This window comes from Methylobacillus sp. (assembly GCF_036844465.1).
GTDB lineage: Bacteria > Pseudomonadota > Gammaproteobacteria > Burkholderiales > Methylophilaceae > Methylobacillus.
The window spans coordinates 1-57671 of record NZ_DAIUFW010000007.1; the positions used below are offsets into that span (position 1 = coordinate 1).

At 53.8% G+C, this 57671-nt stretch carries 51 protein-coding genes and 2 tRNA genes (1 of these 53 running past the window's edge); 23 read left to right on the forward strand and 30 right to left on the reverse strand.

Annotated features, from left to right (window positions below; genetic code table 11):
• Positions 1–121: 121 nt before the first annotated feature.
• Positions 122–463 (reverse strand): hypothetical protein, encoded by a 342-nt coding sequence (locus V7Z75_RS10025; protein WP_334108488.1) that lies wholly within the window; start codon positions 461–463, stop codon positions 122–124.
• A 329-nt stretch (positions 464–792) separates the two neighbouring features.
• On the opposite strand from V7Z75_RS10025, the gene V7Z75_RS10035 reads away from it, so the two are divergent.
• Positions 793–2742, forward strand: coding sequence for a methyl-accepting chemotaxis protein (locus tag V7Z75_RS10035; RefSeq protein ID WP_334108489.1), 1950 nt, complete (start codon positions 793–795; stop codon positions 2740–2742).
• Positions 2743–2836: 94 nt separating this feature from the next.
• On the opposite strand, the gene V7Z75_RS10040 is transcribed toward V7Z75_RS10035, so the two are convergent.
• Positions 2837–6667: a DUF3683 domain-containing protein gene (locus tag V7Z75_RS10040; RefSeq protein ID WP_334108490.1), complete on the reverse strand. Its 3831-nt coding sequence runs from the start codon at positions 6665–6667 to the stop codon at positions 2837–2839.
• 198 nt (positions 6668–6865) lie between these two features.
• Between V7Z75_RS10040 and V7Z75_RS10045 the strand changes: the two genes are divergently transcribed.
• From V7Z75_RS10045 to V7Z75_RS10055, 3 genes are read left to right on the forward strand one after another with little or no spacing between them, the layout of a single operon-like run.
• On the forward strand, positions 6866–7372 hold the full coding sequence (locus V7Z75_RS10045) for a peroxiredoxin family protein (protein WP_334108491.1): 507 nt from the start codon (positions 6866–6868) through the stop codon (positions 7370–7372).
• A gap of 3 nt (positions 7373–7375) precedes the next feature.
• Positions 7376–7789, forward strand: coding sequence for a protoporphyrinogen oxidase HemJ (gene hemJ, locus V7Z75_RS10050; RefSeq protein ID WP_334108492.1), 414 nt, complete (start codon positions 7376–7378; stop codon positions 7787–7789).
• A 13-nt stretch (positions 7790–7802) separates the two neighbouring features.
• Complete coding sequence (locus V7Z75_RS10055; protein WP_334108493.1) at positions 7803–8594, forward strand: hypothetical protein; 792 nt, start codon at positions 7803–7805, stop codon at positions 8592–8594.
• Between the two features lie 56 nt (positions 8595–8650).
• Here the strand turns inward: V7Z75_RS10055 and V7Z75_RS10060 are convergent, their stop codons facing one another.
• A complete protein-coding gene (locus tag V7Z75_RS10060; protein ID WP_334108494.1) occupies positions 8651–9154 on the reverse strand; it encodes an SRPBCC family protein in 504 nt (167 codons plus the stop codon).
• Positions 9155–9414: 260 nt separating this feature from the next.
• On the opposite strand from V7Z75_RS10060, the gene V7Z75_RS10065 reads away from it, so the two are divergent.
• The 5 genes from V7Z75_RS10065 (at position 9415) to V7Z75_RS10085 (ending at position 13211) form a co-directional block, all read left to right on the forward strand.
• Complete coding sequence (locus V7Z75_RS10065; protein ID WP_334108495.1) at positions 9415–9987, forward strand: TetR/AcrR family transcriptional regulator; 573 nt, start codon at positions 9415–9417, stop codon at positions 9985–9987.
• Positions 9988–10102: 115 nt separating this feature from the next.
• Positions 10103–11068 (forward strand): carbohydrate kinase family protein, encoded by a 966-nt coding sequence (locus tag V7Z75_RS10070; protein WP_334108496.1) that lies wholly within the window; start codon positions 10103–10105, stop codon positions 11066–11068.
• A gap of 10 nt (positions 11069–11078) precedes the next feature.
• Positions 11079–11531: a glycine zipper 2TM domain-containing protein gene (locus V7Z75_RS10075; protein WP_334108497.1), complete on the forward strand. Its 453-nt coding sequence runs from the start codon at positions 11079–11081 to the stop codon at positions 11529–11531.
• 134 nt (positions 11532–11665) lie between these two features.
• Entirely contained in the window at positions 11666–12415 is a 750-nt protein-coding gene (locus V7Z75_RS10080; RefSeq protein ID WP_334108498.1) for a GNAT family N-acetyltransferase, read from the forward strand.
• A 37-nt stretch (positions 12416–12452) separates the two neighbouring features.
• A complete protein-coding gene (locus V7Z75_RS10085) occupies positions 12453–13211 on the forward strand; it encodes a lysophospholipid acyltransferase family protein (RefSeq protein ID WP_334108499.1) in 759 nt (252 codons plus the stop codon).
• Positions 13212–13294: 83 nt separating this feature from the next.
• Here the strand turns inward: V7Z75_RS10085 and V7Z75_RS10090 are convergent, their stop codons facing one another.
• Both V7Z75_RS10090 and V7Z75_RS10095 read right to left on the reverse strand, forming a co-directional pair.
• The gene (locus V7Z75_RS10090; RefSeq protein ID WP_334108500.1) at positions 13295–14128 is read right to left on the reverse strand and encodes a symmetrical bis(5'-nucleosyl)-tetraphosphatase; all 834 of its coding nucleotides are present in this window, start codon (positions 14126–14128) and stop codon (positions 13295–13297) included.
• Positions 14129–14177: 49 nt separating this feature from the next.
• Positions 14178–14468, reverse strand: a complete 291-nt coding sequence (locus tag V7Z75_RS10095; protein WP_334108501.1) for a hypothetical protein — start codon at positions 14466–14468, stop codon at positions 14178–14180.
• 116 nt (positions 14469–14584) lie between these two features.
• On the opposite strand from V7Z75_RS10095, the gene V7Z75_RS10100 reads away from it, so the two are divergent.
• From V7Z75_RS10100 to V7Z75_RS10110, 3 genes are all read left to right on the forward strand, one after another.
• Positions 14585–14661: transfer RNA gene (locus V7Z75_RS10100), tRNA-Arg, on the forward strand.
• A 443-nt stretch (positions 14662–15104) separates the two neighbouring features.
• On the forward strand, positions 15105–15578 hold the full coding sequence (parS, locus tag V7Z75_RS10105; RefSeq protein WP_334108502.1) for a type II RES/Xre toxin-antitoxin system antitoxin: 474 nt from the start codon (positions 15105–15107) through the stop codon (positions 15576–15578).
• Positions 15579–16040 (forward strand): RES family NAD+ phosphorylase, encoded by a 462-nt coding sequence (locus V7Z75_RS10110; protein WP_334108503.1) that lies wholly within the window; start codon positions 15579–15581, stop codon positions 16038–16040. It begins immediately after the preceding gene.
• Between the two features lie 41 nt (positions 16041–16081).
• Here V7Z75_RS10110 and V7Z75_RS10115 read toward each other — a convergent pair whose 3' ends face one another.
• Positions 16082–16420 carry a hypothetical protein gene (locus tag V7Z75_RS10115; protein ID WP_334108504.1) on the reverse strand — a complete coding sequence of 113 codons (339 nt, stop codon included), beginning with the start codon at positions 16418–16420 and terminating at the stop codon, positions 16082–16084.
• A gap of 249 nt (positions 16421–16669) precedes the next feature.
• On the opposite strand from V7Z75_RS10115, the gene V7Z75_RS10120 reads away from it, so the two are divergent.
• From V7Z75_RS10120 to V7Z75_RS10130, 3 genes are all read left to right on the forward strand, one after another.
• Positions 16670–16996 (forward strand): hypothetical protein, encoded by a 327-nt coding sequence (locus V7Z75_RS10120; RefSeq protein WP_334108505.1) that lies wholly within the window; start codon positions 16670–16672, stop codon positions 16994–16996.
• Positions 16997–17218: 222 nt separating this feature from the next.
• Positions 17219–17767 carry a DUF262 domain-containing protein gene (locus V7Z75_RS10125; protein WP_334108506.1) on the forward strand — a complete coding sequence of 183 codons (549 nt, stop codon included), beginning with the start codon at positions 17219–17221 and terminating at the stop codon, positions 17765–17767.
• Positions 17768–17846: 79 nt separating this feature from the next.
• Positions 17847–18275, forward strand: coding sequence for a hypothetical protein (locus V7Z75_RS10130; RefSeq protein WP_334108507.1), 429 nt, complete (start codon positions 17847–17849; stop codon positions 18273–18275).
• 91 nt (positions 18276–18366) lie between these two features.
• Here V7Z75_RS10130 and V7Z75_RS10135 read toward each other — a convergent pair whose 3' ends face one another.
• The 8 genes from V7Z75_RS10135 to V7Z75_RS10170 all read right to left on the reverse strand — a co-directional run bounded on the left by V7Z75_RS10135 (position 18367) and on the right by V7Z75_RS10170 (position 27897).
• Positions 18367–19704: an FMN-binding glutamate synthase family protein gene (locus V7Z75_RS10135; RefSeq protein ID WP_334108508.1), complete on the reverse strand. Its 1338-nt coding sequence runs from the start codon at positions 19702–19704 to the stop codon at positions 18367–18369.
• A gap of 2 nt (positions 19705–19706) precedes the next feature.
• Positions 19707–20399, reverse strand: a complete 693-nt coding sequence (locus V7Z75_RS10140; RefSeq protein WP_334108509.1) for a protein glxC — start codon at positions 20397–20399, stop codon at positions 19707–19709.
• Entirely contained in the window at positions 20387–21283 is an 897-nt protein-coding gene (locus tag V7Z75_RS10145) for a class II glutamine amidotransferase (protein ID WP_334108510.1), read from the reverse strand. The genes V7Z75_RS10140 and V7Z75_RS10145 overlap by 13 nt, the downstream gene beginning before the upstream one ends.
• 27 nt (positions 21284–21310) lie before the next feature.
• Entirely contained in the window at positions 21311–22690 is a 1380-nt protein-coding gene (glnT, locus tag V7Z75_RS10150) for a type III glutamate--ammonia ligase (RefSeq protein ID WP_334108511.1), read from the reverse strand.
• Positions 22691–22805: 115 nt separating this feature from the next.
• The gene (locus tag V7Z75_RS10155) at positions 22806–23477 is read right to left on the reverse strand and encodes a sarcosine oxidase subunit gamma (RefSeq protein ID WP_334108512.1); all 672 of its coding nucleotides are present in this window, start codon (positions 23475–23477) and stop codon (positions 22806–22808) included.
• Positions 23478–23486: 9 nt separating this feature from the next.
• Positions 23487–26372 carry a 2Fe-2S iron-sulfur cluster-binding protein gene (locus V7Z75_RS10160; RefSeq protein ID WP_334108513.1) on the reverse strand — a complete coding sequence of 962 codons (2886 nt, stop codon included), beginning with the start codon at positions 26370–26372 and terminating at the stop codon, positions 23487–23489.
• Positions 26369–26629, reverse strand: a complete 261-nt coding sequence (locus tag V7Z75_RS10165) for a sarcosine oxidase subunit delta (RefSeq protein ID WP_334108514.1) — start codon at positions 26627–26629, stop codon at positions 26369–26371. Before V7Z75_RS10165 ends, V7Z75_RS10160 begins: the two co-directional genes overlap by 4 nt.
• 26 nt (positions 26630–26655) lie before the next feature.
• Complete coding sequence (locus tag V7Z75_RS10170; protein ID WP_334108515.1) at positions 26656–27897, reverse strand: FAD-dependent oxidoreductase; 1242 nt, start codon at positions 27895–27897, stop codon at positions 26656–26658.
• A gap of 272 nt (positions 27898–28169) precedes the next feature.
• Here V7Z75_RS10170 and V7Z75_RS10175 point away from each other — a divergent pair, with 272 nt between their 5' ends.
• Complete coding sequence (locus tag V7Z75_RS10175) at positions 28170–28829, forward strand: MarC family NAAT transporter (RefSeq protein ID WP_334108516.1); 660 nt, start codon at positions 28170–28172, stop codon at positions 28827–28829.
• Positions 28830–29092: 263 nt separating this feature from the next.
• Complete coding sequence (locus V7Z75_RS10180; protein ID WP_334108517.1) at positions 29093–29734, forward strand: helix-turn-helix domain-containing protein; 642 nt, start codon at positions 29093–29095, stop codon at positions 29732–29734.
• 157 nt (positions 29735–29891) lie between these two features.
• Here V7Z75_RS10180 and V7Z75_RS10185 read toward each other — a convergent pair whose 3' ends face one another.
• The 9 genes from V7Z75_RS10185 to V7Z75_RS10225 all read right to left on the reverse strand — a co-directional run bounded on the left by V7Z75_RS10185 (position 29892) and on the right by V7Z75_RS10225 (position 42493).
• A complete protein-coding gene (locus tag V7Z75_RS10185; RefSeq protein ID WP_334108518.1) occupies positions 29892–33206 on the reverse strand; it encodes a DEAD/DEAH box helicase in 3315 nt (1104 codons plus the stop codon).
• A gap of 2 nt (positions 33207–33208) precedes the next feature.
• Positions 33209–34870, reverse strand: a complete 1662-nt coding sequence (locus V7Z75_RS10190; protein ID WP_334108519.1) for an EH signature domain-containing protein — start codon at positions 34868–34870, stop codon at positions 33209–33211.
• Positions 34855–35544: a flagellar motor protein MotB gene (locus V7Z75_RS10195; protein WP_334108520.1), complete on the reverse strand. Its 690-nt coding sequence runs from the start codon at positions 35542–35544 to the stop codon at positions 34855–34857. Before V7Z75_RS10195 ends, V7Z75_RS10190 begins: the two co-directional genes overlap by 16 nt.
• A 26-nt stretch (positions 35545–35570) precedes the next feature.
• On the reverse strand, positions 35571–37532 hold the full coding sequence (gene zorA, locus V7Z75_RS10200) for an anti-phage ZorAB system protein ZorA (RefSeq protein ID WP_334108521.1): 1962 nt from the start codon (positions 37530–37532) through the stop codon (positions 35571–35573).
• A 75-nt stretch (positions 37533–37607) separates the two neighbouring features.
• Complete coding sequence (locus V7Z75_RS10205) at positions 37608–38285, reverse strand: IS1595 family transposase (protein ID WP_334108522.1); 678 nt, start codon at positions 38283–38285, stop codon at positions 37608–37610.
• 473 nt (positions 38286–38758) lie between these two features.
• Positions 38759–39802, reverse strand: a complete 1044-nt coding sequence (locus V7Z75_RS10210; protein ID WP_334108523.1) for a heme-dependent oxidative N-demethylase family protein — start codon at positions 39800–39802, stop codon at positions 38759–38761.
• A gap of 8 nt (positions 39803–39810) precedes the next feature.
• A complete protein-coding gene (locus V7Z75_RS10215; protein ID WP_334108524.1) occupies positions 39811–40764 on the reverse strand; it encodes a PDR/VanB family oxidoreductase in 954 nt (317 codons plus the stop codon).
• Positions 40761–41357, reverse strand: a complete 597-nt coding sequence (locus V7Z75_RS10220; RefSeq protein WP_334108525.1) for a dimethylamine monooxygenase subunit DmmA family protein — start codon at positions 41355–41357, stop codon at positions 40761–40763. The genes V7Z75_RS10215 and V7Z75_RS10220 overlap by 4 nt, the downstream gene beginning before the upstream one ends.
• A 17-nt stretch (positions 41358–41374) precedes the next feature.
• Complete coding sequence (locus V7Z75_RS10225) at positions 41375–42493, reverse strand: aminomethyltransferase family protein (RefSeq protein WP_334108526.1); 1119 nt, start codon at positions 42491–42493, stop codon at positions 41375–41377.
• A gap of 291 nt (positions 42494–42784) precedes the next feature.
• Between V7Z75_RS10225 and V7Z75_RS10230 the strand changes: the two genes are divergently transcribed.
• The 4 genes from V7Z75_RS10230 (at position 42785) to V7Z75_RS10245 (ending at position 48956) form a co-directional block, all read left to right on the forward strand.
• Entirely contained in the window at positions 42785–43489 is a 705-nt protein-coding gene (locus tag V7Z75_RS10230; RefSeq protein ID WP_334108527.1) for a response regulator transcription factor, read from the forward strand.
• Between the two features lie 98 nt (positions 43490–43587).
• The gene (locus V7Z75_RS10235) at positions 43588–45150 is read left to right on the forward strand and encodes a FecR family protein (RefSeq protein ID WP_334108528.1); all 1563 of its coding nucleotides are present in this window, start codon (positions 43588–43590) and stop codon (positions 45148–45150) included.
• A 17-nt stretch (positions 45151–45167) separates the two neighbouring features.
• A complete protein-coding gene (locus V7Z75_RS10240) occupies positions 45168–47450 on the forward strand; it encodes a CHASE2 domain-containing protein (RefSeq protein WP_334108529.1) in 2283 nt (760 codons plus the stop codon).
• Between the two features lie 177 nt (positions 47451–47627).
• Positions 47628–48956 (forward strand): GGDEF domain-containing protein, encoded by a 1329-nt coding sequence (locus tag V7Z75_RS10245; RefSeq protein WP_334108530.1) that lies wholly within the window; start codon positions 47628–47630, stop codon positions 48954–48956.
• A 75-nt stretch (positions 48957–49031) separates the two neighbouring features.
• Here V7Z75_RS10245 and V7Z75_RS10250 read toward each other — a convergent pair whose 3' ends face one another.
• The 6 genes from V7Z75_RS10250 to V7Z75_RS10275 all read right to left on the reverse strand — a co-directional run bounded on the left by V7Z75_RS10250 (position 49032) and on the right by V7Z75_RS10275 (position 53971).
• The gene (locus V7Z75_RS10250; RefSeq protein WP_334108531.1) at positions 49032–50648 is read right to left on the reverse strand and encodes a sulfite reductase subunit alpha; all 1617 of its coding nucleotides are present in this window, start codon (positions 50646–50648) and stop codon (positions 49032–49034) included.
• The gene (locus V7Z75_RS10255; protein WP_334108532.1) at positions 50645–51643 is read right to left on the reverse strand and encodes an FAD:protein FMN transferase; all 999 of its coding nucleotides are present in this window, start codon (positions 51641–51643) and stop codon (positions 50645–50647) included. Before V7Z75_RS10255 ends, V7Z75_RS10250 begins: the two co-directional genes overlap by 4 nt.
• A 1-nt stretch (position 51644) precedes the next feature.
• Positions 51645–52442, reverse strand: a complete 798-nt coding sequence (locus V7Z75_RS10260; protein ID WP_334108533.1) for a DUF4198 domain-containing protein — start codon at positions 52440–52442, stop codon at positions 51645–51647.
• A gap of 26 nt (positions 52443–52468) precedes the next feature.
• A complete protein-coding gene (locus V7Z75_RS10265) occupies positions 52469–52990 on the reverse strand; it encodes a DUF2271 domain-containing protein (RefSeq protein WP_334108534.1) in 522 nt (173 codons plus the stop codon).
• 10 nt (positions 52991–53000) lie between these two features.
• On the reverse strand, positions 53001–53624 hold the full coding sequence (locus V7Z75_RS10270) for a PepSY-associated TM helix domain-containing protein (RefSeq protein ID WP_334108535.1): 624 nt from the start codon (positions 53622–53624) through the stop codon (positions 53001–53003).
• Between the two features lie 262 nt (positions 53625–53886).
• Positions 53887–53971, reverse strand: a tRNA-Leu gene (locus V7Z75_RS10275).
• 33 nt (positions 53972–54004) lie between these two features.
• Here V7Z75_RS10275 and queA point away from each other — a divergent pair.
• Entirely contained in the window at positions 54005–55033 is a 1029-nt protein-coding gene (queA, locus tag V7Z75_RS10280) for a tRNA preQ1(34) S-adenosylmethionine ribosyltransferase-isomerase QueA (RefSeq protein ID WP_334108737.1), read from the forward strand.
• 99 nt (positions 55034–55132) lie between these two features.
• The gene (locus V7Z75_RS10285) at positions 55133–56743 is read left to right on the forward strand and encodes an inorganic phosphate transporter (protein WP_334108738.1); all 1611 of its coding nucleotides are present in this window, start codon (positions 55133–55135) and stop codon (positions 56741–56743) included.
• Between the two features lie 4 nt (positions 56744–56747).
• On the opposite strand, the gene V7Z75_RS10290 is transcribed toward V7Z75_RS10285, so the two are convergent.
• On the reverse strand, positions 56748–57671 hold the 3' portion of the coding sequence (locus tag V7Z75_RS10290; RefSeq protein ID WP_334108536.1) for a hypothetical protein. It continues 198 nt past the right edge of the window; only the last 924 of its 1122 coding nucleotides appear in the window; its start codon lies off the right edge, out of view — the gene reads right to left on this strand; it ends in the stop codon at positions 56748–56750.

Genomic DNA, 57671 nt, shown 5'->3' on the forward strand with positions numbered 1-57671 from the left:
ATATCTTATAAGGTTTAATATGCCCCGCCTCCCTCGAATTATTTTGCCTAATATTCCGCAACACAAATCAAAGGGTCAGACTCGATTGATTCACTATTTACAATGGTAGCGGTGTGCAGAACTACATCCTTACCACGTCTATGATGCCGTCAGCCGGATCATGAAAGAAGAAGGAAGAAGAAACCGACGGCTCATGTAGATCAATCGAGTCTGACCCTTTTGGTTTTACTTTTGGTTTTACAGCCGCAAGATTGTGGGCCATGAAGTCTTTGAATCCGAGAATATGGCCAACAGTTCGCACGTCATTCAACGCACCGTAGTGCGGGAGCAATGCGGCCACCGTCTCTGGTGTTGCATTGAGTGAGGCAACTCGTGCATTGGTATAACGAACAGCATCTCCCCTTATGTCACACCTGCTCAGCACCATGTTAGTCAGGACCATGCCATTCTTGCTCGATGCCATGCGCTATATCAGGCTGCGCGTACCCAGGGCGCTGGTCGTGCAGCATGCGCAACTGGCAACCTATAGGCAGCGTCTGGCTGAATGCAGAAAAAAACGACCGCCATCCATGTTCAGAATGAGCTAACAGCAGCATGACTTATGTTCTAACATCCTTGACAGATGCCGGAGGTCACCGAAGCCACTGTCACCGGTTTTGCTCTGGAATAGCCTGCTCTCGATCAAGCACGTGTATTTTTGTCATGTAAAGCAATACCCTTTGTTTCTTAAAAGTAAATTTTCTTTACTTCATGCCGTTATCACTCAAATCAACCATCAAGAAAACCCGGATCATGGCCTCTCTTCATCAGCTCAGCTTGCGTAGCAAAGTCCTGTTAGTCGTCATTACGATGATCTTGTCTGGATTCAGTCTCACCATTGCGGTGTTGACCTACAAGGCATCGAACCTGCAGCAGGAATCGGCACTTGAATATACTCGCGCCTTGTCCAGACAGAATGCAAGCGACATCAAAGCCGAAATTGGCAGCGCTTTTGATGCGGCGCGTGCTCTTGCGCAATCCTTACAGGGAATGCGCAACGAAGGCCCGGGCAACCGCAAGCTTGCAGATAGCATGCTGAAACAGGTATTGGAGGGTAATCCGGCATTTTTCGGTGTCTGGACCGTTTGGGAACCCAATGCCTTCGACGGACAGGATCACGAGTTCATCAATCAACGCGGCACGGATGCCACAGGGCGTTATGTGCCTTACTGGAACCGCGGCAGCGGCCAGATCGGGATTGAGGCACTGAACAATTACGAAGTGCCAGGCGAAGGCGATTATTACCTGCTGGCACGCAACAGCGGCGAGGAAACCTTGCTTGAACCTTATGAATATGAGATTAACGGTAATAAAACGCTGTTTACAAGCATGGTGGTGCCGATCCGGCATAACGGCGTTATAGTCGGTGTTCTGGGTGTGGATATATTGCTCTCGGAACTCCAGCAGAGAATTAGCCAGATCAAGCCATTTTCCACTGGCTATGCCAGCCTGCTCTCGAACCAAGGAAATTATATCGCCGACCGCGAAGCCGCGAATGTGGGCAAGGCCATCCCAAGCGGCAGCACCTGGGACAAGGTCAGGCAGGCGGTTAAAACCGGGCAACTATACCAGGACAGCGTTCAGGATGATTCTCTGCACACCAGGGTCTTGAGAATCTATCAACCGATCAATATCGCCCAGAGCAAAACTCCGTGGTCTTTTGGCATTACCGTGCCTGAAGACACAATCCTTGAAGGCGTGCATAACCTGCGCAATACAGCGATCATCATCGGACTGCTCAGCGTCATCCTCGTCTCGCTGGCGCTCGGCTACCTGATAGATCGCATGGTGATTCGCCCGATTGGTGGCGAACCTGCGGATGCTGCCGATCTGGCCAGCCATATCGCCAATGGCGACCTGACCACAAAGGTCATGCTCAAGCCGGGCGATAATTTCAGCATGCTGCACGCCATGACGGTCATGCAGGATAAATTGCGCGATCTCGTCAGTGACATCCGCGCCAGTAGCGAATATGTTTCCACTGCTTCTTCCGAGATCGCCCTGGGCAATACCGATCTTTCGCAAAGGACGGAAAACCAGGCAGCCTCACTGGAAGAAACGGCCGCCAGCCTGGAACAACTCACCTCTAATGTTGGGCAGAACACCGAGAACGCGAAAGCCGCCAACGAGCTGACCGCCACTGCCTCAAGCACGGCTGCACATGCCCGCATGACTGTGACTACTGCTGTCAGCACCATGCAGGAGATTTCGGATGAATCACGCAAGATGTCGGAAATTACCGGCGTAATCGAGGGCATCGCTTTCCAGACGAATATTCTTGCGCTCAATGCCGCGGTCGAAGCCGCACGTGCCGGCGAGATGGGCCGTGGCTTTGCCGTGGTGGCGCAGGAAGTGCGCAGCCTGGCCCATCGTAGCGCCAATGCAGCCAAGGAAATCAAACAGTTGATTACCGACTCTGTCGCCAAAATTGGGCAAGGTTCGGCACAAGTCGTAGGCGCGGGCCAGGCCATGGAAGAAGTTGTGGCGGCAGTACAGCGGGTTTCCGGCATCATGAATGAGATTGCCCACGCTTCTGAAGAGCAAAATAGCGGCATCCAGCAGATCAATATCGCCGTCACCTCCATGGATGAAGTCACCCAGCAGAACGCGGCGCTGGTAGAGGAAGCAATGGCAGCCGCCCATTCACTGGAAGAACAGGCCCAGCAGCTCAACAAGACCGTTTCCGTATTCCGCTTGAACTGACTACCTGCTTTTACTTAGCCTTCGGGCATGCTCTACAAACAGAAGAAGCCGGCATAGCCGGCTTCTTGATTGATTTGGAGAGCCACAGGGGTAATTACAACAGCACTTTCTCTATACCACCGTTGTTAGCCTTCTGCACATAATCCTGCATCCAGTTCTCGCCCAGCAGGTGCTTGGCCATTTCGACGACAATGTAATCGGCCTCGATACCGGTATCTTCGCCGTAGCGTGACAAGCCTTGCAGGCAGGACGGGCAGGAGGTGAGGATTTTGACTTCCTGCTCTGGCTTGCCTGGGGTCAGCCCCATTTTCTCCATACCTTTTTCCAGCTCTTCCTGCTTGCGCATTTTCACCTGGGTGGCAATGTCGGGGCGGGATACCGCAAACGAGCCGGATTCGCCGCAGCAGCGGTCGTTGAGCGCCACGTCATTCTCGCCTACCAGCGCCTGCGTTACCTTCATTGGCGCATAGGTTTTCATCGGGCTGTGGCAAGGGTCGTGATACATATAGCGCGTGCCGGTAATGCCTTCGATCTTGAAGTTTTTTTCCATCAGGTATTCGTGGATGTCCAGCAATCTTGCGCCTGGAAAGATGCGTTCGAACTCGTACTTCTGCAACTGGTCCATGCAGGTGCCGCAGGAAACCACTACGGTCTTGATATCGAGGTAGTTCAAGGTGTTGGCGACACGATGGAACTGCACGCGGTTATCCGCCGTGATCTGCTGCCCCTTGTCGTGGTTGCCGCTCGCAGTCTGCGGATAGCCGCAGCAGAGATAGCCTGGTGGCAGTACGGTGATCGCACCTGCTTCGTACAACATGGCTTGTGTCGCCAACCCGACGGTAGAGAACAAACGTTCGGAACCACAGCCGGGGAAATAGAACACGGCATCCGAATCTTCAGTAGTTTTCTGCGGATTGCGGATCACCGGCACGATGGTGTCGTCTTCTATGCCGAGCAAGGCGCGCGAGGTCTTGGTCGGCATCGCCTTGGGCATGGGCCGGTTGAGGAAATGGATCACCTGCGCTTTGATCTCAGGCTTGCCCAGCGTTTGCGGCGGCGCCTTCTTGGTGGCGTTCAACACGCCCAGCCGCTTGAACAGGCCGTGCGCGACGCGCTGCGCCTTGTAGCCGAAGCCGACCATCGCCGTACGCATGGCGCGGATGGTGGCCGGATCCTTGATGTTGAGGAAGGTCATCGCCGCCGTGGTGCCGGGATTGAAATGCTTTTTGCCCTGCTCGCGCAGGAAGTTGCGCATGGCGATCGAAACGTCGCCGAAGTCGATATCGACCGGGCACGGCTTTTCGCAGCGGTGGCAGACCGTGCAATGGTCGGAGACATCGTTGAACTCGTCGAAATGCTTAAGCGAGATGCCACGCCTAGTCTGCTCTTCGTAGAGGAAGGCCTCGATCAGCAGCGAGGTACCGAGAATCTTGTTGCGCGGGCTGTACAGCAGGTTGGCGCGCGGCACGTGCGTCGTGCATACCGGCTTGCACTTGCCGCAGCGCAGGCAATCGCTGATGGAGTCGGCAATATCGCCGATCGCCGATTGCTCCATGATGATGGATTCCTGCTCCAGCAGGCCGAACGAGGGCGTATAGGCCGAATGCAGGCCGGAACCCGCCATGAGCTTGCCCTTGTTGAAGCGGCCTTCCGGATCGACCTTGGCCTTGTAGTCGGCGAACTTGGCCACGGTCTTGTCGTCGAGAAACTCCATCTTGGTGATGCCGATGCCGTGCTCGCCCGAGATCACGCCGCCCAGGCCGGTCGCCAGCTTCATGATACGCGCGACGGCCTCGTGCGCAGTCTGCATCATTTCGTAATCGTCGGAATTGACCGGAATGTTGGTGTGCACATTGCCGTCGCCAGCGTGCATGTGCAGCGCGACAAAGACGCGGCCCTTCAGCACCTGTTTATGGATTTCGTCGCAACGCTCGAGGATACGGCGGTACTCGCGACCGGTAAAGATGCGGTGCAGCTCCTTCTTGATGTCCTGCTTCCAGGAGATGCGCACCTGGTGCTCCTGCACGGCGCGGAAAATGTTTTCCACGGCAAGGTCGCTGAAATCCGGCCCCAGCAGGGAAATCGCGCCGTCGAGGTTGTCCAGCACCTTTTGCCAATGCTGGCGCGTGGCGGCGAACAATTCCAGCGCCATCTGGCGCTTGGCAACGACGCTTTCAGGGTCGGCCTGGGTTTCGTCGTCCTCATACAACGGCAGGTCGCCTTCGATAAAGACCTCGAGCGCATCCAGCAGCTTGAGCTTGTTCTTGATCGAGAGCTCGATGTTGATGCGCTCGATGCCATCGGAGTAATCGCCCAGGCGCGGCAGCGGGATCACCACGTCCTCGTTGATCTTGAACGCATTGGTGTGCTTGGCGATCGCCGCAGTACGCGCACGATCGAGCCAGAACTTCTTGCGCGCCTCACTCGACACGGCGATGAAACCCTCGCCGCCACGCGCATTGGCAAGACGCACCACCTGCGAAGCCGCCTCACCCACGCCATTTTCATCATCGCTGGCGATATCCGCGATCAGCACCATCTTGGGCCGCTCGCTGCGGTTGGCCTTAGTCGCGTAGCCCACGGCGCGCAGGTAGCGCTCGTCTAGATGCTCCAGCCCGGCGAGGATGGTGTTGGGATGAGCGTCGAGATAATCCTTGACCTCGACGATGGAAGGCACCGCAAGCGCAACGTGGCCGAAAAACTCCAGGCACACGGTGCGCACATGCTTGGGCATGCGGTGCAGGATGAAGGTCGCCGAGGTAATCAGGCCGTCGCAGCCTTCCTTCTGGATGCCGGGCAGGCCGGACAGGAACTTGTCCGTCACGTCCTTGCCGAGGCCGACAGTACGGAAGCTGGGGCCGGGAATGTCGAGCAATTCAGGCTCGCCAATCACGGTCTTGCCATCTTCCTCGTAGCGCGTGATACGGAACCGCGCGGTTTCCACATCGTGAATCTTGCCGAGGTTGTGGTCCAGGCGCTCGATAAACAGCCACTGCGCATCCGGCGTCACCATGCGCCAGGAAGCCAAGTTGTCGAGCGCCGTGCCCCAGAGCACGGCCTTCTTGCCACCGGCGTTCATCGCGACGTTGCCGCCTATGCACGAAGCGTCGGCGGAAGTCGGGTCGACGGCAAATTCCAGTTCAGCCGCGCTGGCTGCTTCCATCACACGCCGCGTCACCACGCCTGCGCCGCAATGGATAACCGGCACCGTGCCATCCATGCCTGGGCCGTTGACGCCCGGCAGCTTGGCATAGGTGACGCCGGAATGCTGATCCAGCTTTTCCGTGTTGATGACCGCCGAGAACTTGGTCAGCGGCACGGCGCCGCCGGTATAGCCGGTGCCGCCGCCGCGCGGGATGATGGTCAAGCCTAGCTCGATGCAGACACGCACCAGCGCGGCAATCTCCTGCTCGGAGTCGGGGGTGATGACAACAAACGGATACTCGACGCGCCAGTCAGTGGCATCAGTGACATGAGAAACGCGGGACAAACCATCGAAACGGATATTGTCCTTGCGCGTATAACGCGAAAGCTTAGCAAGCGTCTGCTTGCGCAGGCTCTCGGTCTGGCGGAACTCCTGCTCAAACTCGTTGACCGCCTTGCGTGCTGCCACCACCAGCTTGAGCACTTTCTGGTTGCCTGCGCTGCGCTCGTCAATCGCCTTGATGCGGTGGTTCATGGCGTCGATCAGGCCTTGGCGACGCTTCTTGTTGCCTAGCAGGTCATCCTGCAGATAAGGGTTGCGCGACACTACCCACAGATCGCCCAGCACTTCAAACAGCATGCGTGCGGAACGCCCGGTCTTGCGCTCTGTACGCAGTTCATTGAGCACATTCCAGACCTCTTCCCCGAGAAAACGGATCACGATTTCACGGTCAGAGAAAGAGGTGTAGTTGTAGGGGATTTCGCGTAAACGGGCAGTCATGCTGGTATAAATCGCAGTTAGGCCAAAGACGCGATTATATCATGCGGACTTACTCAAAAATAAGCAGACATGCAGGCCTGGCAAGGCTTTCAACGGAATGAGAACCATTTTTAATCAAGATCAGCCAGATGACAAAACCAGCAAAAAGCACCACAATGACCATGTCAATCATTAGTTGCCGGATTGCTTGTTTACACCATGTTACAGAAGCTGCGTAAAGTCCTGATCCCGCTTGCCATTATCGGCTTGCTGATTTTCCTGGGGTTTTCCCTGACACAAAAGCCGCAGGCGCCCGACATCAATTTCGTCACGCTTGAAGGCAAGACCATTCCCATGTCCTCATTGCAGGGCAAAATGGTGCTGGTGAATTTCTGGGCAACAGATTGCCCCGGCTGCATCGCGGAAATGCCTGGGCTGATCCAGACATACAACGAATACAAGCATAAAGGCTTCGAGGTGGTCGCCGTTGCCATGTCATATGACACTCTCCGGCAAGTCGCCACCTATACCCGCAACAACGCGCTACCTTTTCCCGTCAGTCATGACAGCACTGGCGAAGTCGCGCAACACTTCAACGAAGTGCGCGTCACCCCTACCTCATTCATTATCGACAAGCAGGGCCGCATCATCCAGAAACTGATCGGCGAGCTGGAGTTCACCCCATTGCGTAAAACGCTGGATCAGCACTTGGGAACAGGAGCTTAAAACATGCTCTGGATCAAAGCCTGGCATATCATCTTCATGGTCACCTGGTTCGCTGGCCTGTTTTATTTGCCACGCCTGTTCGTCTACCACGCCATGACGGAAGACGGTACTGGCAGCGAGCGCTTCAAGATCATGGAGCGCAAGCTGTTCTTTGGCATCATGACGCCTGGCGCCGTGCTGACCATCGTGTTCGGCCTATGGCTGTGGCATGGTTACGGTTTTTCAGGAGCATGGCTGCATGCCAAGCTCACCCTGGTTGCCGTGCTGATTATTTACCATCTTTACTGCGGCAAGCTGCTGTTTGCGTTCAAGCATGACCGCAACCGCCACAGCCACGTCTTCTATCGCTGGCTGAACGAATTACCAGTCTTGTTGCTGGTTGCCATTGTCATACTGGTCGTTGTCAAACCCTTCTAGCCAGGATATGCCTATGTTCAATCGAAACCGTTCATGGCTGATGCAATTGCTGAAATCCGGCAAAAGCTCACCCCAATCCCGCCTACTGAAGATTTTTGATGTATTGCTGTCACCAACAAGCTATTCACGGCATGAAATAGAGCAGGAATTCGTGCAGCAGAAAACCCGCCTGATCCGCTTCCTTCACAAACAAGCCAAAGCCAGTGGCGCACGGCTCCCCGACACCCTCGCCCAGCAAATCATCATCGTGCTGGACAACGCATTGCAGCAAGAAAAACAGCAGCCTGAAAGCCAGGCATTGCGCCATGCTCGCACCGCCACCGAGGCTCTGATCCGTGCTCAATGTGTTGGCAGTTGGCGCAGACTGAGAGATTTAAGCACAAACGCCAGCTTTGTCAGCCTGCTGGGAATAACGCTGTTTGTTTCCTGGTATATGCTGCGCGAACCGCCTGTTGTCCGCGCACCTGCGGCTTCTTACCAACTCTGGAATACGTCTTCTCAGGAAACCCCACCCAGTCCACAACATGTGGCTGCGCTTTACAATGCGTTGGAACGCATGCGACAAGGCACCTGCCAGTTCCCGCAGGCGTTGATGCTGGGATCATCCGAACGCAGCGTGTTTCTCAACAATATCGTCAATGGACGACTTTCCAACCGCGCCGAGGATATCGCACTGGCAACCCAGCTATTGAAAAAGGTAAGCTGTGAGTACAGGCCGCTTATCACCCTCCCAGAATCTGAGCAGACCTTTATCAAGACGCAATTGACTCTGCCAGTGCCATCCGGCACATCCCCAAATATCTAAGCAAGCTGAATAGCAGGAAATAAAAAAGCCGAGAACCCGGCTTTTTTTCTTTTTAATCAATTTCTTATTTGCAAATCAGCTTGCAATTGGGCCAATCCCGACTGGAATATATTGGTGATGGTATCCACAGCAGCCTGATCATCACCCGGCGTCTTACGCTTGAAATTGCTGGTCCATAGCACGCGACTGCCACTATCTTCCGCCTGCACTGAAAGCGTGGCGCTGTAATCACTGACCGGCAACACGCTTTCCGTAATCTTGTACGACAGCTCCATGGCCTTGGCATCCCGCGCGGTCAAGGTTTCGTGAATCGTGCCGCCATTCTTGATCGTCAACACACGCCTGGCTCCAGGCACATTTTCACTTCCTTCCACAATTTCAGTGGAAGCCAATGCCGGATGCCAGCTCATGTCGCCAAAACGGCCTATCCTGGCCCACACCACTTCTGCAGGCGCATCCAATACAACAGACTCTTCCACCGAAAGCGATTTGTCCGCCACTGATGCAGAAGCAGGAACCACCGTCAGGCCGTCCAGCATGAATGATAAAAATTTGCGCATACATACCTTCCTGTAAATAGTGAATGTATTTTCCCCTCATTACCACGCCCATCAATTTACACTTTTTTATACATCTGTAACAGTTTGTTTACACTTAAACCAAGCAGGATTCACATCCAGCGCTTATACTCGGGAACCGTACGGGGATACAGTTATTTCTGGCTGTTATCCATTTATTCCGACATGAATGCGTATATACTGAACGGTATATATTGAGGATTGCGTATAAATTTAAAGTACGCCCAATAAGGAACCACGTTATGTCCGTGTTACGGGAAAAAATACTCCACGTTGCTTCTGACCTGTTTCAGACGCGCGGTATCAACTCCACTGGCGTAGATACCATCGTCGCGGTCGCTGGCACGACAAAGATGACGCTGTATAAATATTTCCGCAGCAAGGAAGACCTGATTCTGGAAGTCCTGCAAAAAGGCCATACCGATTTCACCGACTGGCTCAGCAACAAACTCAACAAAAACACCAAGAAACCCTCCGAACGCCTACAGAAGCTGTTTGATTTCATTGAAGAGTGGGTTACCTCTCCAGATTTCCGCGGCATGGCTTTCCTCAAGGCTTCAGCAGAATTCCCGAATGAGGAAAACCCCGTGCACCGCCTCTCGGCGGAACAATCCCGCCAATTCCGCCAGATGCTGGCCGAGCTGGCTTCCGATGCCGGAGCGCGTGACCCTGACAGCCTTGCCTTGCAACTCTCCATCCTGATCGAAGGCGCAATCCAGGCCGAACAGATCAAGCGCGGCTCTGGCGCCGTGAAATATGCAAAAAAAGCGGCGAAAATCCTGATTGAGAATTCACTGGAGCCACAGGCAGCCTGACGCCTTCCACCCTGATCTCCAGAGAAGCCCGCCAAGCAGCGGGCTTTTTCATGCTTGCAGTTGCCCCTCCCGCCTTAGATAATGCCGGTTTATACTCAGTAAAATAGGTTGGAACATGCGGATTTTAATTTGTGGCTCTATGGCATTTGACACCATCATGGTGTTTGGCGACCGGTTCAGGAACCACATCCTGCCAGATAAAATCCACATGCTGAACATCTGTTTCTTCGTGCCGGAAATGCGTCGCGAATTCGGCGGCACGGCGGGTAATATCGCCTACAACCTCAAATTGCTCGAGGGCAATCCTGTCATCATGGCGACCGTGGGCGATGATTTTTCGAGCTATACCACCTGGCTGGAACAGCATGCTCTGGAAACCACGCATATCAAGCAAATTCCCGGCACCTTCACCGCGCAGGCTTTCATTACTACCGACCAGGACGACAACCAGATCACGGCATTCCACCCCGGCGCCATGAGCGAATGCCACCAGAACAGCGTGCATGACGCACAGGATATCGGCTTGGCCATCATTGCGCCTGATGGCCGTGATGGCATGTTCCTGCATGCTCGGGAATGCCATGAAAAAGGCATTCCCTTCATGTTTGACCCAGGACAGGGCTTACCCATGTTCAATGGGGAAGAATTGCTGCATTTCATCGAGATGGCGGCTTATGTCGCCGTCAACGATTACGAAGCGCAACTCTTGCTGGAAAAAACCGGTCTTACATTGGATGACATCGCCAGCAAGGTAAAGGCCTTGATCGTCACCAAAGGCGCTCAAGGTTCCACGATTTATGCCGATGGAAAACTATATGAAATTCCATGCGTCAAAGCCACACAGGTTGTCGACCCTACTGGTTGCGGCGACGCCTATCGTGCCGGTTTGCTGTATGGTATTGCACAAGGATGGGATTGGCCCGTATGTGGACGCCTGGCCTCCGTGATGGGCTCTATCAAGATTGCCAGCCGCGGCGCGCAGAATCACCTGCTGTCCCGCGAGGAAATACAGAATATCTACAGCCAAGTGCTGGTGGATGAAACCTTGTCACAACATATTGCAGAAGAAACAAGAGCTTAAGGAGCACATCATGCGTATCACCACACTAATTGTAACAACAGGCATTTTGCTCTCTCTTGGAGGTTGTATGAGCTCCAAATCAGGTGATGTATACAGCCGCGATGAAGCACGCAAAACCCAGACTGTGCGCATGGGCGTTGTGGAAAGTGTTCGCAATGTCAGGCTCGAAGGCACCAAGACCCCAATTGGCGGCGGCGCAGGCGCAGTCGTGGGCGGTATTGCCGGCAGTTCAGTAGGCGGTGGTCGCGGCCAGGCGATTGCCACAGTCCTCGGCGCCTTGGTGGGCGGCCTGGCTGGTTCGGCAGCTGAAGAAGGCATCACCCGTAAGGATGGCCTGGAAATTACCGTGAAGCTCGATAGCGGCAGCATGATCGCCGTCGTGCAGGAAGCCGACACCCAGTTCAACCCCGGCGACAGAGTGCGCCTGGTGGAAAGTGGCGGCGTGACACGCGTCACACACTGACACGCCTTCAACCTTTCTGACTCCATCATGCCGGGCCTTGCCCGGCATTTTCACAAAAGCTTCACCTTGTTTTAACTGTTCCGTCATTCAGCACTTTTAGAGTGCAGGCTATCTCAACAGTCAGGATCAGCCTCATGCTTGACCGGCAGTCTTCCCTTGGCCTTAGGGCCGGTGCCAATCAGCTATATGTCAGCCTTGCACGCAACGCTTCAGAAATCGCCGAAGCCCAGCGTTTGCGCTACAAGATATTTGCAGAAGAAATGGGAGCCAACCTCTCCAGCGCTGATGGCCTGGACCAGGATGGCTTTGATGCGTTTTGCGACCACTTGCTGGTACGCAATCATGAAACCGGCGAAGTCGTCGGCACCTATCGCATTCTCAGCCCGGCCATGGCCAATGAGGCCGGCGGATATTATTCCGCGGGCGAGTTCGACCTCTCCCGCCTTCGGCATTTAGCGCCCAGCATGGTGGAAGTCGGGCGCGCATGCGTGCACAAGGACTACCGCCAAGGCGGCACCATCACCCTGCTATGGGCTGGCCTGGCCAACTATATGAAGGTGCATCGCTATGAATATATGATAGGTTGCGGCAGCATTGGCATGGCAGATGGCGGCCACATGGCAGCCAGCTTGTACCACCAATTGCAACAGGATCACCTTTCGCCGCCTGAATATCGTGTGTTCCCGAATTGCCCGCTGCCACTGGAAGCATTGCGCCAGGATATGGAAGTTACCTGCCCGCCGCTGATCAAGGGCTATTTGCGGCTAGGCGCCTACATCTGCGGCGCACCGGCCTGGGATCCTGCCTTCAATACGGCAGACATACTGGTTATGCTACCATTGTCGCGCCTCAATAAACGCTATGCAGCCCACTTTTTCAAATAAGCTGGTTCCAATACTTCAGATATAAGCCGCCTGCCGCTTGACTGCAAAATCTACCCCACTGCCCACGCAACTGTTCCGCTTGTCGCGCCTCGGCCTGCACACGCTGTATGGAATTTCTGTTGCCGCCATCATCCTGCCCCGGGTGAGCACATTGCGCCGTGAGCGCATTATCCGGCGCTGGAGCAAACAGTTCCTGGGCATTCTCAACATGCAGGTGATTACCAAAGGCTATATTCCTGATGACGATATCAAGGGCAGCATGTTTGTCGCCAATCATATCTCCTGGCTGGACATTCACGCACTCAACAGCATCCGCACTGTCCGCTTCATCGCCAAGGCAGATATCCGTTCATGGCCGATGATTGGCTGGCTGGTGGCACAGGCCAACACCTTGTTCATTGAACGTGAGAAAAAACAGGATGCAAGCCGCATGGTATCAACCGCCACATCAAGCCTGATGGCGGGGGATTGCCTTTGCTATTTTCCTGAAGGCACTACTACCGACGGCACAGAATTAAAGCCGTTCAAAGGCAGCCTCATGCAAGCGGCCATTGACGCCAATACAGCCATCCGGCCTTTTGCGATCCGCTATCCAGATGCGAATGGCAGCCCCAACGCCGCCATGGCCTACCATGGCGACACTACCTTATGGCAATCGCTCCGCATGGTAGTGTCACAGCCACGACCAGTGGTGGAACTGGACTTTGCCGCGCCGATTGCCAGCGCCAGCCATGAGAGACGGGGATTGTGCCTGATGGCAAGGCAATCGATTGCAGCCAGGCTAACCCTGGATTAGACCAGGGCTCTTTTCCGCATCCAGCCCAGCCATCGTCGCCATTGGGTTGATGGCTGATCTTTCAATACCAACACCAACTGAAACTAGCCGACCTTGAGCGCACGCGGCCCATCTGCAGGATGGCAAGGCACCTGAAAAACCTGTTTATCTTCCAGACGCAGAGCAGTCAATTTGCCTCCCCACAAACATCCGGTATCCAGGGCATAAAGATTGTCGCGCTGCTGCAAGCCCAGCGCCGACCAATGCCCGAAAATCACAGTTGCATCCGATGAATGCCGCTCCGGCACATCAAACCAGGGCACCGTTCCAGCCGGCACATCCTCCAGCTCGCCCTTGAAATCGAAATCCATGGCGCCATCCAGCGTGCAGACCCGCAACCGCGTCATGGCGTTCGTAATCATGCGCAGGCGGTCCATGCCCTGCAATGAAGCATCCCAGCGCAATGGATAATTGCCATACATCTGCGATAGGAAATCCTGATATCCACCCCCACGCAAGGCAGCCTCCACCTCGCGCCCCAACTCCAATGCCTGCCCGACCTGCCACTGCGGCAGCAATCCGGCATGTACAACCACCAGGTCGCCCTCGGCATGTATCATGGGGCGAAAACGCAGCCACTCCAGCAACTCATCACGGTCCGGCGCATTCAGGATAGGTTGCAGGGTATCACTGCGATGTACTCGCACATAGCCTTCCGCTACTGCCAGGGCATGCAGATCATGATTACCAAGCACCATGACTAGGCTGGATTCATGATCCTTGGCCCAGCGCAGCGTTTCCAATGAACCCGAGCCGCGATTGATCAGATCGCCGACAAGCCAGATCCTGTCCTGGACAGGATCAAACCGGATAACTTCGAGGAGAGAAAGAAAGGAATGAAAGCAGCCCTGAATATCGCCTATCGCATAGGTAGCCATGGCGGGGCTGCTATCTGAAATTAAAGAAGGTTAAAACAGACAACCGGATTTATTCGCTCTTGTCCTCAGCTTCGGACTCCGCTGCTGGAGCAGCAGACTCATCGGCAGCAGCATTATTATCCTGCGCATCGCTGTCAGCACCAGCGCTTGCCGCCGGGGCGACTGACTCTGTAACCGGTGTTTGCACTTCAACCGGATCATCAATATGGCTAGCGTCAATACTCAGCAATAAACGCGCCACCAAAAACAGCACCAGCAAGGGCGCAAACAGCGCACCCAGTGTCGCCAGAATGAATTGCGTCTTTGTTGTTTCAGGAAAATCGTGATCATGCGCACTCATACAGACAAATCCTTCATACGATTAAGCTGTGATTATACTCAATAAGCCCCGCTCGGGAAAAGGTTATCACGGACAAGCCTGTATTCATTTGCTATAATCTGCCTCCTGCTTAAATCGCGCCCGTAGCTCAGTTGGATAGAGTGTTGGTTTCCGAAGCCAAAGGTCACAGGTTCGACTCCTGTCGGGCGCACCAGTAACTACGCGGGCTGCCGCACTCCTCCTCTTGCTTCGCTTTCCTATCTTCATGCTTTTGCTACAAGTACGCTACAAATCGACCGTTTAAAACCGAACTGGTAGCTATACAGGACTCCACCATTTTCAGGAGTCGATCATGGCGCTAGACGTCTTACAAAGAAAAAATGGCAGTTGGTTCTTTAAAGTCCGCTCGCCAAAGCTCATCGCCATCACAGTCAAACCAGGAGATATCAAAGACGAGACTATTTACATATAGCTATCGGCCTCGTGACCACCAGAGATGATGAAGCCACACCACTTGAATTACAGACCGCCTACCAGGTAGCCTCGCTGCAAAATGAGGAAGAATGGGGGCAGCACATCCTCAAATCCCAGCCTTGCTCAAAAAAACCATTTGGAATAATATTAATCATCATTTGAATATCAAGCGGGAGTTGGATCATGACCGATAAAGCCAGGGTGGTCACATCTGCACCTCAAGCCAAAAGTGCTGGCCATACCGTAGCCAAGCAATATGCCCAGTTCAGCAGCAAGCTGGTGCAGGCGGAGCCGGCCAAGCGCATCGAACAAATACGCGCTGGCGTCGAGGCAGGTGTCCTGGTGGATGCCAGCCGTCACTTCTCCATCACGCAACAGCGCATGGGGCAGCTATTGGGTATTCCTTCGACCACGTTGGCGAGATGGCTCAAGGCCGATAAACACTTAGGACCTTCCGAAACCGAGAGGTTGGCGCGCATCGCTCAGATCGAGGCTGACGCAATAGACGTTTTTGGTTCCAGCGATAAAGCCAAAGCTTGGCTATTTGCTGAGAACAAGGCATTGGGCGAGGCGCCTATCACCATGCTCGATACGGATCTTGGCAAAGGGGAAGTCAAGAAAATCCTCAACGCAATTGCATATGGGGGCGCTGTTTAAGTGCTGGCATGGCGCATTGCCAAAGAGAAGTACGCGCTCGATCGAGCAGGTACGGGTGCTAGGATTGCAGGAGGACGCTGGAACAGTGAAGGAATCGCAGTAATCTATGCCGGCTTAAGTGTCGCAATTACTGCCTTTGAAAAACTGGTCCATACCGGCAATCCGCTTCCCGACGACCTGGTGCTGGTTGAAATCAAACTACCCGACGATTCAGCCCTGTACCAGACACTGAACCGGAATAGCCTGCCCAAAGGCTGGAGTGCCATGCCATCCTCCATCGAAGCTGCCCGTCTTGGCGATCAATTCGTGGAAGCAGGCCAGCACATGGGCCTGATAGTGCCTTCGGTCATCATTCCGGAAAACCAGAATATTGTGATCAACCCACAACATCCGAGATTCAGCGAGATCACTTTCGAGATTCTGCGGCCATTTACTTTTGATCATCGGGTCAGGCCTGAATAGCCACAAACAGGCGTGGTCTGGATTAGCTTTGAGAAATTGTTTTAAGTGGCGACCCCCTTATATCTCCGCCCTGAAGGGCCAAGTTTTACGGCAAAGTTAGGATAAAAGTGAACCATCTTTTCGTTGAACTCCTGAGCCTTGGCGGCTGGGACACTGATCGCATCGATGCCACGCGACATGAGAATGCCGTTCATCATGAAGCGTGATGTGCGCTTATTGCCGTCGAAGAAGAACTGTTGCAAAGCACCGAACAAGAATAGGGCTGTTGCACGCTCAAACGGCTCACACTCGCGCAAAGCGGCAATGCCCTCACGGTTCTTCTTGTTGAGCAAGGGATGGTTGGGCTGCGTCCTCCTCAGCTCGGCCAGCAGGTAACGCACTATCGCGCGCAGGCCTGGCCTGCATCATTGAATACGTCTTCAACATTCGTTCAGCCTCGCTGACAAAAGCATTTGGGCGCGCATGTGAGCGAGCCCAGCTTTCAGGTTTGCGATTGCATGACTTGCGCCATGAAGCCACCACCAGGCTATTTCAGCAGCATGGTTTCGAAATGCTTTAAGCCGCTGCTCAGACCAGGCATCGCGATATGAAAACATTACAGCGCTATTACCACCCCAACCTGCTTGAACATGGGCCCGCGTTTAAAGGTAGCAACTACCCTTTGCCTCCTAAGCAGGCGCATCCAGCGTCCTGCTGCGGATGCGTTCAGCTTTGAGACGGGCTCCATTGCTTTTGATCAGGCTGGCCTGGAAGAAATTGCCGAAACGCTTTCCCGTTACCGTAGCGTTCCTCTGCAGTACCAGCTTATGCCGAATGAGGCAGATACCAGCATTACGGCCATTCTCAAGGCTGGAAATGTAGAACATTTCATCAAGGACCTGCCATACCTCGCCCCCATCAAGACCGAGCAGCAGGGTTTGAGTATCCTGCTCAAACCCACACAGGGCAAAGAGTAGAACAAAAACCTCTGCATCCATGCATCATCCTCTGCAGCTATTGCCTTGGTTTCTGCGGTGTGCAAGACTCTTGCTAACAACTCATGGTAGCAAGAGTCTTGATATATAGCCGCGATTGCGCGACCCAGTATTCTGTCGCTGATACAACTTACGCGCTGCAAAATTATCAGGGCTTGCACTATAACTATTAATAACTTCCCCCAATCAGAGAGGAGCTTGGCCATGGCAGATGTACCCCATCAAAAATCCCCGCTGCTTCCTGATCGCCTGTTGCATGGCACGCCGCATGATCATCCGATCGAGCACATTTTCGGCATTGCTCCGCAGCTTCCCCGTCTGGAAAGCGAGAAAACACTGGTCAATTTCGTGTTACCGCCCTGGAATCCCGGAACGGATTGGAACCGGGATAGGCAGTCACGATTTATCGAGAATATTTTTCTGGGTGTGCCGATTGGATATTATGTGATCCATGCGCCGCAATGGCGCACCAGCGGCGCCAAACCGATGTCTGGCTGGCTGCTGGACGGGATGAACAGGATTACCGCCATCCGCGACTTTGTGGAAAACAAGGTCAGTATCTTCAATGGCGTGTTCCATGATGATCTTGACCAATTGACGCGAGAAAGAAGGTTTTACCACCAGCCATTCCCATGTTTTGAGCTGCAATATTCAGATGACCTGCAGCATTTGCGCGCTATCTACGAGCATCTCAATTATGGGAAACTGGAACATCAAGCAATGAGGTATCAGCATAACGCCATTAACAAATAAGTAGCTTGACCATCATCAGCAAAGGAAGGAGCGAGTTCCATTGTATTCTCATTCAATTGAAGAAGTGCACTTCACGGCTATGGCAGCACCCACAATCAACCAAGAAAAACAAACCGTGCTATCAGACGAGGCAATTGCCTTTGCTAAACAGAGAGCCAACTACGCAAGTTTTGTACCGGTACATCATAACGATGACTGCATAAGAATTGCATATGGTTGGCTGGATGCGCAGATCAAAAGCTCATCCCTTATGGAAGTGCCGGTCAGCCAGCGCGGATTGATTCGTTCCTGGGGAGGAGCCCTGGTGATGTACGGGGACATCATCGTCGCCGCTGAACTACATCCCGAGATTTTCGGCGTGTATCCTTTGCTCAACCTTTCCAGGGAACTCACCTACCCTGATCCCGTCCGGCTTGCCAATATTGTCGGCGCCCACGAGCATTCAAGCCTCAACCAGTTTGATCCCGCCCACTTTTATACGCATTACGAAAAACCTACCATAGCGTAAACATGCTGCGACAGCCATAAAACAAAAAAAACCAGATAACAGCCGACAGGCTGTTATCTGGTAATGCTGCAGTACGCAACAACGTCAGGAGTTAGAACTGTTGCGATACGCCTGGAATCCAGCTGGTCCCCGCCAAGGGCACCTTGGCCATGGCGGAGGCTTCCACTGTCAATGCCACCAAATCTTCCGGTTCCAGGTTATGCAGGTGAGACTTGCCGCAAGCGCGGGCAATTACCTGGGCTTCCATGGTCATGACGGACACAAAGTTAGCTAACCTGCGGCCTGCCTTGACCGGATCGAGGCGCTTCATGAGCTCGGGATCCTGCGTGGTGATGCCTGCAGGGTCCTTGCCTTCATGCCAATCGTCATAAGCGCCAGCGGTCGTGCCTAGCTTGTTATACTCCTCTTCCAGATGCGGGTCGTTGTCGCCCAGCGCGATCAAGGCGGCCGTACCAATCGCCACAGCATCCGCACCCAGCGCCAGCGCCTTGGCGACATCGGCGCCATTGCGGATGCCGCCTGAGACAATCAATTGCACCTTGCGGTGCATGCCCAAATCCTGCAAGGCCTGCACGGCAGGGCGAATCGCCGCAAGGATGGGGATGCCGACGTGCTCAATAAAAACCTCTTGCGTCGCAGCGGTACCGCCCTGCATGCCATCCAGCACCACGACATCGGCGCCGGCTTTCACGGCCAAGGCCACGTCGAAGTAAGGACGGGTCGCGCCGACTTTCACATAAATAGGCTTTTCCCAATCGGTAATTTCGCGGATTTCGGCAATCTTGATTTCCAGGTCGTCCGGACCGGTCCAGTCAGGATGGCGACAGGCGGAACGCTGGTCCACCCCCTTGGGCAGGCAGCGCATCCTGGCGACGCGGTCGCTGATCTTCTGGCCCAGCAGCATGCCGCCGCCGCCAGGCTTTGCTCCCTGGCCGATCACAACTTCAATCGCATCAGCCTTGCGCAAATCATCCGGATTCATGCCATAACGGGAAGGCAGATATTGATATACCAGCGTAGTGGATTGACCGCGCTCTTCCGGCGTCATGCCGCCGTCACCGGTAGTCGTACTGGTGCCAACCGCGCTGGCGCCGCGTCCCAAGGCCTCTTTGGCGGGGCCGGACAACGCGCCGAAACTCATGCCGGCAATCGTGACTGGGGTTTTCAGGTAGATGGGCTTCTTGGCAAAGCGCGTGCCGAGGACAACATCGGTACCGCACTTCTCGCGGTAACCTTCCAGTGGATAACGGCTGACGGAAGCACCAAGGAACAAGAGGTCGTCAAAGTGCGGCAGCTTGCGCTTGGCGCCTGCGCCGCGGATGTCATAGATACCCGTCGCGGCAGCACGGCGGATTTCAGACATGGTTTGTCTGTCGAAAGTCGCAGAAAAACGCGGTTCAGTTTGCGGGATTTTTGGCGTATCGCTCATGATTAATAGGCTCCTGCGTTATCTACGTGGAAGTTGTATAGGGTGCGGGCGGAACCCAGCAAGGTAAAGCTGTCGGGGTCTGCGTCCGTATGGCCCGATTCCTTGAGCAGATCAACCAGAATCTGGCGCGATTCGGCATCCATGGTCTTGACCTCGCAATCAGCGCCCAGACTTTGCGCCTGGCCGCGGATGAAAATACGGGCTTCGTAGATGGAGTCGCCCAAGGCCTCGCCGGCATCGCCCAGGATTACCAGGTTGCCCGCCTGCGCCATGAACGCGGAGAAGCTGCCAACCGAGCCGCCCACAACGATATTGACGCCCTTCATGGAGATACCGCAGCGCAAGCCCGCATCGCCGTCGATGATGAGCAGACCACCTTGTGCAGTCGCACCTGCTGCGTTGGAGGCAAAGCCCTTTACATGCACGCGGCCAGACATCATGTTTTCCGCAACGCCTGTAGCAGCGCTGCCCTCGATCACGACATTGGCGATCTGGTTCATGCCAGCAGCGTAATAGCCTGCATGCCCCTCAATCACTACGTTCGCATTTGCCTTGATGCCCACGGCAATATTGTGCGCGCCGCCTGGGTTGCTGATCGTGACTGTCTTGCCGTCGAGCTCGGCCGCGCCGCTGTGCAGATATTGATTCACCTCGCGCAGCGTGTTTTTTTCCAGGTCAAATTTTACAGTTTCCATACGTACATCTCCTTCGGAGCAGGCTCAAACACCTTGGCATTCTTGATATCAGGCAGGTGGGCCAACGAGCGGAACTCAGACGCAATCGCGACATAATCGTCGTGCTCGGCGATGATGGCGGGCTTGCAGGCGAACGGGTCGCGCACCAGCGCCAGTTGGTCCTTGGTACCCATCAGCAAGGTGTAGAAGCCGTCCAGTTCGTCGAAGCCATGCTCAAGCGCTGTCTTGAGGTCGTCGCCTTCACGCATGCGCCATTGCAGGAAGCGGCAGGCGGCTTCGGTATCGTTATCGGTATCGAAGGAAATACCCTCGTGTTCCAGCTTGCGGCGCACGCTGTTGGCGTTGGACAGCGAACCATTGTGTACCAGGCACCAATCTTCACCGGCAGTGAAAGGGTGAGCGCGCGAAGGTGTCACGGCAGATTCGGTCGCCATGCGCGTATGCCCGACCAAATGGCTGCCGGACAAATGGGAGAAGCCATAGCGCTCCGCCACTTGCGCCGGCGTACCGGTGTCCTTGTAGATATCCATGAGCTGGCCCACGGAAAGCAGATAAACCTGGGGATAATGTTCCTTGAGCCAGGCATTGACGGTATCGGGACTGACACTGGTCGTCACTACCGCATGGTTGACCTTGACGTCCACCTTGACCTGAGCCTTCAAGCCGTTGCTGAGATCGGCGCTCAAGCGGTTCCAGTCAAAATCGGGAACCCCGCAATAGAGGTTGAACTTGCGCTCGCTGTTGTCAACCGGCGCGCCGAAAATTGCCAATCCGGCGGAGTCCGGACCGCGCTCTGTCATGCCCAGCAGCATGGGCAACATGAGTTCGCCGATATTGGCACGCATTTTCTGGTTCTTCACCAGCAATCCAACGATTCCACACATAATGCTCTCCTTACAGAATCCTGTGGTTTAGAAAAATTCGACATACCGGCTGATTTCCCAATCCGATACATGTCTTTGATAATCAATCCATTCGGCACGCTTGAGCTTGATAAACTCCTCGGTCAGTGCATTGCCCAGGGCGTCACGCAGCACCTTGTTGCATTCCAGCCTGTCGAGCGATTCATTGAGGTTTTGCGGCAGAATGCCGATGCCCTGGGCCTTCATCTCAGCCAGGCTCAAGTCGAACAGGTTGCTGGAATGCCCGGCCCCCGGATGCAGCTCACGCTGCACGCCGTCCATGCCTGCGGCGATCACCGCAGCAGTCGTCAGATAGGGGTTGCAGGCGCCATCGGGCAAGCGCAGCTCCAAGCGCCCATAAGGAATGCGCACCATGGTCGAGCGGTTGTTGTTGCCATAGGAAATATAGGCAGGCGCCCAGGTCGAGCCGGTGAGGGATTGACTCACCACCAGGCGTTTGTATGAGTTCACTGTCGGCGCGGCCAAGGCAGTTAATGCAGGCGCGTGGTGCAGAATGCCGCCCAGGAAGTGATAAGCCAGTTGCGACAAGCCATGGCCGGTTTCATCGCCATCATCGTGAAACAGGCTCTTATTGCCATCGCCGATCGACATATGGATGTGCATGCCGTTGCCCGGACGGTTGCCGAAAGGCTTGGGCATGAACGAGCAGATCATGCCCAGTTCATTGGCGATATGGCTGGCCGCCATCTTGAACAGGATGTAATCATCCGCGCTCTTGAGACAGTCGGCATAGGTATAGTTGATTTCGAACTGGCCATTGGCATCTTCGTGGTCGATCTGGTAGACATCCAATCCAGCGGCAATCAACGCTTCAGTGAGTTTTTCCAGGAACACGCCCTGCCGGGTCATGCCCTTGTAGTCATAACAGGGCTTTTGCAGGATGTCCGTATCGTCACAAGGCCGCAAACCGCCATTAAGATCGCGCTTGAGCAAGGAAAACTCTGGTTCCAGGCCGGTATATAGGGTCCAGCCCCGCGCCGCCATTCGCTCGATCTGCTTCTTGAGGACAACGCGGGAGTCGTATTCATAAGGCTTCTTGTCCACATGCCCATCGCAAATAATGCGGGCATAACCGGGCTGCCAAGGCAGCAGGCTCAGGGTGGACAAATCGCCTACCGCCATATAGTCAGGGCCATTGGGCAATATCCCCATTCCCCAGATTGCGCCACCGGCAAAACCTGCCCCTGTATTCAGGATAGATTCCAAATGCGCGGCCGGTACCGATTTCACCTTGGCAACCCCATGTATATCGACAAACTGTGCCAGCACATACTTCACGTTGTTGGCGGCCAGGAAATTCTTGGCGGCAGCCAGATCCTGCTCTGTAGAGCCGGACTGGCACGTGAACTTTCCGTCAACTATCTTCATATAACTCTCCGAGTTCGATTTAAGAGGGCTGAAACACTCCACATGACGGCCCCGGCATGTGCCCTGCCGCAAGGCAGGTCAACACCGTCAGGCAAGATGCGCCAGCCACGTCATTTCACTCACAGGCCGCTAAATACCGACCTATTCCGATGGGTCCGCCGTTGTGTTCATGTGCGATTTCCGCAAACACTTCCCACAAATACGGTCCATACGAACTATCACACCACAGCCTGTAGTGGCTCTCCCCCTCCAGGTCCTGGCGTATCAGGACTACGCTGATCCCGGCCATTTGCGTCATGACGACGTCTTGTGGGCCGAGCGCAGCGCGAGTTAAATCAATGGGACAAACTTCATGGAACAACTCCTGCACCGCATGTCCGCTCAGCACGAATGCCGCTTCGACATGGGGTACTGGATATACTCCGGCAGGCGCGGCATAGGCTGCTTCCAGCTTTACGCAACTTGCCCCTCCCGGCGCATCCTCGATGAGGAATTCGCTATTGCCCAGACGCAATATCAGGCTGCCATCCGCGCCATACACCCAACTATTGGCACGCAGCGGAATGGTGATACCCTGCTCGCTCAACCACTGGGCGGCATGCGCGCCCTTGACGCCGAACTTGCGCAGGAGGCTCGCATCAGCGATTCCCAGACTCTTTTTTCTGCTTTCCTCCTGACGCTGGTCAACAAAGTCAGTCATTACCCGCATCTGGTTGATAACGCCCCAATTGCCTTGCTCGTGATGGAGCGCATGGGCAATGGGGGTGATGAACTTTTCAGTCTGCATGATGTGATCTCACTGATGGCTATCAAGGAAGTGGAAAGGCACCACGGTCGCATGGACCAGCGCCCCACTGTCGGCGCGCACCTGGAAACTGGAACCTACGGCGCTATGTGGCGGTGCAACATAGGCGAAACCGATCACGCGCTGCAGGGCTGGCGAATAGGCAATGCTGGTTACCCTTCCTTCGATCTCGTCGCCACGGATCACCAGGTTGCATTCAAACAAGGTCTCGCCGGCATAGTCCTTATCCAGCTCAAAAGCCACCAGCGCTTTTTTACGCGGACGTTTGGCGATGATTTCCAGGCTGCGCTTGCCGATGAAATCGGGCTTATTCATGTCGATGGCGTGTTCCGCGCCGATTTCCAGCGGATTGGTCAGGCCATCCGTATCGATACCGGGCATGGGATGGCCCATTTCCAGGCGCAGGATGCGCTGGGCATCGGTGCCGAACGGTTTAAGACCATGCGCTTGGCCAGCCTGCATGACCTGATCCCAGACAAATGCCGCCTGCAGCGTGGGGACATGCAATTCATAGGTACTGTCGGAAACAAAGGATACGCGCACCAGTCGCACCGGCACTCCGGCCAGTTCAGCGAGCCGCACGCTATGCGGCTTTTGCTCTTCCAGCGGAAAATCAACCAGTCCGGCCAATATCCCGGCTGCGAGCGGCCCGGCAATATTGATGGCTGCATAAGCGCCAGTGACATTGACCAGCCCGATATTCAGTTGCCAGAGTTGCTGCCAGCGCTGCATTTCTCGATACACCGCAGCCGCATTGGAAGTGCCGGAAGTGAGATAGAACAACTCATTTCCCAGGCGGTGCGCCAAGCCATCATCCACCACCACTGCCGCTTCATCCAGCAACATGGTGTAGCGTGAGGAGCCGACTTTCTGGTCCACATAACGCCCGGTGAAAAAACGCTCCAGGAACAGCGCGGCATCCGGCCCGTGCACTTCGATCTTGCCAAAAGAGCTGCTGTCGATAATGCCGGCCTTGCTGCGCACGGCTTCTACCTCGGCCAGAATGGTGTCCCTCATGCTTGAGCCGGGTACCTGATAATAAGCAGCGCGCTTCCATGGGCCGACATCGGTAAAGACCGCGCCCAAGGCGCTATTGATGTCATGCAGCGGCGTATAGCGATGCGGATGGAAAGCGCGCCCGCCCAGATGGCCGATCGGGGTCGGGTGGAAGAAAGGCCGCGAAGTCGTGGTGCCGATCTGCTCTACCGGCAAGCCACGTAGCCTGGCCAGAATGCGGATCGCGTTCATGTTGGAATGCTTGCCCTGGCTGGGCCCCATGCCCACGGTGGTGAAGCGCTTCATCAGCTCGATATTGTCGAAGCCTTCCTTGGCAGCATTGATGAAGTCCTTGACCTGGATGTCCTCGTCGAAATCGACAAAGTTCTTGCCTTTGGGGTGCATCACAATCGGATAGGCATGGCTTTGCGCCACGCTGCTTACCGCAATGTCCCCCGGTGCTGGCAGATCCTGGCCCAGATGACGCATGGCAACCCTGGCGGCCCGCTCACCATCCTTGAGTTTGTCTGCCAAGGCATACACGCCATTGACCCGCCCGGCGGCAAAGATACCGGCAGGCAGCTTGCCGGGGACAAACTGGTGCGCGCCGTAGTCATAGCGCATGGCAGTCCCGGCCTGATAGAGCAGATTGGCCGCAGGCGCCCAGCCTGCGCTCATGGCCACGCCATCGCATTCGATGCGGGTCTTGCGGCTGGTATCCGCCTCGGCAGTTTCAACATTGTAAGGCGCCACGATCACGGCCTTGACGCTGAACTTGTCGGCGCCAGGCTCGACTTCGTAAATGGCATGACCATGCAGGGTTTTCACACCCCGACGCGCCAACTCAGTGGGCAATTGCTGATCATCCGCCTGCTGGCGCATATCCACCAGTGCAGCCAGCTTCACGCCTGCCTCCAGCAGATCCTGCGCTACTCGGTAGCCGTAATCATTGCCCGTGAACACCACGCCCTGCTCGAAAGGCTTGACGCCATAGCGATGCAGCAGGCGCTGGGCCGCAGAACCCAGCATCACGCCGGGAATATCGTTGTTGCGGAACACTGGCGGCTGCTCGAACGCACCTGTCGCCATCACCACCGCACCCGCGCGCACCTTGTAAATGCCTTCCTGGGTCACGACGGGAATCAAGTGATCCGGGTAATAGCCTGCGGCATAAGCGCCCGTCATGATTCGGACGTTGGATAACGATTGCACTTGCGCCGACAGCTCATCCAGCAGGCTGCCGGATTCCTGGAGGCCTGCGCGATCGAATCCCAGGCTACCGCCGAGCTGTGCGTTTTCATCCACCAGCACCACGCGCATCCCGTGCCTGCCTGCCTCAATGGCCGCAGATAATCCTGCCGCGCCTGCACCAATCACCAGCATCTCGCAATGGATATGGCGCTTGCGCTTGAGAATGCGCGGATAATTGAAATTGACCACACCCAGGCCAGCGGCCTTGCGGATGACGCCTTCCCAGAACGGGAACATTTTCTTCGGCGTATGGAAAGCCTTGTAATAGAAACCCACCGGCAGCAATGGCGCGATACTGTCGATATAGCGGCTTTTGTCTTTCCTCACGCCGCCATCGGTATTCACTGCCTCCAATTCCGCGCCCTGTGTCACAGGCACCACATCGCCACGGATATTGGTGTCCTGCCCGTCAGTCAGCATGACATTCACGTCATGATTGGCAAAACTCAGGATGCCGCGCGGACGGTGGTACTTGAAGCTGCGCCCCAGCAATTTTTCGCCATTGGCCCAGAGCGCGCTGGTAATCGTATCGCCCTCGAAACCGCTGAACTCTTTACCCTCGAAGCTGAATTTGACGACAGCCGCGCGGTTGATCCATTCCCCTTTTTTCCTGGTCAGACGGGTACTCATTTGTTGTTCTCCTGCCCTTTCAGATAGGTGCGAACCACTTGGTCGGTCAATGTGTTGCGCTCGGCAATGAACCAGGTGCCGCTGGGCGCGTGGTACCACCACTCCTGCTTGAGGCCGGGCGCGCCGTGGCGGTTGTGCACGTAGTCGGCCCATTCCTTGTCGCTACAATCGGCAGCGGGCGGGATGCGCAGTTCGCCGCCATAGACGAATTCGCTCAGCGGCCGGGTTCCATTCACGGGACAGGTCAGTAACTTCATCGTGTATTCCTTCTCTATGTCCTGGCTCAATGGCCTACCGAGGCTGCGCCCTTTTCACCAGTCAGCTCGTAATCCTCGAAGCGCGACAGGCGGAAGGAATGGATCAGCTCGGGCGCCTGGTCGCGTGCGATGGTCTCGGCCATGGTCTTGCCACTGATCGGCGTGGCCTTGAAGCCCCAGGTGCCCCAGCCTGCGTCGAGGTAGAAGCCCTTGACCGGCGTCTTGCCCATCACCGGCGCGAAATCGGGCGTCATGTCGGCCATACCGGCCCACTGGCGCACCACCTTGATATTGGAAAGGAAGGGAAACATGTCCAGCATGTGCGAAGTCAGCCCTTCGACGAAATCCAGCGTCGAGCGCGTGGAATGCACTTCGTAAGGGTCGAGCGAAGAACCCATCACCAGCTCACCGCGCGAGGACTGGCTGACATACACATGCAGGCTGCCGGAGACGAGGATGGTGTCGAGCCAAGGCTTCATCGGCTCGGTGACACAGGCTTGCAGCGGATGGATGACGATAGGCGTTTCCACGCCCACCATCTCGCAGACTCTCGGCGTGAAGCCCGCCACCGCGGACAACACATTGTTGGTGGCGATATAACCCTTGTTGGTGTTCACGCCCACCACTTGGCCGCCCTCCACGTCGATGCCGGTGACTTCGGTATTCTGGAAAATCTCCACGCCCAGGCGGTCCGCGCCGCGGGCATAACCCCAGGCCACGGCATCATGGCGCGCCACCGAGCCCGGTGCATGATAGAGAGCACCGACGATGGGCGCCTTGCCGCTACAGCTCAAGTCAAGCTGCGGACAGGCCTTGGCGATTTCGTCCGGGCCGACTACGTAGCTTTCCACGCCCACATGCTTGTTGACCTCGGCGCGCCAGCGCATGGTGCGCATGGCGGAATCAGTATGCGCGAGTGTGAAGTGGCCGCGCGTGGAATAGAACAGGTTGAGGTCCAGCTCTTCGGAAAGGTCTTCATAGATTTTGACGCTGGCGTCGTAGAACTTCACGCCTTCGGGCGTGAGGTAGTTGGAGCGCACGATGGTGGTGTTGCGGCCGGTGTTGCCGCCGCCGATATAGCCTTTTTCCAGCACCGCGACATTGGTGATGCCATGATGTTTGGCCAGGTAATATGCTGCCGCCAGACCATGGCCGCCGCCGCCGATGATGACTACGTCATAGGTCTTCTTCGGCGTGGTATGCGCCTGGAAAAAACGCGTCCCCGGATACTCTTTGCTTAGCGCATATTTGAGCAGTCTTAACGGCATCTGTGATGGCTCCAGTCAATCGATTGAAACACCAATAAATGAAACTTTGTTTCTCTTAATGAAACTTAATGCATTTATACCAAACCGCAAAAACAGATTCAATATGTTTGTGAAACTTTTTTTCATGATAGGAAACATCAATGGAAAGTCAATACTTCCAAGGAGGTAGGTTTGCGTTTTCCAGAGAGGAGAGAGGGGGTTAGGAACAGGTACAATCGTCTATACTCGGCCCCAGCAGAACGTCATCGCCGAATCAGGAGAGGAAGTGCCAATTGAACCTGTTTGAAGTCATCAAATATATTTTCATAGTCGTGATTGGTCTATTGCCGATCATGAATCCGCTTACGACTATTCCGCTATATATGGCGCTTACGCAGAAAATGACCAGCGAAACCCGGCGGCGGCAGGCCAAAAAAACCTGCTTGTTCGCGTTCGGCATCCTGGTAGCCTTTTTGCTGTTGGGAAACGGCATCATCATACTGTTCGGCATTTCCATGCCCGGCATACGCGTGGCGGGCGGCATCATCATCCTGATTCTCGCGTTGCGCATGATCTTTTCCGGAATGGATACATCTTCCAGTACAGGTGCTGAGCCGGATGAAATCAAGCATGCCAACCTGGATTACTCCTTCTCGCCGCTGGCCATGCCCAGCCTAGCAGGGCCCGGCTCCATCGCCGTCATCATGAGTTTCGGGTCACAGATTCCCGGAGAAGCCAGCCTCACCGGCCATCTCATCGTCATCACCGGCATCGCCATCACCTCCGCGATTGCCTACCTGGCGTTGTCTTCAGCTACCTACATCGAGAAACTATTGGGCGAACATGGCATGCAAGCCATCACCAAAATCATGGGTTTCCTGCTCACTTGCGTAGCAGTGCAGTTCCTCGCATCCGGCATTCGGGATTTTTATATCGAGTTTGCAAAGATATAAAAACCATCCACACAACCCAGGCAGTGTTTGTGGCAGATTGAGCAGATAGCCCATATGGTAACCACTGGTTTTTCATGTTGGCCATCTGTCATACCCCGCCACAGAGTGCATCATCCTAGTGCATGACCTTGCCAACAATATGCAAATATATTATCTTGAATAAAATTTGTTTCCTTAACTGAAACAAAATTGCACCAATGATGTGCATCAAATCCGTGTAATGAACGCTGGGCTGACCCCCAACAGACCAAGGAAGCATCCACATGGCCCACCATCCTAAAAAAATCGTTCCCCTCACTCCCGAGAATGAACCCAAACCGCTGGGCAAGCATCTTGGCAATGCCATCAAGGAAATCCGGCAGCAGCATGGCCTCACCATCGCAGACGTCGCGGAACGCGCCAATATCAGCCGGGGTATGTTGAGCAAGATAGAAAACGGCCTAGTTTCCACCAGCCTGGATACTCTGGAACAGCTCGCCAACAGCCTGGGGGTCACCCTCTCACGGCTATTCCGCGGCTATAACCAGCCCACGGGTGGCGCACAACTAGTGAAAAAGGGGCAAGGCATGGAAGTCGTGCGCCGCGGCACCCGCAACGGACACACCTACCACCTGCTAGCTTATGACCAAGGCCCCAAGAAGCTGTTTGAACCCTTCCTCATCACCCTGGAAGACGCAGGCGAAGAGTTCCCGTCTTTCGAGCACAGCGGCACCGAATTCCTTTACATGCTGGAAGGCGAACTGGGTTACCGGGTTGGCGATGAGGTCTATATGCTAGAACCCGGTGACGCTCTCACCTTCCGCGGCGAAATCCCGCACCGCCCGGAAATCCACGCCCAACTCCCTATCCGCTTTCTCTCCATCATCCACTACGATATGGAAGAAGAATCTGCTGGGCACGAGTAAGCAAGGCATCACCATCCTTATCCATCGTAAGTCACGATCAACAGTTTACGTTTACGGGAAATCTAATCTTATCAACGCTAGGTTGCTGCCTGTTTATAGCTCATGATTAGACTACTACTAGTGCATCTAACCATGCTTTTTTGGCAAGTTATATTGACTACAATCCTACAAAAATCTGGGATCCATCAACATCTTGAATATCAAGAAAATCAGAAAGCTTTAAATCCCCACTGGGGCTGAGCATATCTGCCGAGAGGTTTCTCTTCCAAGTCAATAACTCATCCAGCTTCTGATCGAATGTAACAAAATCAGGCGCAGTAACGATAGGATAGTAAACCCATACATCCTTCTGCTGTCCAATCCGATAAGCCCTATCTGTAGCTTGATCTTCCTTTGCTGGATTCCAGGTACGCGTAAAATGAATGACATGATTGGCTGCTTGGATGTTGACACCAAATCCTACTGCCAATGGCGATAGAATAATCACACCAAATCCAGGTTTATCTTGAAATGCACGAATACGCTTCTGTCTACTCTCAGCATGATCTGCCGCCGAACTGGTATCTCCATTGATAACATCCGGGGATACTTGAAATTGAGTCGCGATACATCGTTGCAAGGTTCGTTGTAAATCCCGAAACTCGCAGAACACAATGACCTTCTCATGATGTTCTTTAATTCTTCCCAGTTCCTGCATTAACCAATTCATCTTGGGTGAATCCTGCAGAATCTGTTTGACCGATACAATATCTGCCTGATGTTCGCTTTCTATTAATGGATCAGAACATAACCTGCGAAAATACTGCAACATTCCTAAATGAGCGGAGCCATTTGCATTATCGGACTTACGCAGAGTCGATACTGCTAGCGCATATAATTCACGCTGCCTGACAGATATCGGCAACTGACGACAAGTATCAGCAATAATTTTTTCCGGCAAATCCTTAGCAACATCCTTCTTCTCACGACGTAACAATTGAGGTTTGATAATCTTCCTTAATGTTTCAATTCTCTCGCTGCTTTCACCATCCTCTTCCTCAATCGGTTTAGTATATTGCCGCCCGAATGCAGACAATGATCCCAACACCCCTGGCTGAATAAAATCAAACAAACACCATAAATCAGTCAAAGTATTTTCAACAGGAGTACCGGTACAAGCAACCCGAAACTGAACATTTTGTTTTTTAGCAGCTCGTGTCACCATTGCATTGGGATTTTTAATTTTCTGTGCTTCATCACACACCATGATTGACCATGGCTGTGCTGCCAGCGAAAACTCCAAATCACGCAATGTTTCATACGTCAGCAACACCACCTTCGCATCACCAAGCCAGTTCTTCTTCAATAAACTAGTAATACCATGTTCCAACAAAGTCCGGTCGAAATCAGCTTTTGGCAATCTTTTGTCAGCCAGATCACGGCCATAAAGCGTCAGTATCGGTAAGGCACCATGCGTGAAAAACTTACCTATTTCCTCTTTCCAATTTTCTAAAAGTGCCACGGGGGCCACAATCAATATAGGTTTTATTTCTGGATTGTCTTCAAGCACTCCAGCAATAAATGTTAATAACTGGATCGTTTTTCCAAGCCCCATATCATCAGCCAACAATGCGCCTCGGCAATGCATAGGTGACAACCGCCACAAATGTTGCAACCAACACACACCATGTAACTGATGGTCTCTCAGCGTGACACCTTGTTTCAGTGTACTTGGTAAGTAAGGTTGGGCCTCAGGTGGCAGTGCTAACAACTCTTCTCTATGCTCTTCCTCATACTCAACCTTATCAATATTAGATTTCAAGACAAGATGCTTGCGCTCTATCGGCTCAAGCTTTTTATGTTCAGTTGGTTTGAATCTTCCACCACTAATATCTTCTTGTGCTCGACGGAAAGCTTGTATCAGACCTTGTGCCTCTACCAGTGGAATAGGATGCGGATAATCAGGTATAACAACGTCTGACTTTTCAGTACGCTTTGCATCCTCAACCATTGATTCAAACTGATGAATCTGCTCAACATCCATTGGCAAGGTAAACGGAGTTTCCTGGCCGGGAGACAAAAACTGCAAACCAAAAATTACATTGTCTGGAAACCAGCTGGTTTCATCATTTTTTCTTGCAATAAACGGAGAGGAGTACTGCTGTTCATTACCAATCCCCTCAATACGAGCGGAGTAATTAGAAAGGTCAAAAATATCTAGCAATTCATGCTGATCAGATGCAGTCAGCTCATCATGTATATTCTGTAGCTGTTTTAAATATTGACAAGTATCCCCAAGAATCTCGAGTTCATATCCATTCCACACCAGACATTGCGCCTCTCTGGCAATGCGGTCAGCCAACTTTTTATTAAACTGGTCAAGTTCTGATGGGTTCTGAAATACATACTCTTCACTTGAAAATCCTCCAATCCTATCCTCCTCAATCAGCAATGCTACCTTCGTTAACTTCCCCTCAACATCCCTCTCAACCAAAGGAGTGAAATGCTGAAAAACCAGGTCAGCATCCAGTCGAGCGTGTTCAAATTGCTCGGCATCAATGACAGATGAGGCGTCTGGTCCCAAAAGAGAAAAAGGATTTCTAATGAATGCCTCTGCCCGCATGCCGGAAACACGCCTTCCTGGCATACGCTTAATTTCGTTAAGCACAGTTTTCGCCTCAGGTGAAACGATCACCTGCACTATTTCCTCACCATCGGGAATATCGTAACGATCCTGAACGCTGGAAAATCGGTCAAACATCTCCATCCAGCGTGTTGGTGCCTCTTTGAAGGTCGGAATCACTTCAAGTGTTTTTGCCTCTTGGCTCCCTGACTTAACTAGATGCAAATCCAGCTTTTCGGGGGTAAGAATCACTGTTTTTTTCAGAAAGTCAGAAAGACTTCCTTTTGCTTCAATCGCCTTTGCCCGAATTCGTCCCCAAGCACGTCGATTACTTTCTGGTGTTCTTTCGGCTTGTACACGCTGATGAAAAGCCGCAATTTCCAACATTGCCTGCCAAGCCTGACGGGACAAAAGATATTGCCGACCATGCATTACAGCGATGGCCCCGGTAATTTGAGGAGATGGCGTAATCGTCACGTTACTATCATCTGCCCAGCCTGCCAAAATAATGGAGAAATCAGGATCCGTGATTGCTCCTCTATTCGATAAAACAGGACGGATTGGAGACGGCGGTGGCAAGTCAAGAATGCGAAGGCTATTCGTATATTCAGAATCATCAAGCAAACGATATAACGCTGACCACGACAGCATTACTTGCTCAGCACTCAACGAAACATAGCCCTCTTCAAGCAACTGTGCGAGCAATGCACCCAGCTCGCTATGTGTATCAAACTCGAATGGTGTAGATAGCCAAGCTATTGGCGTTTCTCCATCCAGGGAATAAGCGATGCCCTCGTTTGTGAATGTGCGTTTAACCTGAAGGCTGGTACTGGCAGCACTATTTTTCCTGCCAAAAAATCGATTCAACATGACTATTCTCTCCACCACCCCTTAGGCGACTTATACTTAAATCCAAGACGTATCAACTCTTCATTCAGGTCAGTATTGCCATCCTGAGCCAATACCCAAATCGCACCGCCTTTCTGTCTCAAATCGTTGATCCTGACATCAAACAATTTTTCGATGCGCCTTAAATCGGATATTTCCAAGTATGCTTCATTAGAAATAGATGACTTAGCGGAGTATTGTTGGCTGACCTCTCGGCGAGCGCCATTCACACTTCTTTCAGGATACCAACTCACTCTTGGGCATATCCATTTATCAAATTTTGGCTCCCAGACTCCACGATGAATCAGACGCGCAATATTATTACTTCCTCTCAAATTTGCGATATCAATAAAACGCCGGCTCATATCCACCTTGAAATCATCATGTTGAAAAATATAGCAAGCATTTCCATCCAAACCGAACTCCACAGCCATCAAAGAGCCAATTCGCATAATGAACGCATTATTGTCCCCAGTATTCCCAGACCCTTCGAGATAATGCATCCGCCCATCCATCCGCTTGCGCATTTCCCGGAATTCAGGTGAGTTATTATTGCGAGCAGTGGAACCTAATACAAACCACATATCTTCAATCGCTTCAGAAAACCTAAGCCAGTATTTAAGTCGCCTTTCATCGGTTGCTCCCTCTTCAGACAACAACGCAAAGAAATCTGTAATCAGGCGTGCCTTTAGCCAGCCATCCACCATTTTCCTGGCTGCTTCGCTCCCAACCTCCGCGTCCCATGCCACTTTTTTCAGCCAGGGGTTGCCAAACGCATTGACCGCAATATCACGCAGCACCGGATGTTCCGGTCGCTCAACACAATAGGTATAACGCACCAATACCAACGCCACACATTGAGAAATAATTGAAGGACTCAGAACCACTGGCCCTTTGCCAGACAAAATTTCAAGTAAAGGCTCCATCACCTCCCGGAAATCGTTATCAATCTTTCGTGCAATGACGGCTTGTGTATGCGCTAGCATTGCCTGCTGCCAAACCCAAGAGCTTTTTCCAAAACCAATGGCATCACCAATAGACTGCAACTCGCTTGAATTTCCTTTCAACAAAGATGCGGCATAGCGTCCACATGGATCATCAGACAGCAAGTTGCGATGGTCAGACAACACCTTGAGCCAATTCGGTTGATGGGATGCAGACAGTGCTACATCAAGCCGTTCTCTGAGATATTGCTGCAATAGTTGCCAATTCTGTTTTGTAGCCCCTGTGGAATTGGCATAGAGATCAAAACTGAAATAGCTATATATCAACGCCTGGTAACATTTGCGGAATCGACGGAGCTGCGCTTGCTCCTTATCTACCCGTTGAAGAAAAACCTGGAACAAGGCGTTATCTTCAATCAGCTGCCACTCATCCTTCCCTATTGACTGGGAAATTCCAAGACATGCATATTTCAGTTCAATAAAGTTTGAGAGATCACCTGTTGTTTTGAAAACATACAACGCCTGTGCAATTGAACGCTGATTGCCAGCAACATGCATCACATCAAACTGTGCCTTGATACTGGCTAGCACCTTGGTCATTGCTTGCGGTGCCCCCCATATCTCATGGCGGAAACCAGACTCAAGGGAGGCCTTCAGGCGTTGCTGTAATGCCGCAAGTGATGGTGTCAGTTCAGCGGACATCGCGGTTTCTCATCCAAGGGTAAATCACGAGTAGATGGACGCTGCTCACCTATATCCAGAAATTCAAGCCTGAGCTCAATTCTGCGACTTTCATCCAATGAATCCTTAAATCCATTGAACGATGAACCTCCCATCATGAACAATTCACGCACTAAGCGCATATCTGCATCATTCAGTAAGGCATCATTGGTTTCCGGGGCCAACAATACACACATCACACGCTGGGAGCGCTGCAGGCTTAAATTCAGATTATGTAGATAAGTGCCGCGTCTATCGGCAAAGCCCTCCACAACAACACGCTTTAACCACTTCTGACCTAGAGGGTCTCCAGCCACCTGCAATATCTTCAGCACCACCTCGCGCAATAATAATGATTGATCCCCAGACAAATGATGACTATTGGTATCGAAGCGAGCGCGGTCTCCAAAATCGACCACACGTCCAGAAACAGAAATACCGGGGAAATCTTGAGTGGCCTCTCGAATCTGCCCCATAAGTGCATCAATCTCCTCCTCACGCTGGGCTTTTTCCTTTTCCTCTTTTGAAATTTCCTGGGTCACCGCCAACAAAACAACGGTCATCGCCACCATAAACAACACCATCAAGGCAGACATCAAATCAGAAAAGGATATCCAGAAAGGTTTTTCTGCTTCATCACTGCTTTTCTTACGCACTGGCAATCTAATTCCCAGCATGATGATCAGCCTTTCTTCACAGCGATAATATCTAAGGTATCACCCAAGTCTTGTACTGCACCTCTGAGATGATTAGTTGCATCCGCTAACTCCCTGTGGAAATCTGCATTCCCTTTCTTTAGAGTGCTTGTGACATGTTGCGCAAACGCTTCATGCGCCTCTTCCAGCACATTGCTCACCCCCTCAAGATAATGATCAGCATCCTGTTGTGCAGCTACAAGCTTTTGTGCCGCCGCATCAATCTGGCTGAGAATTGCTGATGTCAACGAGGCCTCATGGCGCGCATTTTCAACCGTTTGCTTGAGATCGGACACCATGGAGGCAAACACATCGCGTGTTACACGATAATCATTGATAACTTGAATAGCGGCCTGCGTTGCCCCGTTGACAGATTGAGCCGCCAAATTCAACTGCTCGGCCGTTCCACCAACCTTCTCCACCACAACGCTCATGCCATTCATGTTCTGACTCAATGTGTCGGATGCAGCATGTAAGGTATGTGCGCCCGCATTCATTTTTTCAACAGAATCACGCGTAGAGTTTGTCAATGAAGCCACAGCAGATTGCATTGCCTGTGTAGCCCCTTCAACCGCATCCGTCAGACTATCAACATTGTCCGCAAGGTCATCAAGCGTTTGCTGTGACTGCTCTTCAAATCTTTTTTGCTGCTGTACTTGTGCTTCACTTGCCTGGCGGCTTTGGCTTTGCAAGGTATCCAGCAAACCTGCGGTTTGTGTACCTAACGAAGTCAGCATGCTAGATAACTGCTCAGACGTTTGATGTTGAGTATCACTTACCTGTGTGCGTATCGCATCCAGGAAGCTATTAATTGATGCGTCCATTTCCTGTTGGCGCCTATCCATACTGGCAAGCGCATCATCCATACGCTTCGCCATTTCATCGACTGCGCCCTTTCCTGCATCTTGTAAGCCTGCAGAAAGCTGATCAAATTTCTCGGCCGCCCCCAGAATGGATTGAGAGGTTTGTTTCAGGACATCATTCATGCCTCGTAACTGATCACCAAACATATCCCGCATTTGCGCAGTGAAGCTGGAAAGAACGTCTGTAAGCAACCTATTGACTGCCTCTCCCTGATTACCACTTATCCGCTCCAGCGGCTCCTTGAAGATGTCAGCCATCGTGGTTGAAAGCTGCTGATTATTTACCGCCATCGCCTCGACCTGTTGACGCGTCATTTCTGCAAGAATTTCTTTCAGGTCTGCTACCAGAGCATCTTTAATCTGCGCGGATTGTGTGGCTGCAGTTTCAGAAGATTGGACTAACCGTGCTAGGTACTCCTCTCCTGCCCCAGCATCAAACATGCTATCAAGCAGGACACACAACTTTTCAACCTGCTTAAATCTTGCGTTAATTAATAACTTTTCAATCCAGGTCACAAACATGGCTAAACCAATAGCTACTGCAGACACAATAAAAGCATGTCCAACATGCCGGATTAGTCCTTCCAAACTATTCCGTACAGCACTTGGATCACTTGAAACCTGAAAATCACCAAGCCCAAGGATCAACCCAGAAAATGTACCAATAATCCCAATACCAGTCAGAATCCCTGGCAGATGCTTGAAGAATTCAGCATTCAGTGGTGTTTCAACGATGGCACGATCACTAAAGAATGTTTCTGCCAATGCAGTTGCACGCCAACGCACTACTTCATCCTGGCCCAACTCATTAGTTTTTTTCTGAGGATGGAGGGTCTCGGTAAATTCAGACCAACTATGTTCCAATTGAGCGTTAACCATGGCTTCTTTTTTAACGCGCTCTAAAGCCGTGAAATGCTTTTCACCATGGTCATGATGGATTTTTCCAAGGCCATTAATTGCCTGATTGAGCGCCTTTTTTAGCCGCAAAGCAGGAATCCAGAAATACCAAACAAAAGTACCGAAACTAATAGCCAACAGCAACCCAATGAGTGCCATATGCCAGTATTGAGCGAGATAAGACAACATGAAAAATCCCCGATATTTATTTAGTTATTAACAACTTAATCTCTGTAAGAGTTTATTGGAATGGGTCTTAGGAAGCTAAAGCGGATTCATCCGTAAAAGATTGAGTACTTCAAGGTAAAGATTATCACGACGATGGTTGAATCTAAATTCAGACTCTTTCAGGTGCAGATAGAACGTGTGTTTAGCCACGCCATTGAACTTGGCCAAGCGACGTTTTGCATAGCTCCAGAAAGACTCAATGCCATTGATATGTCGCTCCCCATTCGCAAATTCATTCTCACCATGGTGCACCCGGAAGTGCTTGTCAAACCCGATATCGACCAAGCCATCATAGCCTCGCCAGCCATCGGAGTGGATCACCGTACTGGGCTCTACATGCCCACGGATAATCCCTTGCAGCGTAGCTTTGGAGCAGTCCGGCACAATTTCGGTATAGACTTTACCTTGCCGCTTCAGCAACCCGAACACGATGGTCTTGCCGTAGGCCCCGCGACCGCGCTTGCCACGAACCCGATGCGCCCCGAAGTACGACTCATCGACTTCTACTGCACCTTGCAGCGGAGATTCCAGTTCGCACGATTCGGCAACGCGACCTCGAATCTTCAGGTAAATGCTATTGACCGAACGCACCGAAAGACCGGTCAACTCCGCTGTGCTGACCGCTGTAAAATCAAGTGCAAAACACCGGACAAGCTGCCTGAACTTGGCTTCGCTGATTTTAGAACGGCGGTAATACCTGTTTTTACTAACCATATTAGGAAGTTATCACACCTTAATTGGTGCTTTGCTTCCTAAGACCCATTGAAATATTTTACCTTCACATCCAAAAAAATTCTCGATACTACCACCAGAAGTATCTACTTTCATATGATTCAATACAATGCAAAAGCCTGGTATTTACCAGGCGTTTTATACCTGAACTAAAAAAACACTTTATGAATGACAATCCCGCCCACTATGAAAGGTAGTATTCCGTGTACAAGAACACCGTGACAACCAAGGTTCAGAAATAAAAAAACCGCTCAATTCCCGACAGGATTTGAACGGTCAGACTGGATATGGAACTGCTATAAAGCTGGACATAGAAACCCGGTATGGCCCGAGCAGCAAGCCTGCGCTATGGAGCAGGATGAAATGCGCAGTACAAGCTTGTAACTACTTCGAGAGTATGCACCGAACCAACCGCCGACTCGATGGATGCAGATACCGTTCAGAGGTCAATGCGCCTATACCAACTGCGTGCCAAGCGGCAGCGTTTCCCCATCATCGTACTTGGACAGCCACTCCACCACGAGCGGAAGATAGCCCTTGATGCCCTTGTACTCCTGCAGGTCGGGATGCAAACCACTCAGCACGCGGTGGAAGCGCTTGACCCGGCGCGGATATTCCTTCAGCTCTTCCAGGCTGATGAGGTAGGCGCGGATGCCAAACAGGATGCCGTTGCTGCGCGGCAAACGGAACATGGTTTGCAGCTCCACGCGCAAATGCGCCTTCTGTCCAATATTCTCAGGTGTCACCGTCGTACGATCCGGCCCCCATTGCGGATAGTGCTCAGGTGAAGTATCCAGCCGCGGGTTGATGGTCATGGTCCAGTTGGTTCTGCGTACCGGGTTGCCTTGTTGCAAACTCAGCAGGAACTTGAGACCGCGCTCCAGAACGCCCAGTTGTTCCATGCGCGGGACTGGCGCATGCCACTGATGCCAAGACATGCCGATATCGAATGCCAGCGACCAGTCCGCCTGGCTGGTGATGAATCCTGCATCGGCAAACAAGGTGCCTTCACGCTGGTCGAGCAGCACATAATCGCCCTGTACCTGGCGGCCCATGTACTCAAAAGGCTCCATCGGTAAAGTGCTGGCATCGCCAAAGACAAAGCTGTCCTCTATGCCCAGCGGCAGGTTCTTCCAGGTCCAGTTATTGCCATCCTTGGTCAGCTTGAACTGCTCAGGATAATCCTGCGCCATATTTTCCATGGTCATTTCCAGGAAATCCCATTGCGCATCCATCATGTGCGGCAACGCGGCATAGCGCCCTTTGTCCTGTTTCAGCGTCAGCGCCTTGTCATGACATTCAGCCACATAATGCTCGTCGATATCGAAAGCATGCTCGAATACCGAACCAGGGGCGCCTGAATTGTGCGGCTCGATATTGACCGAATACATGTATTCGTCCTTATCGAAGGGGTAAGGAAAACGCCGGATCGCCTCGGGAGAATTATGGTAGGTGTAATCATCCCGGAAGGTTTCTTGTTTGAAAGCAAGGTTATTCATGGTGCATCTCACAGGTTGAGTTCAATAAACGAGCATCTGGCGCGGGAAACACAAGGCATAATTTTCTTGCCCGAGCGCCGCTCCTCATCAGATAGGTAATGGTCATGGTGGTCGAGCACGCCATCGGTATACAGCACCTCCAGCTCACAACGTCCGCAAGCGCCGCCACGGCACAGATAAGGCGCATCTACGCCAGCAGCCTCCATCGCCTCCAGCATGCTGACTTCTGCGCCCACCTCAACATCCATTTGTGATTTTCTCAAACGGATCGTGAACGGTTCGCCCACTGGCGGCGCCAGGAATTCCTCGTTATGGATATGCCCTTCCGGCCAGCCGAGGCGGCGCGCCGTACCTATCATGGCCTCCACCATGCCTGCCGGACCGCAGACGTAAGCATGCGTGCCCAGCGGCTGGTGTGAGAACAGCGTTTCAAAATTAAGGGTTTTTCCCTGGCTCTGATCGTAGCAATGCAACCGGTCGCCCAACTGCTCGCGCAGGAATTCAAGAAACGCGGCATGCCTGGGGGATCGATAGGCATAATGCAGCTCGAAATCCTTGCCCTGGCGCAAAAGCTCATGTGCCTGAGACATGAACGGCGTAATGCCGATGCCGCCTGCAATCAAGATATGCTTGTGTCCCAGCCGCGACAGGTCAAACAGGTTCACCGGCCAGGAAATATCCAGCGTCATGCCGATGCCCACCTGCTCATGCATGAACTTGGAGCCACCGCGGGAATTCTCCTGCAAGCGCACGGCAATCTGGTAATTTCTGCGATCCGATGGATTGCTCAACAGGGAGTAGGCATTGCGGTAAGTCCGCCCGCTCGCGGGCATGGACACCACCACATGGCTGCCACCAGAAAAACTCGGCATTTCGCCGCCGTCGGCATTCACCAGGGTGAAATGGCGCACGCCTTCCGCAGCTTCGTTAATCTCTGAAACAATGACTTTAAGAGCGCTCATGGATAAATCTCCTCCGCAACGGGCACATTGCCCGGCTCTTCCGCATCAACCATCAGACCCATGTAGGCGCCTAACCTGCGCGAGAAGTGGTCACGTACAAACAGATGTCGGTGACAGCCGCTGCACACAGCGATATTGGTCGTGACATGGGGTGTGATGGTCTTGCAATGCACGCAATAGACTGGCCGTGCCAGTGAAGCCGCCTGCTCGCGCATGATGTCGCTGCTGAGCACGCCGTGCCTGGCTGCCACGGATGTGAGCTGCCAGAGAAAATGCTCCTCCCCGGCTGCGTATAGCCGCGTGCCCATGCAGGCTTTTGCCAGTAACGCATCGAAGGCATGCATCAGTTGGGCCTCGCTCTCGAACAACTGCAAACTATCGCCTGCCAGCGCCTTGATGGAATTACTGTAATCGGCATTCTCCATCGGCAGATAAAGTACGGTGACAGACTGATCGGGCAAGCGTTGTTGATACAGCCGCAACACCGCTCGCCCCGCTTCGCCGCAGGCCAATATCACATGCGCCTGTGCCTGGTATTGCCATAACAGACTGGTATAGACCGGTTTACTCGGTATCCAATATCCGTGTTCCATGATTCAGACCTTTTCTCTCAAACCTTTTCTTTTGGGTGCGTACGCAAACGCAATGGGTCATAAAAAGGAATCGGCGCCACATAAGCCTGGCAGCTTGCGGTCTTACCCCTGATCTCGACGGCTGTGCCGGTTTTGGCAAACTCTGGAGCAATGTGGGCCAACGCGAGGGACTGCATGAGGTAACGGCTATAAGCCGCGCTCGTGACCACGCCCACTTGCTTGCTGTCCATATAGATGCCAGCACCTGCTTCCACGGCAGTGGCTGCGCGGCAAATCAATCCAATCTGCCTGAAGCGCTCCTTGCCCCTGGATGCCAGCACGGCGGCCTTGCCAATGTAGTCACCCGGCTTGTCGATATCGACGCCCCACCCCATATTCACCTCCCATGGTGTGGTGTCGCCTTCCACCATCTCGGACGGGAAGAACAGCAATCCGGCTTCTATCCGTGTCAGGTCCAGCGAATTCCACGAGGCGGCGATTACGCCAAACGGCTCCCCGGCTTTCATAATGCCGTCCCAGACCTGCACGGCATCCTGCTCACGACAATAAACCTCATAGCCCAGCTCGCCGGCATATCCGCCGCGGGCAATATAGATATCCTTGCCGAACAGCTTGGCTGGCTTGTGCTGGAAATAGGCCAGACTCTTGAGATCGAAGTCCAACAGAGGCCCCAGAATCTCAACAGACTTGGGGCCTTGCAGAGAAAGAATATGCACGTCAAGATCAGGCTCCACCTTGACGTTGAGCCCTTGCGCGATCTTCGCCAGGTTTTCCTTGGTGGCGCCGGTGCCATGAGAGAGACGGAATGCGGTCGCAGAGTCGCGAATTACCATGATGTCATCACAAATGGCGCCCGCTTCATTCAACTCTGCCGCCAATAACGAGTGACCGGGCTTGAGCTTGGTAATATCTCGCGCCACCAGCTGATCGACGGCTTTTTCCGCATCCGGTCCGCTGACATTGACGATATTCAACGCAGATATGTCATACAACCCTGCTCGTGAGCGCACAGCCACTACCTCATCATCGGGATTGGTGTCATAGCTCCAGGGGACAGGCATATCATTCCACGTGTCTCCGTCCAGCCTGGAGCCCAACGCGCGATGGCGTTCGTTCAGAATCGAATTCCTTGACATGCGTATATCCTTGAAGTGGTAATTTCAGGATTAACGATAGTCAGAACGTCGGCTTGGGAAAATTCTCTGGAAGGGGTACTCCAAAGGTGGTATTTGCGTCCACCCAGACCTGAAACTACCAGGCCATTTCAGGAGCGATGCAGCCTGCATAAGTACAGTTGACATTGGTTGACATTTCAACTGAAGGGGGTCGGTATAAGATTGACTACGATGACGCATGATATTGTTGCAACAGCTTGGTATGTTTCTGTCATGCGCACCTAAGTAATGCAAAGAGAAGGAAGAAAAGAAATGCGTTTTGCTGCCCTGGATGACAACAATTCAGAACTGGAGCTCATACAGAAAACTGTTGAGTCATTGGGTCACGACTGTCACCCCTTCAATCACGGCAAATCCCTGTTGCATACCCTGCAACACGAAACTTTCGATTTCCTGATTCTGGATTGGGAGCTGCCAGATACCTCCGGCCCGGACATCGTGCAGTGGGTACGCGCCAACATCAAGGAAGCCATTCCCATCCTCATGATCACCAACCGCAGCGACGAGCGCGATGTGGTGCATGGCCTGACCTCAGGCGCGGACGACTTCATGAGCAAGCCAGTGCGGGTGCGCGAACTGCATGCCCGCATCAATGCGCTGCTGCGCCGCCTGTACCCACGTCAGTCGCAGCAGGAATTCGTCTGGGGCAACTACCGGTGCAATATCGCCCAGCAACGGTTCGAGTATCAAGGCACCCCTATCGCCCTCAAGAACAAGGAGTTTGAGCTGGCAGTGTTTTTGTTCCAGAATCAGGGCAGGCTGCTGTCGCGCCAGCATATCCAGGAACAAATCTGGGGCATGCAATCCGTAGACCTGCAAACCCGTACTCTGGATACCCATATTTCGGCGATACGTTCAAAACTGAAGTTGCACCCCGACAATGGTTATAAACTGACGGCGGTCTATGGCATGGGTTACCGGCTGGAAAGCGATATACTCGTGCCACTCATGGAATAAATATCATCAGGGATCACATGCACACAATGCACGGTCACGGCAATTCACTCTGGCAACCTCTGCGGCAATCAGCTCTCTTCGCATGCATGGCATTGGCCATGCACAGCCCAGCACAGGCAGATACCATTCAACACACGGTGACGCCAGGAGATAATCTCTACAATCTGGCCGAACATTATCTAGGCACTCCGCATGTCTGGCCTGAGTTACAGGCCATCAATCATCTTGCCAACCCGCACCGGCTACAGCCAGGCACCATCGTGCTGATCCCCAATATCAGCAGCAGCGCCAATGCCAGCTTCGCGTATGGAGAAGTCGCACTGGTAGATGAGGCAGGCAATACTCTCAAGCCTATCGTGCAAGGCGACTCCCTGCCAGAGGGCAGCAGAGTGCGTACTGGCAACAATAGCTACCTTTCCCTGGAGTTTGCTGACGGTACCGTCACGCGCATCCTCTCCAATACCAGTATCCGCCTGGACCGCGTCCGGGAAAACAGCGTAACCAAGCAAAGCCAGCGCATTATTTACCTTGAGCAAGGCAATACGGATATTTCCGTGACGCCAGCAGCAAAACGTACGCCCAATCACTTCAAGGTCATCACACCACAAGCGGTGGCCGCAGTGCGTGGCACGCGCTTTACCGTTAATGCGGACGGCGCATCCGCCACCAGCGTGACGCAAGGCAAGGTGCAAGTGCAACAACCAATAACCGGCAAACGCAAACCAGAAGCCCAGCTCGAAGCCGGACAGGGCATTGCCGTTACTGACGATGGCCTGGGAAAAGTACAAACCCTGCTTGCCGCGCCAGACCTCAGCCAATTGCCCGTCGCCTTCGCTGAGCCGGAATTATTGCAATTCGATTGGCCCGGCCTGGATAACAGCCGCGAATACCAATACCGGATTGCCCAGGATGAAGACATGCAGAAGATTCTGTGGAATGCGTCTTCCAACTCGGCCAGCGCTACCCTGCCCAGCCTGCAGGATGGTGAATACCTGCTTGCCGTCCGCGCGCTGGACCTGCAGGGTATTTCAGGCTACGAAGCCCAGCACCGTTTCACTATCCACAGTCATCCATCCAGTCCCTGGCTACTGTTTCCTCAACCGGAGCAAACCATTGGCAGCAACAGCACATTAAGCTGCACGCCAGTGGCAGGCGCGCAGGCATATCATCTGCAAATCGCCAGCGACTCCGAATTCCAGCAAGTGATCGTGAATGTAGACAACCTGCACCAGTGCCGCTACCAGCTTGATTCACTGGCAGCAGGCAAATACTACTGGCGCGTCGCCAGCCTGGCCAACGATACATCAGGCAACCTGAACCATGGGCCTTACAGCCAGCCAGTCAATATCACGGTCAGCGAAACAGAGAGCGCCAGCACAGCAGCCACACCAGGGCAGGCCTATTGGATCAGTCCGCGGCAGGATACCCGCTATGTCGCGCAAGTCAGCCACAGCACACAATTTGATGCCTTGGTCACGGAACAACAGCTGGACAAGCCCGAAATCGACCTACAAGCCTTGCCCACTGGTCGTTATTATGTCCGCCTTGCCACACTGCTGGGCAATGAGTCCGGTCCGTTCTCCGATGCGCGCATCATCGAGATCGAGCAGCAGGACAATGGAGGATTTGACCGCACCTGGTTTGATAAACCCAAGCCCTGAACCCGGCTACGGTCTGCATGGCATTCTCTCCCTCTTCCGCAGCGTCACCACGCAGCAAGCTTATCTGGCTGTTGATCTCCGGCCTTATCCTTGCGCTGGTAGCGTTACTGTCATACAAGCAAACCCTCACGGTTGCCGATGACCTGATCCAGGATTTCACCATCGCCGTCCAGCAGCACCCCCTGTCCGGCAAGATCATCATTGTTGCAATTGACGATGACAGCATCAATACCTTTGGCCGCTGGCCCTGGCGTCGCAACCTGCATGCGGAGCTGATAAATCGCGTCAGCGAGCAGCATCCCACCGCCATTGGCCTGGATATCCTGCTCAGCGAGCCTGACCTGCAACATACGGAAGACGACCAGCGGCTGGCTGCTGCCATCATGCATAGCAGCGTGGTCACATTGCCTGTGATATTCAGCGAATCCGGCCAGGCAAAATACGTGCAGGCGCCTATCACACTTCTCTCTCGCCAAGCAGCAGGCCTCGGGCATGTGCATCTCAATATCGATAACGACGGCGTGGTACGTTCCGTGCTCATGGAACAGCAAATCGGCAGCATACGTTACCCGCACTTCAGCCTGAGCCTGCTGGAGACAGCAGGACACCTTCCACAAACGATCTCTGCCCCATCCGCGACCCAGTTGATCGCTTATGCAGGCAAGGCAGGATATTTCCCCCGCATTGCCTATCGCGATGTTATCGAGGGCAATATCCCTGACGATATATTCCGCGACAAACTGGTGCTGGTCGGCGCCACCGCTTCCGGCATTGGCGATCAGTATGCCACGCCAGTCTCGGGGGGCGGACAACTGATGCCGGGGGTGGAAATACTGGCCAATATCGTTGAAAGTCATTTGAGCCACCGCTCCCTGGTGGCAGCGTCCCCCTGGCAAGACATGCTGCTCAACCTGGCATTTGTCAGCCTGGCCCTGCTCGGTTTCATGCTGTTGAGTCCGCTCGCCGCCTTGCTGCTTAGTGTTTCATTATTGGTCGGGCTGCTGCTTATCACCTGCGGTATGTCGGTATTTTTTGGTATTCTGCTTGCCCCATCCGCCGGTTGCCTGGGGCTGATGTTGATTTATCCGCTCTGGAGCTGGCACCGGCTCGATACTGCCACCCGCTTTCTCACCACCGAGTTTGAATCCTTCAAGCGAATATTCCCCATGATGTCCACCTCGCAACAGCCAGTCGCCTTCACCGACTTCCTGGACAAACGCATCCATGCCTTGCACGAAGCGAGCCAGCAATTGCAGGGCATGCACCGCTTCATCAGCGACAGTGTCAACGGACTGCCCGACCCGACCCTAGTCTGCGACCCCGGCGGCATCATCCGTATCGCCAACCAGGCTGCCGCGCAATATTTCGATGTCAACTCTGCCGACTTATTGTTGCAGCAACCGATGATTCCTTTGTTACAGGATATTCAGGACAACCAGACCAGCCTACCCGTCGTCGACAATGGCACCATGCAAGCCGGCAGGGAAGTAGAGGCCGAAGCACGTGATGCCGGCCAACGCGATTTGCTCGTCAAATTCACCCCTTGCCAGGATAGCCACGAGCAGCATATCGGCTGGATATTGAGCATTATCGACGTTTCACGGCTCTGGCAGGCGGAGCGCGACCGTGATGAAGCATTCCGCTTTATCGCGCATGATATCCGCGCGCCCTTGTCCTCGATTATCTCCCTGGTGGAACTGCACAAACTGGGCCCAGAAACCAGCGAGAACCGCATCGAGGAGCGCTGGCTGGATCTGATAGAAAAACATGCCGACAACGCTCTGGCGCTGACTGCGGACTTTGTGCAACTCTCCCGCGCAAAATCCGGCCACTACCAATTGCAGGACGCCGAGCTGACAGGTTTGTTGCACGAGGTAGTTGATGATGCGTGGGTGCTCGCCTATTCGCGTGATATCAGCATCACCTTGGACACAACACTGCCCGAAGCCTATGCACGCGTCGACAGACCCTTGTTCAAGCGCGCCATTGCCAATCTGCTCAGCAATGCCATCAAGTTCAGCCCGGATCATTCCACCATTCTTTGCAGCATCCATGCCGAAGACGATCATTGGAATATCTCGGTACAGGATTCCGGCATCGGCATTGCACCAGAAGCCCAGTCGCAATTATTCCAATCATTCAGCCGCGTTCACCAGCAAAGCCATCCGCATATTGAAGGCATAGGTCTCGGGCTGGCTTTCGTCCAGGCAGTCGTCATCCGCCATCAAGGAAAAGTGCGCGTCACTAGCACGCCCGGCCAAGGCAGCCTCTTCAATATTCTTCTTCCCCGGTATTCCTGACCTGCCGCTTTACAGGCCCGCTTGGCGTGAATGTCAACAATTGTCATAGCCCTATGAAAGGCACGAGCCCTCCTGCAAGATAGTTGCAAGTCAAAAACGGATGAATGAAGGGATGCAATGAGTGCCATCCTAAACCAACCAGCTCTTCTCTTGCCGCGATGGATTACTCAGTTACTGATGCTATTGTTGATCACGGTCAGCATGATAACCATGCTGCGCGTTGCACAACCCTGGCCGCAAATATCATTGCTCGCCCCTCTCATGGCAACCATGATTATTCTGGGTACGGGCGCTAGCGTCATTTTTTTGCTGCGACGCTTCCATATACAAAAACAATTCTTCCTAATCCCGTTGGCTGGCACGTATGGAGTCTTTGCACTGGCAGCCATCACCGCCGCATTCTCGTCACACGACTCATCTATCAACCATCTCTCCACCTGGGAAATCTATTCGCAATTCAGCTTTTGCGGCTTCATCATCATTGCCATGCTGTACCACAGGAGTAACGAGGAAACATTGCCGAAACTCAACCGTTTCGGCCTTGGCAAAAACACTCTACCATTCATGCTGACGCCTTTGATCGGCATCATCCTGTATATGTTGGCCATCAATGCCGGTACCCTGTTTGTCGCCATCCTGGGCAATACTTCTGTCGCCAGCGCCCCGCTGGGCTGGGGAAGCTGGGCGATCGCGGCAGCTACATTCGGCATGGTGTTCCTTGCAAGAGGCAATCAAAAATGGCTCACCTTGCTTCTTTCCATCGCTGTCCTGTCGCAGCTTTCCCATATATCCCAATTGTTGGTCGATAACACGCCTTTCAGTGTCACTTGGCATATGGCGCAACTGTTCAGCCTGTTTTCCTCCTGTATCTTGCTCGCCGTGTTGATCCTGCAACTCAGCCAGTTCGCGCGCGACCTTGCCCGCTCACATTCGGAGCTAAGGGAAAAGGCACACAAGGATAGTCTCACCGGTATCTACAATCGCGGCTATTTTGATGAAATGCTGGAAACAGAATGGCACCGCATACAACGTACAGGCAGCCCGATATCCATCCTCATGCTGGATATCGACCATTTCAAGGCCTATAACGATTGGCATGGCCATCTCAAGGGCGACAAATGCCTGCAGAAAATCGCCCAGATCATTCAGGCCAATCTGCAACGCGCCGGGGATTGTGCCGCCCGCTTCGGTGGAGATGAATTTGTGGTGCTATTGCCTTACAGCACCGCCGAAGGCTGCCATGAAATAGCGCAGAAATTGCACCAGGCTATCCAGAAGCTCAAGCTCCCAGCACCTAACCAGGGCAAGATTTCCGTGAGTATTGGCCATGCTACCTGGCTTGGTCATCATGCAACCCGGCCAATCACCGAATTGCTGTCTCAGGCAGACATGGCGCTATATACAGCCAAAAGCCTGGGCAGAAACCGCGTCGTTCGTTATGAGGACCTGGAGCCAGGACCAGCCGCTCCTAGATTGCAATCTTCAGAGATGGTAGCGAGTCATTAGTTTTATGCATGCCTGGGTGGTCCGCCTAATCCCATTAACCCGGTCATGCTTTTTTATTCCACTTCAGGTAGGACGCTAATAAATATCCCGCCTGTATCTGCCATCAAGCGCGAGCTGGGTCAAGGTATCTTCTCCCAAGGTGTCCAGTAACACGGTGTGCACCTCTTGCGCCATGCCATTGGCGCTACCGCAGACATAAATAGCTGCTCGCCGCGCCACCCAGTCCCGCAGCAATTCTGCATGCCGCGCCAGCACATGCTGCACATATTGCTTGTCTGCCTGGTCACGCGAAAATACTACATCCAGCCTTTCGATCAAGCCGCTGGATTGCCATGCCCTGATCTCACTCTCGAAATGGAAATCATGCGCGGCATGACGCTCACCGAACAGCAACCAGTTAGGCGCCTGCGCAGAGATTGCCCGCGCCTTGAGATGCGCCCGCAAACCGGCAATGCCAGTGCCATTGCCGATCAGGATCATAGGATCATGCGCCGCGGGCGGATGAAATGCCGCGTTCTCACGGATACGCAATGCAATATCTCCACCAATTTCCGCATAGCGCGTCAGCCAACCCGAGCCCAATCCCAGCCTGCCATCACCATGGCTTGCCTGACGCACCAGCAGCTCCAAGTGCCCATCACCGGGCAGGGAAGCAATCGAGTATTCCCGGTGCGGCAAGGGTTGCAAGCGCGCCAACAGTTCATCTGGCGGCAAGCCCTGCAATGCCTGCACTTCGTGCTCCCCTTCCGGCAACATGCGTCCCTGCAGGCATTCCAGCAAGGTACGGCCATCCACCAAGGTATCAATACCCATCCCTAACTGCGTCATCCACTGCTCTACTTCATGCCGGAGATGGCGTGGCCCGATCTCGGCAATATCGCCCGCCTGCCATGCAATACCCGCATCATCGCTACGTAATGCAAGATGATAAACCGGTGCGCCCGTGCTGCCTGCGTTCAACTGCTTGCGCATCAGCAAACGCCACACTTGATACTGCGGCGTCTGCCAATCCGCCATGGCCGTGCTGCCTGCCAGCAAACCCAATTGATATTGCCAATGCCGCAAGGCGCCTGCATCACCAGCATCCACCTGGACCAAGTCGAACAGGGGCAATGCATGCACATGCTGCAACCAAGCATCAAGCTGGTGGCCAAAGCCGCAGAAGTTGGCATAACTGCTGTCGCCCAGTGCCAATATGCCGTATTGCAACTGCCTGAGTGAAGCTACCTCCGGCATGGTGCGTTGCACGAACGCTCGCGCATTATCAGGCGCATCGCCCTCGCCCGTGGTACTGACCACGAACAGCGCTCGGCTAACTTTTCCCAACATGGCAGCATTGATATCATCCAGTGCCAGGCAGTATGCACGCATGCCCGCTTCCTGCAAGGAATCCACAGTCCTGAACGCTAGGTCGCGTGCAAAACCGCTCTGACTGGCATATGCGACCAACAAACTGGCCCCATCCAGCACCGTCTCGTTTTTGCCATTGGTGCTTCTCTGCATGGAAGCCATCGCTGTAACACGACGCCGGTGGCGCCTGAAAATCCAGAGACAGAACACGAAATAGGCTGCCAAGACAGCCACAGCGGAAAGATAACGATCGAAAGCAGGATTGTGGATGGCAGCCTGCGCTTCACCCGTCAGCAGCAAGCCGCAGAACCAGCTCAAGACAAGGCCGGGAAGATGCGTCACTGCAACATGTCCTGCAGCTTGGGAGAAGCCTGCTGCACTAATCCTGATGAAGTATTGGCTGTCAACAAGGCAGCAATGTCATGAGTCTGGGCAAATGCCAATCCGCGCTCCAGGCCCATCACCGTCAATGCTGTCGCCAAGGCATCGGCTTCCATGCAGCTTGCAGCCAGCACACTGACAGAAACCGGCGCTTGCGCGACAGGCCAGCCGGTTTGCGGGTCGATAGTATGGGCATAGCGCTGCCCGTGATGTTCGAAATAACGCCGATAGTCACCGGAAGTCGCCACGCCCAGCCCATGCATGGCTACGATATACTCATTCAGATTGGCCGCTTCAGTTGTCCGCTCCAGCGCCACCCACCAAGGCTGTCCATCCGGCTTGATGCCATCGCCGTAGAACTCGCCGCCCACCTCAACCAGGTAATGCTGCAAGCCTAGAACTCGCAATACCTTGGCTACCTGGTCCACGCCAAACCCCTTGGCAATCCCGGAGAAATCGAGTGAAAGCTTGCCCGTCTGTTTCAGTTCACGTCGCGCAGAGTCAAACTGCAGCTTTTTCCAGCCGCTTTCCTGCAAGGCTTGTTGAATACAGGTTTGCGAAGGGGGTAAATCCTGCGCGTCATGTGAACCAAATCCCCACAGATCAACAAGGGCGCCGATGGTAGGATCAAAACAGCCATCCGTCTGCGCTGCCACGGTGAGCGCCTTGGCAAGCACAACGCTAAATTCCGCAGGCAACTGGATTACCGTTCCCGGCTGGGCAAGGTTGAACCGGTTAATCAGCGAATCCTGCAACCAGGTGCTCATTTGCTGCACTACCTGATCCAGCGCTGCTTCTATGGCTGCCGCTACTTTTGCTTCAGCCAGGTCTTGTGTCTGGATATAGCGGACAGACCAGGTCGTACCCATGGTTTGCCCGCTAAGCGCAACAATGCTGCCGCACGGCAATGCGCGCGGCAGATCCGCAAGCTGTTGCGGAATCAACACCTGCCGCATCTTACTGCGGCAACACTTCCAGGGTTAGCACATAGGCCAGGGCGCGCTCCTTGGCGACCTTGGTCTGTACCTTGTTGTCGGCATAATCCGCATCCAGCCAGTACATCCCAGCTTCTGGCAGCTTGATCGTCACCTTGCCATCGGCATCGGTCTTGAGCTTCTGCTCGCCCTTCTGGTCACGATAGCGGGTCTGTCCCTTGATCACTTCCACCTCCACTCCAGCGGTCGGCTTGCCATCTACCAGGAATTGCAATGTCAACGGCTCACCTGCTACCAGGTCGTTGGGGTGCGTGCTGGCGACGACTTCTAACCCGCGCCCGATTGGTTTGAGTTTACTCGGGGAACCTACGGTGACATAGTTCTCCAGACGGTTGGCGATTTCCGACACCTTGAGCTCCTGGGCATTGGCAGGCACCCGTTGATTGAACTCCTCGACAGAGCCCATGAAGCGCTTGGACTGATCGCCTTCCTTCCAGGAAGCCCGCACGCCCTCGCGATAGATGGAAAGGCGATATGTGCCATTCTTCTCAAAATAGGCGTCGAACGTGGTCCTCAGTTCGCCTTTGGTGACATTGGTTGGTTGCACCAGGCTTTCATCAGGGGCAATGATCTGCAAGCTGTCGATCTGCAATGGCCGGTGGTTGAAATGGAACGGGTCGTTGGATACTGCCGCATCAAAGGTCACGAACTGTGGCGCGGACAATACAGTACTGGATGGCAACAGCCAGTAACCATGCGCATGGGCGGCCCCTGCACTCAGGATAGCGGCAATAGCGAGCAAATACTTTACAGGTTTCATATTGGTCAGGACTCCGTTATTTATGTCTAAGGTTTCAGTTCAAGGCTGATAGCGCCCAGTTCAGATTGACCGCTGGCCTTGAGGCTCTCGGCTTTCTGCACCGGCCATTGGAAAGGAATGCGCACCAACTCGCGGTCGCCTTTCTCACGCGCAGCTTCCACCACCAGGCGATATTCGCCAGCAGGTAATTTGCCCAGCGGAGCCTGGCCATCCACAAATGAAAGCGTGTGCTCACCGACTGGCTTGGTCGCGCCGGAAACGCCGTCCATCGGCATATCCAGGTCGCGCCCGCCCTTGCGCCACCATTGGCGCAAGTCCTTGAGCCACTTGGTACCCTTCTCGCTCTTCTCCTTGCTGCTTTGGGCGTACCAGACCGACAAGGTCGTCGCGATATCCTGGTTCGGCGTTTCTACCCAGATGGCGACATAAGGCCGATGATATTCCGCAGCATTGATTCGCGGAACCGTCACCTTCACATCCATCCCGGCAGCATGACTGTTGCTGACAAACATGGCCGCAATCAGGGCTGGAATTACTGCATATCGCATCAAACTCTCCTTAATGTATGAACAGGATCGCCAAGGTCAATGGCACCACCATGCCCAGCCCGACCAAAGGCCAGGTCCAGGGGCGGTTGCCTGCGTGCATATGCAGCAGGCATAAGCCGGTGATCGAGAACACCAGGGCCATGACGGAAAACACATCGAGAAACCAGCTCCAGGCCAGACCCGTATTGCGGCCCTTGTGCAGGTCATTAAAATAGGAAACCCAACCGCGCTCGGTTAACTCGTAATTCAGCTTGCCGCTTTCGCGGTCGATCACTACCCAGGCATCCCCGCCCGGCCTTGGCAGGGAGACATAAACTTCATCGTCCGACCATTCAGCAGCACGGTCGCCAGCTTCAATTCCAAGCGCGCCTGCCATCCAGTCGGCCACCACCTTAGGCAGCGGAGTATTATCGGCATGAACCTGCTGCAACCTGGGCAGCAAAGGTGCGGGCAACTGACCATTCTTCTTGATCACTATCGCCTCGGATTCAAGCTGCCCGGCATTGTTGAGCGTTACCCCTGTCGCAGCAAACAGTAACATGCCAATCAGACAGACGGCGGAACTGATCCAGTGCCAACGATATAAGTGTTTGAGCCAGAAGGACCGTGTGTTTGAAGGTTGCTTGCTTTGCATGTCAACGGATGGAGTTGGCACTAGGTAAAATAAATGAGAATTTGTCTCATTATAGCAAAATCTACCAACGCAACCGCACCAAACTACCGTGCTCGCACGCAAAATAATGTGGGAGTATGTAAAGAAATGTAATGAATACGAGGCAAGTTACCCATGGCTCCGGTATAATCCGGCCTCCGTCCCGCACGCAGCGTTCTGGATGGACATTGAAGAAACAACAGATTGAATATAAAAGGAATTTTTTGGAGAATATTGCCTGATTTGGTGCCGGGGGGGGGACTCGAACCCCCACACCTTGCGGCGGCGGATTTTGAGTCCGCTGCGTCTACCAATTCCGCCACCCCGGCAACAAGGCGTGCATTATAGCAACCCTTATGACAATGCGCACTACTGATTTCGATTTTTTCTTGCCTGACGACCTGATCGCCCAATTTCCCGCCAAGGAACGCAGAGGCAGTCGCCTGTTACATCTCAACGGCAATAACGGCCAGCTCGATGACAGGCTGTTCCTCGACTTGCCTGACCTCGTCCAGCCAGGCGACCTGTTCATCTTCAACGACACACGCGTCATCAAGGCCAGGCTGCATGGCGAAAAGCTCAGCGGCGGCAAGGTAGAGGTTCTCGTCGAGCGCGTTACAGGGCCCTTCGAGGCATTAGCCCATGTCCGCGCTTCCCGCGCGCCCAAGCCCGGCAATATCTTGCGCATTGCGGATGCTTTCGAGGCCGAGATGGTAGGACGCCAGGACGATCTGTTCCATTTGAGAGTCCTGGGTAACATACCGCTGCTGGACTTGCTGGAGGAGCATGGCAGCCTGCCCTTGCCGCCTTATATCACGCATGATGCAGAAAGTGCCGACGAAGAGCGCTACCAAACCGTGTATGCCCGCGAACCAGGCGCCGTAGCCGCTCCCACGGCCGGCCTGCATTTCGACAATGCCATGCTGGACGTGCTAAGAAACCTGGGCATCAATATCGCCTATGTCACCTTGCATGTCGGCGCCGGCACCTTCCAGCCGGTACGCGTAGATAACATCAGCGAGCATAAAATGCATAGCGAGCTCTATTCCGTACCGCAAAGCACCGTGGACCTGATACAACAGACGCAGGCCAACGGGGGCAAGATCACGGCAGTGGGCACGACGGCATTGCGCGCACTAGAAAGCGCCGCGCGGTCCGGAGCCTTGCAGGCAGGACAGGGAGAAACCGATATCTTTATCACGCCGGGTTACCGCTTCCAGGTTGTGGAGCGCCTGCTCACCAACTTCCACCTGCCCAAGAGCACGCTGTTGATGCTGGTTTCCGCATTTGCGGGCGTGGAACACATCCGCACCGCTTACGCCCATGCCGTAGCCGCCCGCTACCGCTTCTTCAGTTATGGGGATGCGATGCTGATTGAGCGGCAAGACTAGGAAGACGCGAAAGACACATATTCATGACACATGCATGTCATGAATATGTCATAATGCGCCAGCACAATGCTGGCTCTTCCAGCGAAAACCATATTCTTGATGAATACCAAAGCGTTACACTCAAGCAATTCCGTCAGTAGTCGCCCAGAGCTGAGCAAGAAGCACAGCCTCATTACCCAAATCCTGTTTTTCGGCACTCTGTTTGCCGGACTATTATTTACCGTTGCCAGCCTGAACCATGATGTCAGCAACTCCGACACTTCTCCCACTACCTGGTTACCCTTCATCCTGCTGGGCGTGGCCCTGCTGATTGCGCTGGGGTTCGAGTTCGTCAATGGCTTCCACGACACCGCCAATGCCGTCGCCACCGTCATCTACACGCACTCCCTGCCTGCCAATCTAGCGGTAGTCTGGTCCGGCTTTTTCAATTTCCTTGGCGTCATGGCTTCCAGCGGCGCCGTGGCGTTCGGCATCATTTCCCTGCTGCCGGTGGAGCTCATCCTGCAAGTCGGCTCCGCCGCCGGCTTCGCCATGGTGTTCTCCTTACTCATCGCGGCCATCCTCTGGAACCTGGGCACCTGGCTCCTGGGCCTACCGGCCTCCTCATCGCACACCCTGATCGGCTCCATCATCGGTGTCGGCGTCGCCAATGCCTTGATGCATGGCCGCGACGGCACCAGCGGCGTGGACTGGTCACAGGCCAGCAAGGTGGGATACTCCCTGCTGCTTTCGCCCCTGGTCGGCTTCATTGCCGCGGCGCTGGTGCTGCTCGCGCTGCGCACCATCGTCAAGAACCGTGAGCTTTTCCGTGAACCCAAAGGCAACAAGCCGCCGCCAGCCTGGATCAGGGGTATCCTCATCCTGACCTGTACCGGCGTTTCGTTCGCACACGGTTCCAATGACGGGCAGAAGGGCATGGGTCTCATCATGCTGATCCTGGTGGGTACCGTTCCCATGGCGTATGCCCTGAACCGTGCCATGCCTGCCGATCAGGCAGTCCAGTTTGCCGCAGTAGCGCAGGTCACCCAGGTATCGCTCCAGAATACCGCTCCCGGGGCTGCGCCGGACAAGCCGCTGCAAACCCTTTCCGTCTATATCCGCACCAAGGAAGTAACTCCTGAACTCCTGCCCGCACTGGCCGCAGTCACCGGTAGCATCGGGGAGCAAGTCAAAGGCTACGGCAGCCTGGCCAAGGTACCTGCAGACGCGGTTGCCAACGTGCGTAACGACATGTACCTGACTTCAGAAGCCATCCGCCTGATCGACAAGAACCCCGAGGCGGTGCATTTGGATGCCGATACCAAGGCCAACCTCATGGCCTTCAAGAAGGAAATCGACAAGGCTACCAAGTTCATCCCACTCTGGGTGAAGATTGCGGTTGCAATCGCACTAGGGCTGGGCACCATGGTGGGCTGGAAGCGTATCGTGGTCACCGTAGGCGAGCGCATCGGCAAGACCCACCTCACTTATGCACAGGGTGCTTCTGCGGAGACAGTAGCCATGCTGACCATCGGCGCTGCCGATCTGTATGGCCTGCCAGTCTCAACCACCCAGGTATTATCCTCCGGGGTGGCAGGCACCATGGCCGCCAACCGCTCTGGGTTGCAAATGGCAACCATCCGCAACCTGCTGATGGCCTGGGTGTTGACCCTGCCCATGGCTATGCTGCTATCCGGCTCGCTTTACTGGCTCTTCTCGCAGTTCATCTAACTCTTCAAGACCATCTTATCTGGCTCTCTGCTGACAACCCCAGTTGATCGGCAATCCACAAGGCGGCCTGCTGGTTGCCATCTGGAATCACCGGGACAAGCCTTGTTCCATGCAGCAGCTTTAATACTGCATCAGCAAAATCACCGGATAACAGCTTGTCCGTATCCACCTGTTCACAACGTCCATGCAACCGCAACCAGGAGACGAGGCAATCCTGCTCGGGCCAGCCATCACGCGGCACATAGAGTACCGGCACCCCATGACAAGCCGCCTCGACAAACGTGCCATAGCCAGGCTTGGTCAGCACTATATCGCTACTCGCCAGCAAGGTAGAGAAATTCAACGGCAAGGATTCCAGCGCATGAAAATCTGCTCGCTGCCCATCTTGTATCCATGCCTGCGGCAAGAGCCAATGCACATTCGGTAAGGCCGGAAAACCGGCAGGGTTGATCTCGGTGCTGATCCCACCCATGCCTACCAGTATCAACCTTGTGCCTTTTGACAATCCCAGGGTTTGATCGATCACTGTGCGGTTTTCCTGCACAATATCCGCTACCGGCCCAACCTCATAGCAATGCAGCCATGGCATTGCCATGGAAGGCTCTATACGCAGAAAACCGCGCGCGCTGGCATAAGCGTTGCGCACCTGCTGCTGCACTTTGTCCAGCATTGGCTCATTTGCATAATATTGCAGAATATCCGCCCAATTGAGCGAACACATCGCCAAGGCAGGAATATTGAGTTGAAATGCCGCCGCCAGCGGTAAATAGGCGACATTGCTGAGTATCGCGTCAGGTTGTAGCGCATCTATCCAGGCCGCTTCTGTCTCCACCGACATTTCCCAGTTTCCATGGAAATCAAGATAGGCCGCAACACTGCCTGCCACATCCACTTCCAGCGCCGATTGCATCAACATGCCGAAATCAGC

Bases quoted from the DNA above. Each gene is read 5' to 3' on its own strand.
- V7Z75_RS10025 (WP_334108488.1), bottom strand. From the start codon at position 463: ATGGCATCGAGCAAGAATGGCATGGTCCTGACTAACATGGTGCTGAGC.
- V7Z75_RS10035 (WP_334108489.1), top strand. From the start codon at position 793: ATGGCCTCTCTTCATCAGCTCAGCTTGCGTAGCAAAGTCCTGTTAGTC.
- V7Z75_RS10040 (WP_334108490.1), bottom strand. From the start codon at position 6,667: ATGACTGCCCGTTTACGCGAAATCCCCTACAACTACACCTCTTTCTCT.
- V7Z75_RS10045 (WP_334108491.1), top strand. From the start codon at position 6,866: ATGTTACAGAAGCTGCGTAAAGTCCTGATCCCGCTTGCCATTATCGGC.
- hemJ (WP_334108492.1), top strand. From the start codon at position 7,376: ATGCTCTGGATCAAAGCCTGGCATATCATCTTCATGGTCACCTGGTTC.
- V7Z75_RS10055 (WP_334108493.1), top strand. From the start codon at position 7,803: ATGTTCAATCGAAACCGTTCATGGCTGATGCAATTGCTGAAATCCGGC.
- V7Z75_RS10060 (WP_334108494.1), bottom strand. From the start codon at position 9,154: ATGCGCAAATTTTTATCATTCATGCTGGACGGCCTGACGGTGGTTCCT.
- V7Z75_RS10065 (WP_334108495.1), top strand. From the start codon at position 9,415: ATGTCCGTGTTACGGGAAAAAATACTCCACGTTGCTTCTGACCTGTTT.
- V7Z75_RS10070 (WP_334108496.1), top strand. From the start codon at position 10,103: ATGCGGATTTTAATTTGTGGCTCTATGGCATTTGACACCATCATGGTG.
- V7Z75_RS10075 (WP_334108497.1), top strand. From the start codon at position 11,079: ATGCGTATCACCACACTAATTGTAACAACAGGCATTTTGCTCTCTCTT.
- V7Z75_RS10080 (WP_334108498.1), top strand. From the start codon at position 11,666: ATGCTTGACCGGCAGTCTTCCCTTGGCCTTAGGGCCGGTGCCAATCAG.
- V7Z75_RS10090 (WP_334108500.1), bottom strand. From the start codon at position 14,128: ATGGCTACCTATGCGATAGGCGATATTCAGGGCTGCTTTCATTCCTTT.
- V7Z75_RS10095 (WP_334108501.1), bottom strand. From the start codon at position 14,468: ATGAGTGCGCATGATCACGATTTTCCTGAAACAACAAAGACGCAATTC.
- parS (WP_334108502.1), top strand. From the start codon at position 15,105: ATGACCGATAAAGCCAGGGTGGTCACATCTGCACCTCAAGCCAAAAGT.
- V7Z75_RS10120 (WP_334108505.1), top strand. From the start codon at position 16,670: ATGGGCCCGCGTTTAAAGGTAGCAACTACCCTTTGCCTCCTAAGCAGG.
- V7Z75_RS10125 (WP_334108506.1), top strand. From the start codon at position 17,219: ATGGCAGATGTACCCCATCAAAAATCCCCGCTGCTTCCTGATCGCCTG.
- V7Z75_RS10130 (WP_334108507.1), top strand. From the start codon at position 17,847: ATGGCAGCACCCACAATCAACCAAGAAAAACAAACCGTGCTATCAGAC.
- V7Z75_RS10135 (WP_334108508.1), bottom strand. From the start codon at position 19,704: ATGAGCGATACGCCAAAAATCCCGCAAACTGAACCGCGTTTTTCTGCG.
- V7Z75_RS10140 (WP_334108509.1), bottom strand. From the start codon at position 20,399: ATGGAAACTGTAAAATTTGACCTGGAAAAAAACACGCTGCGCGAGGTG.
- V7Z75_RS10145 (WP_334108510.1), bottom strand. From the start codon at position 21,283: ATGTGTGGAATCGTTGGATTGCTGGTGAAGAACCAGAAAATGCGTGCC.
- glnT (WP_334108511.1), bottom strand. From the start codon at position 22,690: ATGAAGATAGTTGACGGAAAGTTCACGTGCCAGTCCGGCTCTACAGAG.
- V7Z75_RS10155 (WP_334108512.1), bottom strand. From the start codon at position 23,477: ATGCAGACTGAAAAGTTCATCACCCCCATTGCCCATGCGCTCCATCAC.
- V7Z75_RS10160 (WP_334108513.1), bottom strand. From the start codon at position 26,372: ATGAGTACCCGTCTGACCAGGAAAAAAGGGGAATGGATCAACCGCGCG.
- V7Z75_RS10165 (WP_334108514.1), bottom strand. From the start codon at position 26,629: ATGAAGTTACTGACCTGTCCCGTGAATGGAACCCGGCCGCTGAGCGAA.
- V7Z75_RS10170 (WP_334108515.1), bottom strand. From the start codon at position 27,897: ATGCCGTTAAGACTGCTCAAATATGCGCTAAGCAAAGAGTATCCGGGG.
- V7Z75_RS10180 (WP_334108517.1), top strand. From the start codon at position 29,093: ATGGCCCACCATCCTAAAAAAATCGTTCCCCTCACTCCCGAGAATGAA.
- V7Z75_RS10185 (WP_334108518.1), bottom strand. From the start codon at position 33,206: ATGTTGAATCGATTTTTTGGCAGGAAAAATAGTGCTGCCAGTACCAGC.
- V7Z75_RS10190 (WP_334108519.1), bottom strand. From the start codon at position 34,870: ATGTCCGCTGAACTGACACCATCACTTGCGGCATTACAGCAACGCCTG.
- zorA (WP_334108521.1), bottom strand. From the start codon at position 37,532: ATGTTGTCTTATCTCGCTCAATACTGGCATATGGCACTCATTGGGTTG.
- V7Z75_RS10205 (WP_334108522.1), bottom strand. From the start codon at position 38,285: ATGGTTAGTAAAAACAGGTATTACCGCCGTTCTAAAATCAGCGAAGCC.
- V7Z75_RS10210 (WP_334108523.1), bottom strand. From the start codon at position 39,802: ATGAATAACCTTGCTTTCAAACAAGAAACCTTCCGGGATGATTACACC.
- V7Z75_RS10215 (WP_334108524.1), bottom strand. From the start codon at position 40,764: ATGAGCGCTCTTAAAGTCATTGTTTCAGAGATTAACGAAGCTGCGGAA.
- V7Z75_RS10220 (WP_334108525.1), bottom strand. From the start codon at position 41,357: ATGGAACACGGATATTGGATACCGAGTAAACCGGTCTATACCAGTCTG.
- V7Z75_RS10225 (WP_334108526.1), bottom strand. From the start codon at position 42,493: ATGTCAAGGAATTCGATTCTGAACGAACGCCATCGCGCGTTGGGCTCC.
- V7Z75_RS10230 (WP_334108527.1), top strand. From the start codon at position 42,785: ATGCGTTTTGCTGCCCTGGATGACAACAATTCAGAACTGGAGCTCATA.
- V7Z75_RS10235 (WP_334108528.1), top strand. From the start codon at position 43,588: ATGCACAGCCCAGCACAGGCAGATACCATTCAACACACGGTGACGCCA.
- V7Z75_RS10240 (WP_334108529.1), top strand. From the start codon at position 45,168: ATGGCATTCTCTCCCTCTTCCGCAGCGTCACCACGCAGCAAGCTTATC.
- V7Z75_RS10245 (WP_334108530.1), top strand. From the start codon at position 47,628: ATGCTATTGTTGATCACGGTCAGCATGATAACCATGCTGCGCGTTGCA.
- V7Z75_RS10255 (WP_334108532.1), bottom strand. From the start codon at position 51,643: ATGCGGCAGGTGTTGATTCCGCAACAGCTTGCGGATCTGCCGCGCGCA.
- V7Z75_RS10260 (WP_334108533.1), bottom strand. From the start codon at position 52,442: ATGAAACCTGTAAAGTATTTGCTCGCTATTGCCGCTATCCTGAGTGCA.
- V7Z75_RS10265 (WP_334108534.1), bottom strand. From the start codon at position 52,990: ATGCGATATGCAGTAATTCCAGCCCTGATTGCGGCCATGTTTGTCAGC.
- V7Z75_RS10270 (WP_334108535.1), bottom strand. From the start codon at position 53,624: ATGCAAAGCAAGCAACCTTCAAACACACGGTCCTTCTGGCTCAAACAC.
- queA (WP_334108737.1), top strand. From the start codon at position 54,005: ATGCGCACTACTGATTTCGATTTTTTCTTGCCTGACGACCTGATCGCC.
- V7Z75_RS10285 (WP_334108738.1), top strand. From the start codon at position 55,133: ATGAATACCAAAGCGTTACACTCAAGCAATTCCGTCAGTAGTCGCCCA.